Below are 57,671 nucleotides of genomic sequence, written 5' to 3'. Positions count from 1 at the left end.
TCGAACCACCCGTCGCTGAAAGTGGCCATCAAACTGGCGCAGGCCAACATCGAAGCCGGGGCCAATGTGATTTCGCTGGCCGTACCGCGCATTTTCAGCTTACCCGAAAATTCCCTGAAAGAGTACCTGTCTACGTTCCTGCAGGCCATTCCGGACACGCCGGTTTTGATTCAGGATTTTAACCCCGGCGGGGCATCGATCAGCGTCGGTTTTATCCAGAACCTGATGGAAGAAAATCCGAACTTCAAATACCTGAAGCTGGAAGAACCGCTGTGTGCGCCCAAATTTGAAAGCATCATCAGCGCCACGAACGACCAAATCGGGCTGTTTGAAGGCTGGGGCGGTTTGTACATGCTCGAACTGGTTCCGATCGGCATCCGGGGCGTCATGCCGGGACTGGCCGTTGCCGACATCCTCCAGAAAATCTTCGACCTGCGCTCGGCGGGTCAGACCACCAAAGCCTTTGAACTATTCGAAAAAGTGATGCCGCAGATCTTTTTCTCGCTGCAAAACATGGAGTTGTTCCATTATGCCGAAAAAGAACTGCTGATGGCGCGGGGCGTTTTGAGCAACAGCATCGCCCGAAAAGCGGCTTATATTCCCGATCCATCGTCGATCAATTATATTCGCGAGCTCAACGACCGGATTCTGACGCTGGTCAACGACGACGCGTATGCCATTCGTCCGGTTGCGAGCAGCATCTATTAACCCCTTAATCCAACATTCAGAATCACATGGGAGAATTTAGCGGGCAGGTTGCCATCATTACCGGAGCCGCTTCGGGAATCGGGCTGGCCATCGCCTACAAACTGCTGGCCGAAGGCGCATCGGTGGCGCTGTTCGATTTTAACGAACCAGGATTGCAACAGGAATTTGGCACCGTGGGCGAACGGGCTTTGCTGATCGGGCTGGATATCACGGACGAAAACCGGGTCGCCGAAGCCGTCACGCAGGTGAATCAGCGGTTTGGCCAGATCGATATCCTGATCAATTGCGTCGGCATCACCGGCATCACCAACCTGCGCAGCCACGAAGTGAGCAGCGAGAATCTGCACAAGGTGTTTGAGGTCAACTTCATGAGCTGTTTCTACACCTCGAAGGCGGTGGTTCCGCTGATGCTCGCCCGGCAGTATGGCCGGATTCTGCACATTGCCTCCATTGCGGGCAAAGAAGGCAACGCGGGCATGCTGGCGTATTCGGCTTCGAAAGCCGCCGTCATCGGCATGACCAAAGTGCAGGGCAAAGAATACGCCGAAACCGGCATTACGGTCAATGCGCTGGCTCCGGCGGTGATCCGGACGCCCCTGGTCGATGCTATGCCGGAGGTGCAGGTGCGCTACATGACCGACAAAATTCCGATGAAACGCTGCGGAACGCTCGACGAAGCGGCCAACCTGGCGACCTACATCGTATCGTCCAAAAACAGTTTTACCACCGGTTTCACCTTCGATCTGTCGGGCGGGCGGGCGACGTACTGAGGCCCCGGCTGCGTAATCCGGCTTGTTGATAAAATACGTTTCGATTATGAAAACCCAACCTATTCAGTTTATTAGCCCCATCGATGGCGATATGCTGCATGCACGCGACGGCGAATCGACCCCGGAAGGCGTCTTGATTGACGTGCGGGTAGCGGCCCCGTCGGCCCACCGGCTGACCATCAACGGCCAGGACGCTGTTGATGAGAACGGTATTTTTTCGGCGAAAATCAATCTGACGCAGGACAAAACTACGATTGCGGTTCACGATCAAACCAGCGGGGAAACCTCGGCCATTACGGTTTTCCGGCTTCCGCATTTTGCGGGAAAATACCGCCTGTCGATCGATGATAACATCTGGTTTCTGCGTGACATCGGCCAGCAACCGGCTGCGTATCCGTCGTTGTTCGATCATCCGTATCTGGGATTTCTGAAACACGTTCACGAGACGTACGGCACCAAAATTCACCTCAACCTTTTTTACCAGACCGACGGTTTTACGCTCTCCGAGTTTCCGGACCGCTACAAACCGGAGTGGCAGGCCAACGCCAATTGGTTGCGACTCAGTTTTCACGCCCGGAGTGAGTTTCCCGATAAGCCGTATGAAGCTGCTGGATATGAGCAGGTTAGTCGGGACTGTGCCGTGGTCGATGCGGAAATCCGCCGGTTTGCGGGTCAGGAAGTGATGGGACCGGTTACGACCATTCACTGGGGTGAAGCGACCGTTGAGGGGTCACGGGCTTTGCGCGATGCGGGCTACGCGGGGCAACTGGGCTACTTCAATGTCGATGACGACCTGCCCACCGCGTCGTATTACCTGACGGTGGAGCAACGGCGGCACCTGAAAAAGCGGTTTGTCTGGCACGATACGCAGGAAGGCATTTCGTTTGTCCGGGCCAGCATCGTCATTGATAAAAAAGAGTTGCCCGACATTGTTCCGTTTCTGGACGCGTATGCCGAAAGCCCGTCGGGCAAGCCGCCGTTTGTCGATTTGCTGGTTCATGAACAGTATTTCTATCCGTTCTACGAAGCCTACCAGCCGGATTACCGGAACCGGATTCTGACGGCGGTGAAGTGGGCCACCGACAACGGCTACACCCCGGCTTTTCTGGGCGACGCGCTTTTTACCCACTAAACTACCTGACTCGCAAATGAGTATGGAAAACAGTCGCAGAGACTTTTTGAAAACGGCGGGACTCGGTTTGCTGGCAACGTCCCCGCTTTCAGTCTACGCCAGCACGCCCGATGCGCTGGCTGGCATTCCCGAACAGGCGAACCGGAGGCCCCCGCAGTCGTTTAACATGAGCGGGTATGCCGCCCCCAAACTCGATGTCGTGCGCGTGGGCATTGTCGGTATCGGAAACCGGGGGATGGGGGCCGTCGAACGGCTGAACAAACTGGCGGGCGTCGACATAAAAGCGCTGTGCGACCTGCGCGCCGAACGGGTTAATCTGGCAAAAAAGGAAATTGAAGCGAACGGCCACCGCCCGGAGCTGTATTCCGGCCACCCGGATGCCTGGAAAAAACTCTGCGAGCGCACCGATCTGGATCTGGTTTACATCCTGACGCCCTGGGCTTTACACACGCCGATTGCGGTTTTTTCGATGACGCACGGCAAACACGTCTGCGTGGAAGTACCGGCGGCCAAAACCCTCGAAGAGTGCTGGCAGCTAGTCGAAACGTCGGAAAAGACCCGCAGGCATTGCATGATGGTTGAAAATTGCTGTTACGATTTTACCGAACTGCTGAACCTGAATCTGGCCCGGCAGGGGTTTTTCGGCGAAATTGTCCACTGCGAAGCCGCCTATATCCACAACCTGCAGGACCTGGTATTTTCGAAGGAACACTTTTACCAGATGTGGGAACTGAACGAAATGTCCCGCCGAACGGGTAATCTGTATCCCACACACGGTTTGGGGCCGGTTTGTCAGGTGCTGAACATCAACCGCGGGGATCAGATGGACTACCTGGTATCGATGTCGAGTAACGATTTTGTGCTGGGCAAGCTGGCGAAAGAACTGGCCGCAAAAGATGCGTTTTACAAACCGTACGTCGACCGACCGTTCAACGGGAATATGAATTCCAGTACGATCCGCACGAAAAAAGGCAAAACCATCCTGGTGCAGTTCGATGTGTCGTCGACCCGGCCCTATTCACGGATTCAGTTGATCAGCGGCACCAAAGCCGTGGCGCAGAAATACCCCGAACCGGCGCGCTACTCGACGGGTCACGAATGGATGACCGAAAAGGAGGTGAAGGCCCTCGAAGAAAAACACCTGCCGCCGATTGTGAAGAAAATGGGCGATATTGCCAAAAACGTCGGCGGGCACGGCGGAATGGATTTCCTGATGGACTGGCGCACGATCGACTGCCTGCGCAACGGTTTGCCGCTCGATCAGGACGTATACGATGCGGCTTTATGGAGTTCAATTGGTCCGCTGAGCGCCTGGTCGGTGGCGCACCGCTCCAATTCCATCGACGTTCCCGACTTCACGCGGGGTGCCTGGACCAAAAACCAACCCGTCGACATTTCAATGAGCCGGGGCGGCACAACGCAAGCTCGGGTGTAAGAAGGCCTTACCGGATTAAATAGTCAGAAACCAGTCCATCGGAACCTCGTGAAAGCCATCACAATCAGCCCCCAAATCATGACGGTTTCGGGTGGGAACCCACTTAAAACCGTGCGGCATAGGTCCCACAAAAGGAGTTCGTACCTCTGGATCGTAATTTTGCTGAGTAGTATCGCCCTGCCCGCCCGGTCTCAAACCTGGAAAGCCGGTGTGGCTACCGTGCGCATTACGCCCGGCGAGTCCCTGTGGCTGGCCGGATACGCTTCCCGCACCCACGCGTCTGACGGCAAGTTACACGATTTGTGGGCCAAGGCGCTGGCGCTGGAAGACGGAACCGGTCAAAAAGCCGTGCTGGTTACCTCCGATATTCTCGGTTTTCCCAAAGCGATGTCCGACCGGATTCGCAGCCGCCTGAACAGCCAGTTGGGGTTGTCAAAAGCCCAGATTATGCTGAACAGTTCGCACACCCACTCGGGTCCCGTGCTGGCGTATGCGCTTCAGGATATTTACCCGCTCGATGCCGGGGAGCAGGCTAAAATTGATCGGTACGCACGCTGGTTGGAAGACCAGATCGTTGCCCTGGTTGGGGCGGCTTTCCGGCAACGGGAACCCGTTACGCTGTCTGCCCAAAATGGCGTGACGCGCTTTCAGGTCAACCGGCGCAACAACCAGGAAGCTACGCTGCGGCAACAAACCGAATTGCGCGGCCCCAATGACTACGCCGTGCCGGTTATCAAAGTGGTTACGGCAACGGGCAAACTGAAAGCGATTGCGTTTGGCTATGCCTGTCATCCCACCGTACTGGACCTCTACCAATGGTCGGGCGACTACGCCGGTTTTGCCCAGCTGGAACTCGAAAAAGAGCATCCCGGCGTTACGGCCCTGTTTTTTCAGGGGGCCGCCGGCGATCAGAATCCGTTGCCCCGCCGGACCGTTTCCCTCGCCCGCCAGTACGGCCGCGAGCTGGCGGCCGCGGTCGACCGGGTGCTCGACGAACCCATGCGAACGTTGCCCGCACAACTCCGCACGGCCTATTCGGAGATAGACTTACCCCTTTCGGCTCCGCCCACCGAGGCCGAACTGACGAAAATTGAAAGCGAAAACGAGGGGTATCTCAAGCGTTGGGCCACCCGAATGCGGGCCGACCAGAAGCAGGGCAAGCCGTTTATGACCCACTATCCGTATCCAATGCAGGTTTGGCAACTCGGTAATCAGCCGATCTTCAGTTTCGGTGGCGAACTGGTTATTCAGTATGCCATCGACTGCAAAAAACGCTTCGGCCCCGACATTTTTGTGGTGGGCTACGCCAACGATGTAATGGGCTATATTCCTTCCGCCACCATTTTGCAGGAAGGCGGTTACGAAGGGGCTTCGTCGCAAATGGTGTATGGCCTGCCAAGCCGTTGGGCACCGTCGGTGCCCGGATTGATCGATCAGGAAATCAACCGTTTAGCCGAACAGGCCGGGGTTCCCAGGCAAAATTAAAAGACCACTAACCGTAATTTATCTTTGCTATGCTGTTGATTCACAGGCGGTTTTCTGCTATTGGTATCGTGCTGCTGACGGGTTTGGGCCTGTCTTGTTCGCACTACAAGGATTCGCTGACGCCCGAAGAAGCCCTTAAAAGTTTTACCCTGAGCGACGACCGGCTGAAAGTAAGCGTCTTTGCCGCCGAACCGCAGGTGCTGGACCCCGTCGACCTGGTTTTCGACGAAGACGGCCACGTTTTTGTGGTCGAAATGCCGGACTACCCCAGCCGGGTCGACTCTACCAAACCGAACGGCTCGATTCGAATGCTGACCGATACCGACGGCGATGGCCGTATGGATTCTTCGACCGTTTTTGCCGATCACCTGACCGAAGCCACCAGCGTTCTGCCCTGGCAGGGCGGTTTGCTGGTGGCGGCCGCGCCCACTATTCTGTTTCTGAAAGATACGACGGGCGACCACCGCGCCGATGTCAAAGAAGTGTTGTTTACGGGATTTTTTGCGGACAATTCGGAGGCTCAAATCACCAACCTGCGCTTTAGCGTCGACAACTGGATTTACGCATCCAATACCGGTCAGGCCGGTGAAATTCGGTTTACCCGCCAGCCGGATGCCCCGGCAGTTTCGGTAAAAGGGGGCGATTTCCGGTTTCGGCTGGATCGCGGGCAGTTTGAAATCGAATCGAGTTCGGGGCAATTCGGGCTGGCAATCGATGACTGGGGAAACCGGTTTTTCACCGAAAACAGCCTCCACATTCAGCAGGCACCGATTCCGGCGCGGTACCTGAAGCGGCACGCCTTTCTGCCCGCCGTGGAGCCAACGGTCAACATCTCCGATCATGACCCGATCATGTTTCAACAGACCCCCGCGCCGTATTGGCGCGAGGAACGCACGAAGCGCCGGAATCAGCAATTTCAGGAGTCCGGACTGGATCGCCACGAATATGCCGACGACCATTTTACGGGGGCCTCGGGCGGCACATTTTACGGCGGGGATGCGTTGCCCAAAGACTATTACGGGTCCGTTTTCACCGGCGATGTGGCGGGTAACCTGGTTCACCGCGATGTACTGACCACTTCGCCCGTCAGTGCCACGTTTGTCGCCAGTCGGGCCGCTTCTGAAAAAGAACACGAGTTTCTGGCGTCGTCGGACCCCTGGTTTCGTCCCGCCAATTTCACCGTTGGCCCCGATGGGTGGCTGTACCTGATCGATATGTACCGGCAGCACATCGAAACGCCGACCGCCATTCCGGAAGACCTCAAGGAGGAAATGGACTTTTTCAATGGCTCCAAACTGGGGCGGATTTACCGGATTGGGCCGAAAGAAACCGGCCATCGGGCTGTTCAGCCGCGGTTACGGAGCAAATCCAGCGCCGATTTACTACCGCTTCTGGCGCATCCCAATCAGTGGTGGCGGCTTCAGGCGCACCGGCTTTTACTCGAAAGAAAGGATAAATCGGTCGTTCCCGCCCTGCGGACGATGTTGGCGCAACATACCAGTCCACGCGCCCGCTTACACACCCTTTTTGTACTGGAAGGGCTTGACGTTCTGGATGTTGAGCTGGTAAAACAAGCCATGCAGGATTCGCAACCGGAGATTCGGGCCTATGGCGTCATGCTCGCCGAGCGGTTCCCGGTTTGCCTGCCCCAGATTATCGAAAAAGCAAACGATGCCTCGGTTCGGGTGGCTTTTCAATCCTGTTTGAGCCTGGGGCAATTTCCGGCCCGGCAGGCGGCACCGGCTTTGGCGGCTTTGGTGGAAAAACACGTTTCGGACCCCTGGTTTTGCACCGGAATTTTGAGTTCGGAAGCCGGGTCGTCGCTGGATTTGCTGACCCAGTTGCAAAAGGGCGATTTTTTTCAAAACGTCACGCCGGAAAAAAGCCGGTTTCTGGAGCAATTCGCCCACGTTGTTGGGGCCCGCAACCGCCCGGGCGAAGTGGCCCAGGTAATCCGGCTGCTCGAAAAATATCCCAACTGGCGGAGTCCGGCCCTGACCAGCGCCCTACAGGGACCAAAGCCATCATGACCACCCAAGATTATGCGTGACTCGTATTCAAGACGAAAATTTATTGAGCAGATTTTTGCCATCGGACCGGCCACTCTGGGGGCTGGCCTTTTAATCAGCAGTTGTCAATCCGAAACCTCATCGAAGCAGGAAGAGCCAAAATCAGGCACGGATCCGTGTAAAGATTTCTCCGGCGTCAGCGAAAATGATCTCAATACGCGGAAAAAGCTGGGCTACGTCGACAAATCGCCCCAACCGGAGTCGAAGTGTGGCAATTGCAACCTGTTTCTCCCGCCCAAAGTAGCCCGGGCCTGCGGGGGGTGTTTGCTGTTCAAGGGGCCGGTTTTGACCTCGGGATATTGCACCTACTGGGCTCCGATCAGTAAATAACCTGAGCCCTAAAGCCCCAATGCTTTTAAAAAACCGTCCCGGTAATTACTGCCGATCGGTATTTCGATTTTGCCGATACAGACCCGGTTGCCTTCGATGTGCGTTATCTTCGATTTGTTGATAATAAAGGAGCGATGGACCCGAAGAAAGAACGGTTTAGGGAGCAGTTCTTCAAAACCTGAAAATGTCATACCGGGAAGAATAGTGCTTTGGGAAGTAACAATTTTGGTATAATTACCATTGGCTTCGGCATATAGTAATTCGTTATAAAGAATTTTATAAATCTTGCCGTCGGTTTTTATAAAAATAGAATCATCTGGTTTTAAATCCGCACTTTCGCTGACTAAAACCGGTTTATTTTGTAACCGTTCCACGGCCTTATCGACGGCAAGAATGAAGCGTTCCAGTGAGAACGGTTTTACTAAATAATCAATGGCCGATAAATCGAAGGCATCCAGCGCGTATTCTTTGTAAGCGGTTGTGAAGATAACCTGTGGCTGGTTTTTGAGTGTTTTCAAAAATGATATGCCGTTTAAAACCGGCATATTGATGTCCAGGAAGAGAATATCGATGGCGTATTTTTGAAGTGCCGCCTTCGCTTCTAGGGCGTTTCCGCAGGAGGCTACTACGTTTAAATGCGGGAAATGACCACAATAGGTTTGGATAATTTCCCGGGCAATGGGTTCATCATCGACGATGAGACAATGGATTGGATTCATTTTGCTTTCAGCTGCAACAGTACTGTATAATAACCGTCTTCGTCCTGCACCGTTAACTCATACGCATTCGGATACAGAAGTTCAAGTCTTTTCTTCACGTTGGCCAGGCCCAAACCGCTACTTTTTTCAATAGCGGTATCCGTATGGGCCGGAGTTCCGTGCGAATTCTTTATAGAAAACAGAATCGAATTTCCCCAGGTTTTTAATTTGATATCAATCGAAATGGCAGGATCGATGGTGTTTTTGGAATGCTTGAACGCATTTTCGATGAAGACGATCAGCAGCATCGGGGCGATTTTGATGTCGCTATGGCTTAAATCTTCCAGTGCGGTGGTCAACGTCAGGCGGTCTCCAATCCGTATTTTCTCGAAATCAATGTAGTTATCAAGGTACGTCAACTCGTCTTTCAGGGGTACGAATAATTCTTTGGCGTCATAGACCGAATACCGCAATAAATCGGAAAGTTTTAACAGGAGAGTTGGTATTTTTTCATGCTGGGTAATCGAGATACCGTACATATTATTGAGCGTGTTAAACAGGAAATGCGGACTTAACTGCGACTGGAGCAAGTGTAGTTCGCTCTGGCTTTGTGCGGCCACCGACTTCGCTTCCTGCAACTGGTTTTTAACCGTCATTCGGCCTAGTTTAATCAACATCCCTATAGTGATGCTCAGAATAAATAAGGGTAAATAAAACAACAGTAAATTGAGAAAAGCCCGGTTCGGGCTAAGCGGAAAATCGGCGTGAAAGAAAATCCAGCAAAGGCATAAAATACTGAGGAATGATAAGCTAATAAAAAGGGTGGACGGTATTTTTTTTGATGTCCACATCATCGACAAATACCGGCCAGTATAGATGCCTCCTAAAAAGAAAATGGTTGCGGCTAAAGCCGCTTCTTCATCATCCCTTGTAACGACTGATTGCGTATATAAATTACTCGCCAGATAGATCGGAATGGCGGCAAGGATGACAAAAACAAGGTGTTTTTGAAGTTCCGTAAGTCCTGCAAAGTTCGTATTCTCTCCGTTTTTCATGCTGGATGCAAGCGCATAGGCTGGTTTGAATCCCAAAACTGCCTATTTCTCTTCACTTCACTAAACGTACCGGACGAATTCCCGAAAACCGCTGATGGAAACCCGGCAGGGGTGTACCAACTGCTTTGTCCACCCAAAATCGGGTTCTGTCATCCCTTTCGTTGGGTACGACCTGAATTCTTGTCAGAGAGTCTCACCCCCCCAATATTTGCTGCGATCCCATTGAAAAGGCGCTTACAACCCATAAACGTATGAAATCGATTTTTCCTCTTCTCCTGCTTCTCGTCATTACTTTTCCGTCGTCGGCCCAGGTCGTCAACCGGACCATCAGCGGAGTGGTTAAAGATAGTCAAAATGAACCCGTGCCCGGTGCGACCGTTCGTTTATTTCGGTCCATTGATTCGACCCAGGTGCTGGGGGAAATCACCAGTCAAAACGGCAAATTTGAATTGAATGGCCTGACAATCAACCCCTATTTTCTGCGCATTTCGAGCGTGGGTAGCAACGACTACCAAAGTGGCACCCTGACGATCGATGATCAACATTCCCGTATTGTGTTGCCGGTTATTATCCTCAGTCCCTCAAAAACAGTGCTTAAAGAGGTAGTTGTGGTAGCCAAACGACCCTTGATCGAGCAGGATATCGACAAAACCACCGTGAATGTGGACGCCATGATGAGTGCCGCCAGCAGCAATACGCTGGAAGTGCTGGAAAAAACACCCGGTGTTACGGTCGATCTGAACGGTGAAATTAGCCTCAACGGCAAAGCCGGGGTGCTGGTTTTGATCGATGGGCGGCCCACGTATATGTCCGGGCCGGATCTGGCATCGTACCTGAAATCGTTGCCCGGCGGTTCACTGGATAAACTGGAGCTGATGACCAATCCACCCGCCAAGTACGATGCGGCCGGAACTTCAGTAATTAATATTCGCCTGAAAAGAAACCGGGTGAAAGGCTTTACCGGGGATATTTCCGCGGGTTACAGTCTGGGCGCTGTGGGACGAACTAATGACGTTATCAACGCAAATTACACTACTAAAAAGCTAAACTTTTTTGGTAATCTGGGCTATAATCAGGATGCTACCTATTCGGATGATTCGTATAACCGGACCTTTTATGAAGAGAATGGACTCGTGAATTCTTCCGTCGCCTTGCAGAATCACTACAAGTATACGGTGCAGGGGGTCATGACCCGGTTGGGGATGGATTATGCAGTTTCGCCAAAGACAACATACGGTTTTACTATTAATTTTCAGAACCGGCCAAGACGGGATAGGCTGGCGTATATCAGTAAAAATTTTAACGCGGGTTCGGTGCTGGATTCAGTGGGTACTGGATCGACGGTTGGTGAGTATCGTTGGAAGAACATCGGCGGGAATTTTAACTATCAACACAAATTTAACACGGACGGAAGAGAGCTGGTCGCTGATTTAAATTACATCTCCTATCGATCCCACGGTAACCAGACGCTGCATAATTTTATGAATTTACCCGACGGAACGCTCACTACTCGGGACGATTTTTTGTATGATCTACCTTCTGATATTACGATTTACACGGCTAAAACGGATTATGTCCACCCGCTAAAAAAGAAGGCGATTCTGGAAGCCGGTTTTAAATCTAGTCTGGTAAATACCGATAATGATTCGCACTATTATTCGGTGCAGGGACCTGAGACCGTGCCGGATTATGGGAAGTCCAACCACTTTATCTACCGGGAGAACATCAATGCGGCTTATGTCAACAGCCGGAAAGAAGGGAAGCGATGGGCGGCACAACTCGGTTTTCGGCTGGAAAACACGATGACCAACGGCCATCAGCTGGGGAATGCGGAAGTGAAAGCAACCACGTTCACTAAAAACTATACGCGTTTATTTCCAACGGCTTTTTTGCGGTATAAAATAGACAGCAGTGGCCATAATTCGCTGACAATTAGCCTGGCCGAGCGGATAAATCGCCCTAACTACCAGCAATTAAACCCGTTTTTATTTTACCGGGATAATTACTCGTATACGACCGGAAATCCACTTCTCAGGCCACAGTACCATTTTCAGTATGAAGTGAAATACCAGCACAAAAACGATTTTGGTATGGCATTGCAGTACAACCGGTTTTCCGATGTGATTTTTCAAATGACGGAAGCGATCGATGCCATCTTTATTACCAGTCCTACGAATGTTGCCAAAGGACGTATTGTATCACTTGCTACCAATTTATCGTTGTCTCCCGCTAACTGGTGGCGGTTTACAACCAATGTAACCTTTGCGAATATGGCTCTCAGGGGGGTGGCGTATTCTGAAAAACTAACGCCAACTATCAACAATGCGCGGGTAACTATCCAGAATCAAATTACCTTTTCTAAAAGCTGGACTGGGGAGTTATCGGGGTATTATTCATCAAAAAATCTGGCCGGACAAACGATAACGAACTCGCTTTATCGCTTCAATGCCGCAGTACAAAAGAAAATTTTAAACAGCAAGGGAAGTGTTCGGTTCATGCTGGAAGATCTATTTCATTCCTGGAAACCAACCGACCGAACCGTTAGTCTGAAACAGGCCGCTGCGTTTCATACCAATCGATCCGATACGCGCCGGATTGGAATTGCATTCTCGTATCGGTTTGGGCAAGAAACGTTTGCCCGTAAACGCCGACACTCGGACAATGCCGCCGATTCGGAAAAGGGGCGGGTTGACTGAAGGAGTTGGTAAATCGCAGTTCAACACCGGCATAGTTTATGATAGGGCCTATTTCAAACCGGACATTTCTTCGGAGGACCCAAATCGACCACGATGACGTTTATGTACCTTGAGCAATCGCTGGATGTCTCAAAAGAACACGAATTGCTTTTCAAAAAGAAAGACTTCCCTTTTGGGGTGAAGCTCGAAATTCTCTACAACCACCGCTACCCGGATGATCCGCGAATTGGCAATACGAGCGGGGAGATTTACCATAATCTAACCCGGTTTCATTACCGGTATAATGCCGAAAAGGCATCGTTTAAGCCGGAAAGGGAGGTGTATTACCTCAAAGGGGCTGTCGGCTATTCGGTACTTGAACTAGCGGATTATGATCCCAAAAAGCACCGGAACGTTCTGAAAGGCATTTCGTCCTTTTCCGGATTTCACTCGGCCCTTCAATCCCGTTTCCACGGCGCGGGCTGCACGGTGAATAATGGATATATGGCGTCAATTGTCATTAAAAGGGCCGAAAAGCGGGAAGACCTGTTCTGGCACGAAATCCGATAACGGGAAGGGGCGAGGGTTGATCCTGTCAGTAAACCAGCGGTTTTGCCGAAAATCATTGATTTCCGGCAAAACCGCTGCCAGAGAAAAAACCGGTCCGGAACCTACTTATGAAGGTCTTCCCGTTGTTCCTTGATGCGTTCGTCGGTCAGGTATTCGTCATACGTCATCAGCTTGTCGAGGTGCGCTTTGGGCGCAATTTCGATGACGCGGTTGGCGATGGTTTCGCCGAACTGGTGGTCATGGGATGTGAACAATACCGGGCCTTTGAAATCGATCAAGCCGTTGTTGAGCGCCGTGATGGATTCGAGGTCGAGGTGGTTGGTGGGTTCGTCGAGCAGGAGCAGGTTGGCGCCCGAAAGCATCACTTTGGACAGCATACAGCGCACTTTTTCGCCCCCGGACAAAACCGTCGATTTTTTCAGTGATTCTTCGCCCGAAAACAACATGCGTCCCAGAAAACCGCGGATGAAGCTCTCGTCTTTTTCGGCGGAAAACTGCCGCAGCCAGTCCACCAGATTGAGGTCATTCTGAAAATATTTGTCGCGGCCCGTATCATTCGGAAAGTACGACGGCGTGATGGTGACACCCCATTTGAACTCCCCCGAATCGGCTTTGCGTTCGCCCGCCAGGATATCGAACAAGGCCGTTACGGCCAGACCGTCTTCACTGAACAGGAAAATCTTGTCGCCTTTGCGCATCGAAAACGACAGGTTGGTGAACAGCCGCGTGCCGTCTTCACTGGTATACGTCAGGTTTTCGACGTTCAGAATCTGGTCGCCGGGTTCGCGCTCCGGTTTGAAATTGATGTAGGGGTATTTTCGCGACGAGGGCGCAATGTCATCGAGCGTCAGTTTTTCCAGCAACTTGGCGCGGCTGGTGGCCTGCTTCGACTTGGACGCGTTGGCCGAAAACCGGCGGATAAATTCCTCCAGTTCCTTGCGTTTGTCTTCCGTCCGCTTGTTCTGATCCTGCCGTTGTTTCAGCGCCAGTTGGCTCGATTCGTACCAGAACGAATAGTTGCCGGTGAAAAGCCGGACTTTGGCAAAATCGATGTCGACGATCTGGGTACAAACCTGATCGAGAAAGTGGCGGTCGTGGGAAACCACAATGACGGTATTCTTGAAATTGGCCAGGTAATTTTCCAGCCAGATGCTCGATTCAATGTCGAGGTTGTTGGTCGGTTCATCCAGCAGCAGAATATCCGGATTGCCAAAAAGGGCTTGTGCCAGCAGCACCCGCACTTTTTCCGAACCGTTCAGATCGGCCATCTGGCTGTAGTGGAGGTCTTCCTTGATGCCCAAACCGCTCAACAGGGAGGCTGCGTCCGACTCGGCATCCCAGCCGTTCATCTCCGCAAATTCACCTTCCAGGTTGGCCGCCCGCTCGCCGTCGGCATCGGTAAAGTCCGTTTTGGCATACAGCGCGTCCTTTTCCTGCATGATGTCGTACAGGCGCTTGTTGCCCATGATGACGGTCTGCAAAACCGGAAACTCGTCATAAGCGAACTGATTCTGGTTCAGCACCGAAAGCCGTTCGCCCGGGGTAATGACGACCGAACCCGTTTGCGGTTCGATATCACCCGATAATATTTTTAAAAACGTTGATTTACCGGCTCCGTTGGCTCCAATGACGCCGTAGCAGTTGCCCGCCGTAAACTTTATATTGACGTCGTCGAACAAAACCCGCTTGCCGTAGCGGAGTGAGACGTTCTGTACTGAAATCATTCGATTGCTTTCTTATTGAAATGAAGGGGCAAAGGTACGGAAATTTGCCTTTTTTCGCCATTTTAAAAACAAAGGAATCTCGAATTGCAGCAAAAACCCTGACAGCGGCCAGCGACCCTGTCAGCGGTTTTTGCTTTTCATAACGAAAGGGTGTGGGTAGATAACTTATTTCTGTCGGCGGTTTAATTCCGTTCCACCTTGCTGCCACCCGTAGCATTCTGATTGACGTTGGCCGGATTGCCCTTGTACCGGATTTTGCTCGCGCCACTAGCCTCAGCCGTCAATGATTTGTTAACCGTGATTTCCGCGTGACTGGCGCCCGATGCCTTTACGTTCACTTCGTTGGCTGCGTAGTCAAAAGCCTCAACGTGCGAACCGCCGGATGCGTCGATACGGAGGTGGTCGATGAAGCCGTTTATGGAATCATCATCGTTTGCAGTGGCCTTTGATTCAGTGAGTTGCAGTTTCGAGCCGCCGGATACAACGGCGTTCGTGCGGGTTGCGATCACCTCCCAGGTTCCGTGCGAACCGCCGGAAAGTTCGATATCCAGATCCGGCAAACTGCTGAAACCGTGCACGTTGGCGTGTACGCCACCCGAGAAGCTGGCCCCTCGCAGGGTTGGCATCGTAATGGTAAAAGCGGTGGAATACTTCCGGTTTTTGTTCGTGCGGTAATCGGCTAAAAGGGTACCGTTGCGCACCACCAGATTCAGATCATCCAGGTTGCGCTGGTCGCCTTTGGCCATGATTTTAAAACCCGGCCCGGCTTCAACGGTGACTTCAAAACCGCTGCCCATTTCCAGCCGGTCGAAACCGGTTATCAAAAAAGCTTTCTCTCCTTCCTGTAACGGCCCGACATCTTCGCGGTTACAACTGGATAAAAAAGGGAATAAGGCCGTTAAGAGGCCTAATAAAATCACAAATCGTTTCATCGGTAGTTGTTGTTTATTTCGCTCCAAAATTGGCGGAAACCGGGTGGTTGTTCAACAATCAGTGGGATCAATAGGGAATTTTGCGGTCTGAATCGTTGTATAGCGGTTCTTAAAACAATTTCCGTTAAGTTGGGCTTGAATAGGAACGCTGATTGAACGGATCAAAACGGATTACTTGATCTGCGTGAATCCGTCCAATCCGTTCAATCAGCGTTCCCATCCAAATTGTCCTGAACCCCATTGCTTATGGTACATCGTTCCTTTTTATCTTTTTTCGTTCTCGTCTTCCATTTCGCGGCTTCCGCCCAATCGCCCTACAAACCGTGGATGATCGGCGAGTTCGTCAAGCAGAATGCCGCCAACCCGGTTTTGGATGCCCGAAAAACGACGACGTTTGCCTGTCCGATTCGGGGCGAAGTCGTTCGATGGGAAGAAAAAGACGTTTTTAATCCGGCGGTGGTGGTTCGGAAAGGCAAAGTTCACCTGATATACCGGGCTGAAGATACCGTGGGCAAACACGCCGGAACGTCGCGGCTGGGGCTGGCGGTGAGCGCCGACGGCATTCATTTCAAACGACGGCCTAAACCGGTTTTCTATCCCGATAACGACGCCATGAAGGTGTACGAGTGGGAGGGTGGCTGCGAAGACCCGCGGATTGTCGAAAGTCCGGCCCGCGTGTATATTATGACGTACACAGCTTACGACGGCGACAAGGCCCGGCTTTGTGTGGCAACCTCCAAAAACCTCGTTACCTGGAAGAAGCAGGGGCTGGCTTTTGACGATTTGAAATACCGCAACGAATGGTCGAAATCCGGTTCAATTGTATGCAAACGCATTGGCAGCCGGCTGGTGGCGCAGCAGATCGATGGAAAATACTGGATGTATTGGGGTGATCAGCCGCAGTTGTATTGCGCTTCGTCGCCCGACCTGATCCACTGGACGCCCGTTGAAACCACCAACGGAAAGCTCTTTGCGGTGGCCGAGCGCCGGAAAGACAAGCACGATTACCGCCTGCTGGAACCCGGCCCACCGGCACTGTTGACGGCCAACGGGATTGTGTTGCTGTATAACGGGATGAACCACGGCAAGGAGGGCGACCGGGATTTGCCCGACGGCACCTATGCTGCGGGGCAGTTGCTGTTCGATGCCAGCGAACCCACCAAACTGATCGACCGTTCGGAGACGTATTTCATGAAACCGGATCAACCTTATGAGATCGTCGGCCAGGTCAACAACGTCTGTTTTATCGAAGGGCTGGTTCCATTCAAAGGGACCTGGTTTTTGTATTACGGTACCGCCGATTCTAAAATTGCCGTAGCGACGGCTCCGGTCGATTAGCCTGACCACCGGAAGGTAGTTGGGTGTGGGTCAATAGCTAGCGGTTTCTGGTTTGGAAAAGGCCTTTTGTTAAGGCGTTGGCAGCCTGCCCGGTTGGGGTTTTAAGAGCCCGGCTACGATACCTGGTCGGCCAAACCCCGATCGGCCTAGCCCCAGAGGGGCTCCCTGTTAATAGCCCGGCAGCCAAACCCGGCCGGTCAAACTCCGGAGGGGTGTCCTGTTAATAGCCCGGCTGCGACATCCGGCTGGCCAAACCCCGGAGGGGTGTCCTGTTAATAGCCCGGCTGCGACATCCGGCCGCCAAACCCCGGAGGGGTTTCCTGTTAATAGCCCGGCTGCGATACACGGCCAGCCAGACCCCGGAGGGGTTCCCTGTTAATAGCCCGAAAGTTAGCTAACGTGTTGAAGCCCCGGAGGGGCGTCCTAATTCCTAAATCATCCATCAGAACGCCCCTCCGGGGCTGGGCTGGCCGGGTATGGCCGCCAGGCTATTAACAGGGAACCCCTCCGGGGTCTGGCTGGCCGTGTATCGCAGCCGGGCTATTAACAGAGAACCCCTCCGGGGTTTGGCGGTCGGGTGTCGTAGCCAAGCTATTAACAGAGAACCCCTCCGGGGTTTGACCAACCGGATGTCGCTGCCAGGCTATTAACAGGGATCCTTCCTCCGGGGTTTGACCGGTCGGGTTTGGCTGCCAGGCTATTAACAGAGAACCTCTCCGGGGTTTGGCCAAACGGCTTTCCTGATTTACTGCAACACAAACAGAACGAACCCGTTGGCTGGCAAGGCAACCGTAAGAACGCCCTGGGAAGCCTGGCAAATCGCTCCGCCGTTGCCTACATTGGCCCCGCCATAGAGTTCGGAGTCGCTGTTGAAAATCTCTTTCCAGCCCCCATCCGGCAGGCGGTAGGCATCACTGTAAAGGGTGTATCGATCAAAGGGCGTATTGTTCAGGCTGGCCACCACCAGCACCTGTTCGTTGCCGAGCCAGCGTTTGAAGGCAATTACCCGGCTGTTGTCGTGCGTGTGCAAAATGTCGATGTTCCGGCTGCGAATCGAATGGAGCCGCTTGCTGACGGCAATCAGATCCTGATAAAACCGGAACAGCCTGGCACCCGCCCCGATTCGTTCGCCCAGCAGATCCTCCCGCAAATCGATGAAGGTATCATACTTGTACCGATGACGCGCCCCGATTTCTTCCCCCATAAAAAACATCGGTGTTCCGGCCGACAGGATCGATAAGCCGACTATGGTTCGGGAACGTCTTTCGGCCCAGAACCGGGTGTCGGGCGTCATTGCGGCATCATTCACGGCCACCACCATCGTCCGCGCCGTGTTCTCGGAAAGCGGGTCGTTGTGATTTCCGGCTTCGTCGTGCGATTCATGAAAAACCACTTTGTTGTACTGACTCTGGTGAAGTGACGTCGCAAATTGACTCATGGCCAGCGGGTCGTTATACCCAAAACCGGCTTTTTTCAACAAGCGGGCTTTTGAATCCTGCCCTTTGGCATCGCCGATCAGGTGGTGGTAGAATTCCGCAAACCAGGTGGCATCGAAGCCCAGTCCTCCACCGGCGGCCGGTTTGGTCACCGCATCCCAACCGGTATGGTCTTCGGCAATCAGCATGACGTTGGGCCGGATCATTTTCAGCGTTCGGCTCCATTCGCGCAGCAACTTCTGGCCAAACTGGTTGGCGTGCCCAACCGACTGCCCGTTGGCGTGCAGGACATTATCCCGGTGAATGGCCTGCGTCAGATCGACCCGTAAGCCGTCGATGTGCATCTCGTCGATCAGAAAAGCCGCACTGCTGATGAACTGCTGCCGAACGACTTCCTCCGAAAACCGGGGTGTCCAGCCGCTGGAGCCGTTGTCCAGATAACCACCGTCGGGGTGCGCGTAATCGGTGGAATGACCTTCGTACCAGTAATAGATATTGTCTTCGGGAAGGGTCGAATCGTACTGCCACTGCGCCCGGTCGGCCGCATAATTATAATGATTGTAGACCACATCCTGAAGAACGGCGATGCCCCGCCGATGGCATTCCCGCACAAAATGCCGGTATTGATCGCGACCTCCGGCGCTGGATTCGATTACAAAATGGTGCGTTCCGCCGTACCCCCAGGCGATGCTGCCGGTAAATTCGGCCATCGGCAGCAGCTCGATGGCATTGATTCCCAGCGCCGTCAGATAGTCCAGCAGGGCCAGGGCATCCGTCAGATCGCCAGGGCGGTTTTGCCCAAATCCCAGGGCACCAATGTGTAACTCATAGATAACCAGGTCATCCACGTGCGTGGGCAGGGGCAGATTGGGCGTAAATTCGTTCGACCAGAATTCGTCGGCCGGAATCAGAACGGGAAACTGGTCAGCGGGTGGCTCAAAATCGCGGCTGATGGTGTCCGGGTCGATGATCAGGCTGCAACTGATGGCACCATCCAGCGTCTCGATGGTGCCGGGCCAGGTCGGGTCTTTTTCCGGATTGATGGCCCCGCAACCAATCTGGCTGCGGGAGAAAATATCGGTCCGGTAGACCGTTTCGCCCTGCGCATTCACCAGTTGATACAGATAGGGCAACCGTTCGTACGACTTAAAATCCGCCAGAATTTCACTTTGCCAAATCCCGTCACCGGCTGATTGGGCCAAAAGAATCGGCGGGCGGGTTGGATCGATCCCGACGCCCGCATTGGTAATATACCCGTTGTCGGGTAATCCGAAAACCACCTGAACCGCCTGGGCATTCGGTGCCCAAACGGAAAACTGGAGACCCGGATCGGCGTCGGGTTCTGAATACACTTTGTTGGCACCCAACCGGCGACTGAAGGTGAGATAATACCGCTCGGTCTGGTTGGGCGAGTCGGCTTCGATCTGAAAAGAGCGAAACCGTTCCACCGAAAGTGCATTCGGTACTTCGGTGGGAATCCCCCACAGGTTTGGCCCATTGGGTCCATCGAGCAATACGCCCCAGTGAAACTTGACATCGGGCGCGGGCGTCTGGAACGGGATCGAAAGTTGAAACGCCGGACAACCGTCGTCGGCCGTAATGGCCTGCATGGGCGTTTCGGTCCATTGTTCCGAAAAATGCCCCGTCTCATCCCAGCTTCCGCGCAGCCGGGCGTTCGAAAATAACGGACTTTTAATACCGGTCAGGTAGAGGAAGGTAACGGTTTGGGTGGCCATACGAGTCAGGGTGTATCCTGAAAGGAAGATACATACCGTCGACTGGGAATGACAGATTTATTGAGTATTCGGCGGATAGCCCAACGAGCCACCGCGTCCTTCAGGGTAACGGTGCCGGTGCGTCCGCAAAATGCTTGTATTTCCCCAGAAGCCGCCCGATCAGATAGGTGATCGGAATGATCACTTTTTTGACAAACGTCGGAATGTCGGCCATGTCGTATTCACTGGCATAGCGGGTCATCAGGTAGGCTGCATCGAAGGCTTCGGGCTTCTCCGAACCCGATTTGTTCTGGGCGGCATAGATGGCCGACAGAAAATAGACAATCGTATTGGCGGGCTGGACCCACCCCCGGCAGATCAGGGGAGTCTGTCCGGCATTCCAGAATTTGTGCGGAATTCCGCGGTTAAACCGGACGCTTTCACCCGCCTGGGCGTAGTGCGCTTCCTGTCCCAATACCTGATACCCCATTTTGCCGGACACCACCGTCAGTTCTTCGTCTTGCCGGAAATGGGTGTGCATGGGTGGTCCTGAGTTTGGACTTACCTGGTTCTCTACCAGTACTTTATCGCCCTCGGGGCTGGTTTCAACGGAGAGAAAAGTGAGCGTTTCGCCCAGGCAGTTCTGAATCGTGTGAGGATAAACAATCGTCATTTTTTTGTAAGTTTTTTCCAAACTTAGTATGTTTAGGACATTGTCCAAATTTCAAAATGACCAAAGAGGAAAAAATCGTCGGTAAAGCGTTAGAAATGTTCAATGAACGGGGAATTGAGTACGTTGGCCTGCGGGAACTGGCGGCTACGCTGGGCATCCGGGTTGGCAACATCACCTATTATTTTCCGACCAAAGACGACCTGGTAAACCGGCTGGCCCAGGACCTTTCGGCCTTGAACGAACGAACCATGGGAGAGGAAAACCGCAGCCTGTTTTCGTTTCTGAACCAGTATCGCCATGTCTTTGAGAATCACGTTCAATACCGGTGTCTGTTGCTGAGTTTTGTGCACCTGATGGAGCAGAACAAGGTGATTTCGGCGCGGTACAAAGAGACGGAAAAAAAGCGGTATTCGACCATCGTGGCCAATCTGTCGTCGCTGCAAGCCTTTGGGTATCTGGTTCCGGAAGCCGATACGGATTTTCTGGTATCGGTTGTCACGCTGGCGGCCCGGTTCTGGATTTCCGAAGCCGCCCTGTCGTTTCGTCACCTGAGTCCGCCGGAACAGATCACGCAATACATCACGTTGCTGGCTAAATTATTTATACCGTATGCGACGGAGAAAGGGAAGGACGATATTCAGCGGTTTCTGGCGAGTTTATAAGGAATCGTTTACTCAATTGTCCCCCAACCGTCGTCGGCCGTAAAGGCGCACCTTACCTTTTTCGTCTCGCGTCTATCAAATTCAAGATTAAAATCTCCTCTTTTCACGTAATTCGCCCGTACTGATTCCCGGCTGCTTGTTGGCATTTTCTAATGAATTTTCCAGTTGAGCTACAAAATCAGGATGGTTACTATCAAAATGAATTTCCCGGCTGTTGAAGAAAAAATCAATGGTAGCCGACAAGTCTTCTATGTCGTTTTCGTCATTCAACAAATCGATCTGACGATGCATTTGTTCTTTTAATTCAGTTACAGACATATCGCTTTCATTTTTCTTCTCCGAAAATAAGCAAAATTATGGAATAGGCATTGACCGTAGTTGAATTAAAACCGCTCAATCGTCCCTCTTCCCGCATCCAGCCGCAACACCTTGGTGACACATGTTGGAATCTCCTCGGCGTAGTGCGAAACATACAGCAACGTTCGTTCGTCCGACTGACACAGCTCATCCACCAGATCCCGAAAACGGGCGATGTGGGCCGGATCGAGGTTTTGACAGGGTTCGTCGAGCACGAGCAGGGGCGGATTTTTGGCCAGAGCCCGGGCCAGCAGCACCCAGCGTTGTTCGCCCGTCGAGAGTTGGGAAAGCCGCTTGTCGCGGAGGTACTGAATGCGCAGTAAATCCAGCATGAACTCAATTTGTTCGGTTTGTTCGGGCGTCATTTTTCGAAACAAACCCGCCGTGTCGAACAAGCCCGAAGCCACCACTTTCCAGACGGGTTGCTCGCGGGGAAAGTAAAGATGGAGTTCCGGCGACACGAAACCGATGTTGCGTTTGATGTCCCAAATGCTCTCGCCGGTGCCCCGTTTTCGATCAAAGAGCTCATAATCATTGCGGTAACTTTGCGGATTGTCCGCCGTGATCAAACTCAGCAGCGTGGATTTTCCCGAACCGTTGGGGCCCAGAACGGCCCATTTCTCGCCCCGGCGCACCGCCCAGTTGATCGATTCCAGCACCACTTTCTCACCGTAACTCACCGAAACATCGCGCATTCGGACGGCGAACGTGAACGGCAGGGCGGAGGTGTTCAGCCAGCGGGGCAGCAGAACCGGGTCGGTCAGGGTTTCGGGGGCGGATTCGGGCACGGACGGCATTTCGGCTTTCAGTCCCTGCCAGCTGATTTGCCCCGCATTCAATTCAACCACGTGCGTGATGCAATCCGGAATTTCACGGGGCGTCGTCACCAGCACCAGCGTCGTTCCTTCGGCCGCAATGCGGTTCAGAATACCGTGCAGCCGCTCCCGGCTGCGAACGTCCAGACCGCCGAACGGATTGTCGAGCAGCAGGATTTTGGGTCGGCGCAAAAGCGAGCGCGCCAGCAGCGTCCGGCGGGTTTCGCCGTTGGAAAGGGAAGTGAGGTGGCGATCCAGCAGGTGGGTAATGTGCACCCAGTCAGCTACTTCGGCAAGCCAGTGTTCCGGGAAAGCCGGGGGCGGCAACGAAACCGACTGCTCGTTGACGGTTCCCGTGGGCTTGATGCGGTGTTGCAAAACCTCCCAGACCGTCGGCGATTCTTCGGCCGAATCGGCGTTGAACCGTTGCTGGTAATACCGGGCCGACGAAGCTACCTGCCGGTCGAACTGGTAATCATTGGCGACCTCCTCGACCACCTCCCGCAAGACGCCAGCCGGGTGCGAATAGGTTCCGGTTGCGACCGGCAGACGACCCGCCAGCGCATCCAGAAATGAGCTTTTGCCCGAACTCGTTGGCCCCAGAATCGCCCAGTGTTCTCCGGCGTTTAACGTCCAGTCGAGGGTTTGTAAAACCGGGCCCGCGGGCCGGCGAACGGTGACATTATGCAAAGAAAGCAGGGGAATTGCAGCCATTTCCGGTCAGGTTTCAAACCTCAAACTTAACAAGACCGGCCCAATAAGTGGCTTTACACGTTAAAATTTATGGTTTACGATACCCGGTTTTGGCGTCAGCACCTTCACCGGATACCGTACACCGAAACCCCCGGTTAGCCTTCTACTTTTCGGGGCGAACGGAGTTGTTTTACGTTGGTGGTTGCCGAATTTTTCCGGCGGGGCGCTCTTTTCGCGGGTGCCCTGAGTTGGGCACCCCGGGTCAGTGAAACCGCAGCTGGCAGGGCCGACAGCAAAACCTCATCGAACCGACGCGCCATATCGGCGATGGTCTGGGCCTTGTCTGAACCGTTGATGATGGCGCGGGCTTTTTCGTATTCGGGTGCCACGTTGTCCTTGATAAACTGGTCGAGCCGTTTGCCGGTAAACCAGCCTTCTTTCATGCCCTGAACGGCAATTCGATACGCCAGCTCCGGGTTTTTCGCCAGCGGGGGATCGGAAATCAGGTCGACGTTGAGGAAACTTCCGGCGCGTTTGTAATTATTCCGACCCGTTAACTGCACATAGCCGCGACCCTTGAAACGCGCGCCGTCGCCGGGCTGCGTGTTGCCCAGCACCTTTCCAACCGCCGTGCCCGGGCCATACAACCGGTTGAAACGCTCCTCGGTGCCAAATTCGTCGATCGGTGCCATCGTGTGGGCGGTTTCCCATTTGAAGGTTGCCAGACAATAAGCCAGTTGCCGGCGGTCTTTTTCGGAGTCGCCAAAGCGGTCATCCTGCTCGATCTGGTCAATCAGAAAATCCAGCGCATCGACCAGCGGCTGGGTCAGTTTTCCGAAACGGTTGCGGTACGTCTCGAAGAATTTCTTTCGGTTGAAGGATTGCATGGTTCGGGAGAATTTGGGAAGAAAGGTCCGTTTTAAACCATACTAAATTGCTGTATTTTAGGCAGAGAACAGCCTAGTTTTTATTTAACGGCAACGGGGTAAAAGCTAATCCCTAATCCCGCAACAAGTTCAACAAATCATTCCGGTTCAGCGATTTCAAAATGGATGTATCGGTTTTGACCAGGTGATCGGCCCGTTCTTTTTTGGCTTCCTGAAGCTCCAGAATCTTTTCCTCGATCGTATCGGGACAGATCAGCCGAACAGCGACTACGTTTTTTTTCTGCCCAATGCGGTAACTCCGGTCGATGGCCTGGTTTTCGACCGCCGGATTCCACCACGGATCGACCAGATAGACGTAGTCGGCCTGGGTTAAATTCAGGCCCGTTCCGCCCGCTTTCAGGCTGATTAAAAAGACCCGAACGGTTTCGTCGGTTTGAAACCGGTTGACGCGGTCGGCCCGGTTGGTGGTTTGGCCGGTCAGGTATTCGAACCCGATTTGTCTGATTTCCAGCTGTTTCCTGATTAGATCGAGCATGGAAACGAATTGTGAAAAAACCAGGATCTTGTGCTGCGGAGATTTGGTGTCAATCTGCTCCATCAGTACGTCGATCTTGGCCGACGCGTCGCCGTAATCTTCCTCATCGTTGAGCAGGACGGCGGAGTTGCAAATCTGCCGCAGTTTGGTGAGGCCCTGCAACACGTGCAGGCGTTCCCGCGGAATGTCGCCTTCCTTCGTCGTCAGCAGAAAATGGCGGAATTCCCGTTCGTAGGCGTCGTATACCTTCCGCTGCTGCGGCCCCATTTCACAATGGAGAATCATCTCGGTTTTGTCCGGTAACTCCTTGGCTACCTGCGCTTTGGTCCGGCGCAGAATAAATGGATTGATTTTCTGCTGGAGTTCGCGGGCCCGTTTCCGGTCATCGAATTTGTCGATGGGTGTCGAATAATGCGCTTTGAAATAATGAAAATTGCCCAACAAACCCGGACAGGCAAACGAAAGCTGGCCAAACAGATCGAACGTGTGGTTTTCGATGGGCGTGCCGGTCAGCACCAGTTTATTGCGCGATTGCAACAACCGCACGGCCTGATACCGGAGTGATTCCGGATTTTTGATGGCCTGCGATTCATCCAGAATGATGTAATTAAACGAATGGTCTTTTAGCGATCGGATGTCGGAGACGAGCGTGCCGTAGGACGTCAGAATCAGATCGTACTGGTCGAAATCCTGCTTTTTGAGCGTGCGGTTCGTGCCGTAAAAGGTGTAGATCCGGAGCGTTGGGGCAAATTTTTCCACTTCGGCCTGCCAGTTGAACAAAAGGGAAGTCGGCACAACGACCAGGTTGGCAAGCCGGCGGTTTTTGGCCTTTTGAACCAGCAGAAAGGCAATAATCTGGAGCGTCTTTCCGAGCCCCATGTCGTCGGCCAGGCAGCCGCCAAAGCCCATTTCGTCCAGAAAATTCAACCAGTTCAGCCCTTCTTTCTGGTAATCCCGCAGCGACGCCTGTAGCTCACCGGGGACGGGGACGGGTTGAATGGATTGAAAATCAGCAAACTGGGTGGCAAGCGAAGTTAGCTGGTTCAAAACCCCGCTGCTGAGCTGGCCATCGTCGTACACCTGCCGCAAATCCGAAAAGCTGATCCGGGGTGTTCGAATCCGTTCATCCACCACTTCACCCGCCTGAAAATAGGCCGAAAACCGCTCGAGCCATTCGCTGGGCAACACGCCCTGCGTCCCGTCGTCGAGTTGCACAAACCGACTCTTGTTTTTTACGGCTTTGTGGAGGTTTTTCAGGGAGGCTTTTTGCTTGCCGTAGGAAACGCCCAGTTCGGTTTCGAACCAGTTCAAACCGCTGTTGACCACCACCGAAACCTTGGCTTTGTTCGGATTGAGCCGGTTATTTTTCAGGGTATTAAAACCCAGAATCCGGATGTTCTGGCTGTTCCAGGCGTCGAAAGTGTCCAAAAACCAGCTTTCATCCAGGAAGTGTTTTTTGTGCAGGTAAAAATAGCTTTGTTCCAATTGCTCCTGAAAATGAGCGTGTTGATTGGCAACGGCCATCGTAAACTGAATCTCCGCCGTTTCGTCGCGCTCCACCGTGAACGGTTTGCCCTTGCTGTCAACCGAATAAATCTGTTTTTTAGATAAAACGGGAACCTCAACGGTTCCATACTTCATCACCGGCGTCAGAATGACATACTCTTCGGAATCGGCCAGGTAAATGATCCGTTCGCGCTCCTGATCGAACCCGTTCTCGGCGAGCTGAGCGGACGTTGCGGGTTGTAAATACGAATAGGTGATCCGAATCTGGCTTTCGAGTCTGGACAAAACCGCTTCCCGAAACTCGGTGTACTTCGACTGGTGAATGTTAATTCTGCTGCCTTTCTTGCCAAAAAACTCGATAACCCGCAGATAATCAGGATTATCGATTAAATACAAGGTGTCGTTGAGCAGAATGAAATAGTCGTATTTGAGAACGAGGGTATGCAACTCCTGCGTGGCGCCATCGACCGTCAGCGTTCCCCGGATTTCATAAAACGGATCGATTTGACGAACGGCTAAACGGAGGTCGGCCCGCAACGTTTGCACCTTCACCGGAATGAGCGAGTGGGAGGAAATGTTTTCCGAAACCCGGCTATCGTGGTAATAAAACGACAGCTTCGTGGGATTGCCGGCCACCAGCCGCAAGCCTTCCAGATCCGTCCCCGTTTTTTTGGTGCGGTGCTGGTTCTGAAATTTGGCCAGAGCCGAATAGAATTTCAGTTCATTCAGTTGCTCGATCCGGCTGATCAATTCAAGCGGCTGAACCGATGTCAGCGGATTCTTTACTTTCCCTTCCCGGGTGGTCGAAGCCTCAAAAAGCTCCAGACAGAACTGATCGGAATAGCGGGGTTTCGTAAAAACGATAATTCGTTTCACATTCGGGGTCTGCTCGTCCGAAACCGGTTCGTGACGGGCTGATCCGGGCAATAAATTCGCGATCAGTGATTCTTTGTCTGCTGCCGAAAACCGCAGGAGTTCCGGGCTTTTGGGCGTGATGGTGAAGGATTTGCTCTGATACTCAACCTGAAAAAAAGAATCCAGCTGCCGCTCATTTTCTAAGCCATACGCTTTGGCTACCGTTTTGATGGCTTCATAACGCAGCCCCTGGTCAAAAAAGATCCGGAATTCTTTTCGTCTGATAATGCTCGATAAAACCTGAACCTGATGCTCGCATAACCGGTCTTTGGGGGCCTGGCACGCGCAGGAAATACGGAGGGATTCGTCCGATTGGTGGACGGTGACCAGTGGAAAATGAATCTCCCGGGACGTGTTGGAAAAGGTGCCTTGGTCGACGGTGAGGTCGATGGCCTGAATGTCGGTATAACTGCCCGTTGAAAAGGCGGATGCTGAGCTGTGTTTCAACAAGATTCCATCAGTCAGGGTCGAAATGGTAACCATTTCCAGACAATAGGCTTGGTCAGCAGAACGGTTCAGCATGAACTACGGGTGGAGGTTGGTTTGAGTAATCCCCTGCAAGTTACGCCATAACCCGCGCTTGCCACAAAATAATGCAAAACCCGTCGGGTTGTCTTGGAGCGTTGCAAAACTTTGATCAATTCCTTCTATTTTTGAATTCTGCTTTGCCTCGATCCTAAACCTGTATGACGCCAATGACCACCCGATTTCGAGTTTTTGCAACGGTTTTATCTGCCACGGTGAGTTTGGCCGTCGATGCGCAAATACCGGTGAAGCGGTTTGAACCCGTTCGCTTTTCGCAGGTTGATATTACCGATCGTTTCTGGCGTCCGAAGCTCGATAAAGTCGCTACGGCCACCTTGCAGGCCTGTATTTTTCAGACGGAAGAAAAGACGGGCCGCATCCGGAATTTTGAGAAAGTGAAACGCGGCCAGCACGAGAAACACGAAGGAATTTATTACGACGACAGCGATGTATACAAAGCCCTGGAAGCCATTGCCTATTCGTTGAAAAACCGCCCCGACGCCGAACTTGAAAAGAAAGCCGACGAGTGGATCGATAAGATTGCCGCGGCCCAACAGCCTGACGGTTACCTGAATACGTATTATACGCTGGTTGGCCTGGACCAGCGCTGGACCGACATGGAGAAGCACGAAGACTACTGCGCCGGTCACCTCATCGAAGCCGCCGTGGCGTATTACAATACCACCGGAAAACGGAAATTGCTGGACGTCGCCATCCGGTTTGCCGACCACATCGACGCAACATTCCGGCAACCCAATCGCCACTGGGTCAGCGGCCACCAGGAAATTGAACTGGCGCTGATGAAGCTGTATCACCAGACTAAAAACGACCGGTATTTGAAGCTGGCCGACTGGTTTCTCGATCAGCGCGGGCGGGGCTTCGGAGTTGGCAAGATCTGGGATCAGTGGAAAACACCGGCCTATTGTCAGGATGACCTGCCGGTGAAAGCCCAGAAGGAAATTACCGGACACGCAGTGCGGGCCATGTACCTGTATACCGGGGCGGCAGATGTGGCGGCAACGACCAACGACGCGGGCTATATGAATGCCATGAAAACCGTTTGGGAAGACGTCGTCTACCGGAATATGTACATCACGGGCGGCATCGGTTCGTCGGGCAAGAACGAAGGGTTTTCGCTGGATTACGATCTGCCCAACGAAACCGCCTATTGCGAAACCTGCGCGTCGGTCGGGATGGTTTTCTGGAATCAGCGGATGAACCTGCTGACGGGCGAAGCCAAATACATCGACGTGCTGGAACGAAGTCTCTACAACGGCGCACTGGATGGGCTGAGCCTGTCCGGCGACCGGTTTTTTTACGGCAACCCATTGGCTTCCACCGGAAATACCGCCCGCAGCGAGTGGTTCGGAACGGCCTGCTGTCCGTCGAACATTGCCCGGCTGGTGGCGTCGCTGGGCGATTACATTTATGGCAAAAATGATTCGGGTCTTTGGGTCAATCTCTACATTGGCAGCAATACGACGCTGAAAATCGGTAAAAGCGACGTTCCGGTTCAGTTGGAAACGAATTATCCCTGGGAAGGGAATGTGAAATTGATGCTGAATCCGGCAAAAAAAACGCCATTTGCCGTGAATCTGCGGATACCGGGTTGGGTGAGTAACGTGCCGGTGCCGGGCGATTTGTACCGGTTTTCGGACGACAGCAAGGGCCAGATTTCGGTTCAATTGAACGGGAAGCCCGTCGAATACCGCGAGCAAAACGGCTATGTGGTCGTCAATCGCACCTGGAAGAAAGGCGACATACTTGAACTGAATCTGCCGATGGACGTGAAGCGGGTGGTGGCTAAAAATGAACTGGTGGCGGCCAACGACCGCGTGGCCATCCAACGCGGCCCGTTGGTGTATTGCGTGGAGGGTGCCGACAACAATGGGCAGGCCTGGAACCTGCTGGTGCCTGCTCAAACGACGTTTACCACCAAGCCCTATCAGGTTAGTACCGAGCCGGTTGTGGCCATCCAGGCCAATGTTCCGGTGGTTGGCCCTTCGGCGGATGGATCGAGTGTGGTGACGGAAATGAAGAACATCACGGCTATTCCGTATTACGTCTGGGCCAATCGGGGCAAAAGTCCGATGCAGGTCTGGTTGCCAACCAAAGCAAAACAAGTGAAATTAACGGACTAACCGGTTTCGGGTCAAAATCCCATAACGTTTGCCAAAGTTGTTGTTGTAACGAAATGCCCCTGGCAGGGGCATTTCATAGAACCGGGTTGCCCTCCATAGCGTGTAGTGCGGTGTAGCTCCGGAGGAGCGTCCTGTTCATAGAAATTCCATCGCCCAAAATTGCAGCTAGCTCCGGAGGAGCGCTCTGTTCATAGAAAATCGGCCGTTCACCATTAATTATAGCTCTGTGTCGCTCCGGAGGAGCGTCCTGTTAATAGAAAATGGGCCGTCCAGCATTGATTATAGCTCCGGAGGAGCGTCCTTAATGCGTTTTAAACCACTCCTCCGGAGCTAGCTGTAATTTTGGACTGCTGGGGTGCTATTAACAGACCGCTCCTCCGGAGCTACAACAGGAATTTCCAGACGCCGATTTACTAGTAACAGGACGCTCCTCCAGAGCTAGCTACCATTTTGGGCGATGGAATTTCTATGAACAGGACGCTCCTCCGGAGCGACACAGCGCTATAATCAATATTAGCGACCAGGTTGCTATGAACAGGACGCTCCTCCGGAGCTGACCGCTTTTCTGTTCTACTCATTTAAAATTCTTCCTCGATCACTTCTTTACTGATCGCCACGGCGGCTTTAAGGCCATTCGTGGCGGCTACCGAAACCTGGCGCATCATCGTATGGGTATCACCGGCTGCAAAAACACCTTTTACGCTGGTTCGGCCAAATCCATCAACGGTTACAAATCCCATTTCATCCAACTGACAGCCTACTTGTTCGGCCAGATCCGACGCCTGACGCAGGGGTTGGCGGGCATACATCGCCTGGAGTGGAACAACCGAATGATCGGCAAACTGTACGGAAATTAACTGCCCGTTCTGGTGTTGCAAGGCGGTTAAGGGCGTTTCAACGATCGGGATGGCGTGCTTTTGCAGCGTAGCGGTTTGTTCAGGAGTCAGAGTGGACGGGCCATTGGTGAACAACGTCATGCCGGGATTCCAGTGGTGAATCATTCGGGTCAATTCAAAACCCGCATCACCATTCGCCAGAACGCCAACCGTCTGATCTTTCACTTCGTAACCGTGGCAGAAAGGGCAGTGCAGAACGGAGATTCCCCAGCATTCGGCAAAACCGGGCAGGTCGGGCATGACATCGGTTAAGCCGGTAGCGAGCAAAAGCCGCCGGGCTGTAAATTCTTCGTCGGCATCGGTTTTGATCAGAAAGGACGACCCCGATTGCCGGGCCGTCGTGGCCGTTGCTTCCCGGATCGTAACCGTAGGATAGGCAAGGGCTTGCTGTCTGGCAATTCGCGTCAGTTCGGCGGGTGTTTCACCGTCACGGGTCAGAAAACTGTGGGAGTGGGGCGTCTGGCGATTGGCGGGTTGGCCGTTGTCCAAGACCAGAACCGTGCAGAGTGCCCGGCCCAAAACCAGGGCCGCACTCAGACCGGCATAACTGCCACCGATGATAATGACGTCGTATTCATTCGTTTCTACTTCCATTTTCCAGGCTTGTTTACCAGCGTATCGTTCGTGCAAAAGTACAGGTTATTTTTTAAATGCAACAACGTTGCAAAAATAAATCTGATTTGATCTTTTGATGAGGTATTTCGAACCCGAAACTTGAATGGCAAACCGCAAAGCGTATTTAAAATCGGTATTTTTTTAAGTTATTGGGGCCAAATTTGAAGTTCAAAAACTATTATACGGAGTCAGTACCATGATTACTACCATTATTTTTGATTTGGGAGCGGTTTTGATCGATTGGAACCCGCATTATCTCTATGAGAGAATTTTTGAGCGGGAGGAAGAAAGGCACCATTTTCTCGAAACCATTTGCACCCCCGCCTGGAATGAAGAGCAGGATGGGGGACGCACCCTGCAGGATGCTACGCAGGTCTTAATTGCTCAATTTCCGGAACACGAAGAAAACATCCGGGTCTATTATGACCGCTGGCCGGAAATGCTTCGGGGCGAAATACCGGGTACGGTGGCGTTGCTGAAGACGATGAAAGAAAGCGGAAACTATAAAATTTATGCCCTGACCAACTGGTCGTCCGAAACATTTCCGATTGCCCTGGAGCGTTTCGAATTTCTTTCCTGGTTTGACGGAATCGTGGTTTCCGGGGCTGAAAAAGACCGAAAACCGTTTGCGTCCTTTTACCAGACACTGTTGAACCGGTATGCTGTTAATCCGGAGGAAGCTTTGTTTATCGACGACAATTTGCGTAACGTAAAAGCCGCCGAAGAACTGGGCATTCATGCTATTCATTTTATTAATTCTGAACAATTAAAACAGCAGTTGATCGAATACGGAATTGCCGTTTAAGACGCTTAGGCAACGGTTGCCTACCTACCAGTCGGCTGGAAGAATAAGGTACCCTTCCTACAAACATTCGATGCCGTGAGGCATCTTGACAATGCTCATGGATACCATAATTCATGGTAGTATTAGGTGTAGGCCAGCGGCCTTTCCTGTTACTAGCCACGAACGAGTTTCTTTCCCGTAGCTCCTCCGGAGGAGCTACGGGAAGTTGGGTATGACCAATACTAGTACCATACCGCCCTTCCAGGGCTTTCTGAACGGGCAATCGCAAGACTTTATCTAGGGTTCCAGGGTTCGCCGGTAGTGTTCCGTTACTAAAAGTTAGCGGAGTGCGGCTTTTCAATTTTCCTAAACACCCCTTTATTCATGAAAAAATACATCGTTGGTTTCCTGGTGCTGTCCGGATGGATAGCCCGGGCGCAAATGAGGGTTGATCAGACCGGTTTTCAGCCACAAAACGGGGCCACCATCAGCAGGCGGGGAACTGATCTGGTGGTGAACTGGCCGGCGAGCGCCAACGAAAAAGGGAAGCTGGTGCTCAATCTGGAAAATGGAAAACCGCTTTTTAACAGCATCCAGTTGTCGAAGCGGGGGGCGTTTAAAGAAATTGCCAAAGCCCTCGACCCGGCTTTCGTGCTGACGGTGGGCAAACGGGATCTGATCTCCCAAAACGGCTGGAATATCTTCTTCGATAAAACCAACAAACTGCCCCACAAGGCTTATGCCGTTGCGCTGAACAAACGGAGCGCGAGCGTCACGACCGTTGGAAGTCGAACCGTGGTTCGGATTTCCGATGTTCAGGCGGCAACCTTTAAAGGGGCCATCGAAATAACGGTGTACAATGGCAGCCCGTTGTTCAATGTCGCTGCGGTTATGGCCACCGAAGTAGACTCGACGGCGATTCTCTACGATGCCGGTTTGGTAACCACACAGCCGGTTTGGAAAAGTATTGCCTGGTCGGATACGGAAAATAAAATGCAGCGCATTCCGGCGCGTCTGAACCAGGAAAACAAAGCGCAAGCCGTCAAATACCGCACCATCATTGGCGTTGGCGACCAGGGCAGTCTGGCGGTTTTTCCGGCTCCTCACCAGTATTTTTATCCGCTCGACGAAGCGTTCAATCTGGATTTTACCTGGTATGGTTCCGGTTACCGGCGTCTGGTTCCGGCGTTTGGCATCGGCATCCGGCAGGACCTCATGGGCGACCGACGCTGGGTGCCGTGGGTCAATGCGCCCCCCAAAACTCAACAGCGGCTTAACTTTTTTTGCCTGCTGAGTACGGAAGCACCCGATCAGGCGCTCGATGAGGTCAAGCGGTTTACCCACAACGACAGGTATCCGGTGGTGGCGGGTTACAAAACCATGTCGAGCCACTTTCACAATGAGTTTACGATGAACGTGGTGCTGGCCAACAAGCCCATTCCCGAAAAACCGGCCTTTGTCGATGTCTTCAAAAACGCGGGCGTCAACATCGTGCATCTCGCCGAATTCCACGGCCCCGGCCATCCGAAAGGCCCCGATTCGTTGCGGCTTCGGGAATTAAAAGCCTTGTTTGAGCAATGCAAGCGGCTGTCTACCAACGATTTCCTGTTATTGCCCGGCGAAGAACCGAACAATTTTTTCGGCGGCCACTGGCTGGAGTTTTTTCCCAAACCGGTTTACTGGATTATGGCCCGAAAACCGGAAATGCCGTTCGTAACGGAAGATCCGGCGTATGGGAAAGTGTACCGGATTGCCGATAAAAACGACATGCTGAAGCTACTGCAACTGGAAAATGGGCTGGCCTGGACGGCCCACGCCCGCACCAAAGGCTCGACGGGATTTCCGGATGCGTATAAAGAAGAAGAGTTTTTCAAATCCGATCATTTCTTCGGAGCCGCCTGGAAAAACATTCCCGCCGATTTGTCGGAACCGCGCCTGAGCCGCCGGGTGCTGGATTTGATGGACGACATGGCCAACTGGGGTCACAAAAAACACGTTATCGCCGAGTCCGATATTTTTACGATGGAGCCGGAAAATGAAACCTACGCCCACCTCAATGTCAACTACCTGCAACTGGACAAACTCCCGGACTACAGCCAGGGCTGGCAACCGGTGCTGGATATTATGAAGCAGGGAAAATTCTTCGTAACCACCGGCGAGGTGCTGTTTCCGGCGTTTTCGGTCCATGGAAAAGGCGCGGGCGAAACCGTTCGTTTACCCGATGATGGAAAAACCACGATCGCGCTGGAGGTGGACTGGACGTTTCCGCTGACGTTTGCCGAAATCGTGTCCGGCGATGGCAAAACCGTGTTTCGCGAGCGGATCGACCTGACAAAAACGCTACCGTTCGGGAAACAGAAATTCACTTTCAACACCAATCTCAAAGGCAAAAAATGGGTGCGGGTAGAGGTTTGGGATGCCGCCGTCAACGGGGCGTTTACGCAGCAGGTTTGGCTGGAGTAGAATTTTCGGTATTCGGTGCCAGACGTACCCACGGACCGTCGTTTTCTGTTTTAATGACCTTATCAAGGGAAGCCATATGCCGGGTAAATTGAGCGAAACTTCTACTTTTGATCCAGAATCCCGAAAACGCCAGCTACCCTTATCTTCTCATGAAAAAACCGTACGTTCTGACTTTGCTTTTTTGCCTCGCTTTAACTGGTTTTTCCCAGGCCCAACTCCCGCCAATTTTTGAACGCTCCCGGGCGCAGGAAGCCCAGAAAGAAGCCACCGTCCGGCGGTTTCTGTCGCCCGTCAAAATTCTGTGGCAAACGGGCAAGATTCAGAATGCGGAACGGCTGCTGAAAGTCGGAAACGGGCAGGCGGATTTGTCGGGGAAGGATATGTGTTCGCTGAAAAGTGACGCCAACGGCAAACCGGGTTTGCTGCTGGATTTTGGACGAGAGATGCACGGCGGTTTGCAGATTGTGACGGGGCAGTGGAAGGAAAGTAAGCCCATTACCGTCCGGATCCGGTTCGGGGAATCGGCCAGCGAAGCGATGGCGGATATCGAGCCCAAACAGAATGCCACCAACGACCACGCCATCCGCGACCTGACCGTTCAGGTGCCGTGGCTGGGCAAACTGGAGATCGGCAATACCGGTTTTCGTTTCGTCAGGATCGATCTCGTCGATGGCAATACCGAGCTGCTATTGAAGGAGTTGCGGGCTATTTTTGTGTTTCGTGACATTCCGTATCTCGGCTCGTTCCGGAGCAGCGACGAACTACTGAATAAAATCTGGGCGACCGGCGCGTATACCGTTCACCTCAACATGCAGGATTACCTCTGGGACGGCATCAAGCGCGACCGGCTGGTGTGGGTGGGGGATATGCACCCGGAAGTGGCCACCATCAATGCCGTCTTTGGCTACAACGAAGTGGTGCCGAAAAGCCTGGATCTGGCGCGGGACATTACACCCCTGCCCGGCTGGATGAACGGCATCAGTACCTATTCGATGTGGTGGATTCTGATTCAGAAAGACTGGTATCAGCAAAACGGCAACCTCGATTATCTGAAGCAGCAGAAAGACTATCTGGTGAAACTGGTCGATTTGCTGACGCAGAAAATTGACGAAAAGAACCGCGAAAAACTGGACGGGACCCGGTTTCTGGACTGGCCTTCCAGCGAAAACCCGAAAGGGATTCACGCCGGATTGCAGTCGATGCTGGTGCTGTCGCTGAATGCCGCCGGTGAGTTGAGCCGCATTCTGAACGATCCGGCGACGGCCAAAAAATGCGCCGATGCGGTGGCCCGACTCAGGCAATACGTTCCGGACCCGAACGGCTCGAAGCAGGGGGCGGCTTTGCTCGCACTCGCTGGTTTGGTGCCCGCCGAAAAAGCCAATAAAGACGTGCTGGCGGTGAACGGTGCGCACAATTTTTCGACATTCTATGGCTATTACATGCTGCAGGCGCAGGCCAAAGCGGGTGATTACCAAGGGGCGCTGGCGAACATCCGCACATTCTGGGGCGGTATGCTCGATCTGGGTGCAACCACTTTCTGGGAGGATTTCAACCTCGATTGGGTAAAGAATGCCGGGCGGATCGATGAACTGGTGGCCGAGGGCAAAAAAGACATCCACGGCGATTGCGGAGCGTATTGTTACGTTGGTTTTCGGCACAGTTTGGCCCACGGCTGGGCATCCGGCCCGACGCCCTGGCTGACCGAGCATGTTTTGGGCATCAAAGTGGTCGAACCGGGTTGCAAGGCCATCAAAATCGAGCCCCATCTCGAAGATTTGACCTTTGCGGAAGGGACCTTTCCCACGCCGTATGGTAGTGTGAACGTGAAACACACCAAACTGGCGAATGGCAAAATTCAGACGGAGGTGAGCGGGCCGAAGGAGGTGCGGATTATTCGGTGAGGAATTGGATAGGAACACGGATTAAACAGATTTTACGGATCAAAACGGATTTTAACCGGCGTGGATCTGTTCAATCTGTGTTCCTGGCAAAAAGGCTTTCGGCCTTATTTCAGCCATTTCAATCACAATCTGCCAGCGTAAACGTGTTCAGCCGTTTTGTGCCGCCTTCCTCGATGGTCTGGGAAACCGCCAGGTTCCGGCTGTTTTTGACTACGTTCGTGATCTGGAAGGATTTTGGGGAAACGGCTTTGCCCGATTCGTCAAATTCATTGGTTTTGAATGCTTTCAGAACGTGGCTTTTCCACGGATACAAATTAAAAATGTCAAAAGGCAACCCTCGGCTGGCCAGGAGAGATTCGGCGCTTTTGGTGGCAGGATCGTAGGTGTGTTCTTCAAAATACAGCTTCTCTCCGTCTTCGGTGTACAAATAGGTATCATTTCCGTTGGCATCATACGTGAATGACTTTTCAAATGGAGGCTCATTTTTGTTGGCAGGAATGCAGTAAAAACGCGTGATGCGGTCCTGAGCATCGTAGCTGATGGTGGTGGTCAGGATGGTTTGTGTGCCCAGCAGGTCTTTAATTTCGGTGAGTTTGCCATTGGTCCAGCGGCATTGGATACCGCTGCCGACTCCCCAGTCGGTCAGCTGGTCGGGGACTTTTCCGTCGACGGTAATCGTTGCCCCGGTGATCTGGTTGCTGCCGTTGTAGTCAAAAGTGTAGACGTATACCTGCTCGGGTTCGGTTGCGGTCGAGCCTTTGAAACGAATGGTCCATTGGCTGACCAAACCAGCCGCGTTGTAGGTGTACTGGTGCTGATTGCCGTTGCCCCGGTCGATGGCGGTCAATTTACAAGTCGCTTCATTTGGGTCGGGCGGATCGACTTCTGATTTTTTGCAGTGGGTGAAACTCAGCGTCAGGAAGCTGAAAAGCAGAACCGTCAGTGCTTTTTGCATAACTAAACAGGTTGGTGTGAATCGTACTTATCGCTGCAAACCTAAGCGGCAGCACCACGGCACACCAGGGCTGATTATATGAAAAGACCGAACCGTTATCTGAAATGGCCGTTTTACGGTAAGAATGGATGAACGGTGAATCGAACCCCGCCTGATCCACCCGGTTCTAAATCGCTTTCCGGCGTTTCTCCGTATGTATGTTGCTGATCACCCGAATTGGTAAACCTTTTGATGAAAAGTTGGCTGATTCGGGACTTCGCTTTCAACCCGCAACTCAATCTTCCGTATGAAACGATCCTTTTCTCTGTTTTTCCTGCTTTTTTATGTAATTCAGTCCGGGTTCGCCCAGAAAGCAACCGGCACCGTCGAGGCTATTCGGTACATTAAACTTTCCAGCACGCTTCGGGCCCTCAACAAACCGCAGGATGCGATCAGCCTGCTGGAAAGGGCTTTGCCGGCGGTTCGGGGAAAAAATCCGTATTGGGAAGCCGTAGCCTGCGAGTTTCTGGGGTTGGCGTATTACGAAAATGACAACAGCGAGAATGCCGATTACTACCTGAAAATTGCCCGCAGCCGCTACGAAAAACTGCGGTATGTTGCCAGTGCCTGGGGCGTCAATGAATTGATTCGGGATATTTCCGGCAAAAATCTGTATGCCGGAATTCAGTTTGGAGCCTCGGAAGTGAAACTGGCCATTTTCAAAACCAAGTACGAAAGTGATTTCTACGAGAAAGACATCCGAACAAAATTCGAGGTGCCCAACGTCAGTTTTTCGGCCAACACGTCCGCGTCGCTGGAAGCCGGGCAGAGCGCACTTAAAGTGTGTCTGGACACCATCAGCCGCTATAACATTCCGACCGAGCGGATTTTTATCGTCTTCAGCAACGAAATGAAGGAAGGTCTGGCCAAAACCCCGGCGACGAAAAAGATGCTCTACGATCAGTTGTCGCGGGCATTACCGAATGGCAATCTGCGCATCGACACCACGCTTTCCATCGACCGCGAAGCCGAACTTTTTACCGTGGGGTCCATTCCCCGCAAAGTCTGGCCCACCACCTCATCGCTCAACATCGGAAGTGACGTCACGGTAGGCGGTTATTTCGATGCCGACAAAACCTTTCACCCGATTGAAATGCCGGTGGGCATCAACACGCTGGTCAGCCAGATTGAAAGCAAGCGTTCGCTGAACACCGACGCCTTTAAAAAAGAAGCCCAGCGGGTGATCAAAACCGTGGCCGACACGGCCCTGGCTCCGCGCTTCAAAACCAGCGGTGCGGGACTGCAACAGCGCCGGACGGTGGGCCTGGGGGGCGATGTGGCCTGGGCGCTGGTGACGTACCTGCACCCCGAAAAATCCGGCACGACGGCGGTCGCCATCTCGCTGGACGATGTGGAACGGTTTAAAAAACTGGTGTTGGATGAGTATCAGTCGCTAACGCACCCCAGCGTAAAAGACATCGCCGACGCCGGTATCCGCGCCAAAGCCGAACGGGAAATCAGTACGGTTCGCGATCAGGTCAGCGAAAAGCAGCTCGTTGCCGGTGCCTTATGGCTCGAATCCATCATGAAAACCTATTCGACGCCCTCGGCCCCCAAACGGTTTGTGTTCATCCGCAATTCCGATATTGGCTGGGTAACCGGCAAGTTTTTAGAGACCATCAGTGGCGAATACGAATCGACCATTGCCAAGGGCGCTCTGTATACCAGATAAGAAGTGTTTGAGGGTATTTGTGGTGTTTTAGTAGGTCTGTTTCGGCACATTTGCGTATATTCATACGCAAATGTGCTTTTTTACGAACAGCAAAACCCAATAAAACCAATGAATTCGAATCGACGCGACTTTATCAAAGGGCTAACCGCAGCTTCGGCGCTGGTGGCTACCCAGAGTGTCGCCAAACCGTTTAACATCATCCGGGATCTGAAAAAGATCAGTCCCAACGACAAAATACGGATTGCCACCATCGGCATGGGTATCCAGGGAAACTACGATACTCAGGCGGCTTTGCGAAACCCCGATGTTGAACTGGTGGCCGTGGCCGATCTCTACAGCGGCCGGCTCGAACACGCCAGAACGGCTTTCGGACAGCAACTGTTTACAACCCGCGATTACCGCGAGATTCTGGCGCGCCCGGATGTCGATGCCGTGCTCGTCGTCACGCCCGACCACTGGCACGACCACATTACGATTGCCGCCCTGAAAGCCGGGAAGCACGTTTATTGCGAAAAACCGATGGTGCAGCACCTGAACGAAGGCAAAGCCGTGATCGACGCCTGGAAGAAGTCGGGGAAAACCATGCAGGTGGGCAGTCAGCGCATCAGCAGTGCGTCGTTTAAGGAAGCCAAGCGAATGATTGAAGCCGGCGATATTGGTCAGATCAACTACATCGAATCCAACAACGACCGTTTCAACGCCATCGGCGCCTGGAATTATTCCGTGCCGCCCGATGCGTCCCCCCAAACCGTTGATTGGGACCGGTTTCTGGGTGATGCGCCGAAACATCCGTTCGATCCGATCCGGTTTTTCCGCTGGCGGAACTTCAAAGATTACGGCACGGGTGTGGCCGGCGACTTGTTCATTCACCTGATTACGGGGGTCCATTACGTTACGAATACGCTGGGGCCGACGCGGGTGTATTCCTCCGGCAATCTGGCCTACTGGAAAGAACACCGGGACGTTCCCGACGTGATGACGAGCATCATGGATTATCCGAAAACCGATCAGCACGAAGCTTTTCAGATGGTGTTGCGCGTGAATTTTGCCAATGCCGGCAAGATCAGCAACGTAACCCGCATCATCGGCAACGAAGGCACGGTTGAGTTCTCGGAAAACAACCTGATTCTGACCAAGAAAAAACTGCCGATTGCGCCCGGCTACGGCAATTACGATAGCTTTTTTACCTTTACGGAAGACGTGCAGAAGAAATTCGTGGAGCAGTACGACGCCAAATATCCCCCCGAAACCCGCACCGCCGAACCGGTAAAGGAGATCAAGTTCGAAGCGCCGAAAGACGACGACGCCCACGCCAAACACTTCGCCGATTTCTTTACCAATGTTCGGGCAGGCAGCCAGGGAACCGTTGAAGATCCCGTTTTTGGCTTCCGGGCGGCCGCGCCGGTTTTGGCCTGCAACGAAAGTTACTTCGAAAACAAAGTCGTACACTGGGATCCGGTTACGATGACGCAGAAAAACCCGGAAGGCGCCAAAAGCAAGAAACCCGCGGCCGGAAAGAAAAAACCGGATGCAATTAAAAAAGCCGTTGCGGTGGCAAAAAAACCGTAAATAAACACGCTGTTTTGGTGAGATAAGGATGGCCCGTATGCAAATGCGGGCCATCCTTATAAAAGAATATACCATTTTTTATAACGGCTGGATTGCTCATTAAATCTGCAAAACACACGGGTGGAAAACTACAGTATTGTATTGTTTATTATGGCGATTATGGTTGCTTTATCGGCGGTCGCCAGCCGGATTAAACTTCCTTATCCCATTTTATTGGTCATGGCGGGCATCGGTATCGGATTTATTCCGGGCATACCGTCGATTGCGCTGAGTCCCGACGTGGTGTTTCTGCTGTTTCTACCGCCCCTGTTATACGATGCCGCCTTTAACATTTCGGTTCCTCAATTCAAAAGCAACCTGGCCACCATCGGAACCCTGGCGATCTCGCTGGTTTTTCTGACCACGACCGCCATCGCGGTTACCACCTATTACCTGATTCCCGGCATGACCTGGCCACTGGCTTTTGTGCTGGGTGCCATCCTGTCTCCGCCCGACGCCGTTGCCGCCACCAGCGTAACCAAAGGCCTGGGCCTGTCGCACCGCACACTGACGATTCTGGAAGGCGAGAGTCTGGTCAATGATGCCTCGGGGCTGATTGCCTACCGGTTTGCCGTGGCCGCCATCGCCGGGGCCGGTTTTACGCTCTGGAATGCCTATTTGCAATTTCTGGTAGTCGTTATCGGCGGGTGCCTGGTGGGCATAGTGTTCGGGAGGGTGCTGGCTTATTTCCTGAAACGGGTGCACGGCAACAGCCTGATTGCGATCAGTGCCATGGCGCTGGCCCCTTTTATTGCCTATGTTTTAGCCGAAGAGTTTCATGTGTCGGGCGTTTTGGCGGTGGTCGTTCTAGGTATATTATTATCGGTTTATACCAATCGGTTATTTTCGTCGACGACCAAAATTCAAAACAAATCCTTTTGGGATATTTTGATTTTTCTGCTCAATGGACTGGTTTTTATTTTAATCGGATTGCAGTTTCCGCAAGTTGTTAAAAGCATCGACCGCACGTTTATTGGCCCCCTGATAGGCTTCGGATTTCTGCTGAGTTTTATTATGCTGGTGATTCGGATTCTGTGGGTTTTTGGTCATAATAATAATTTAAAAAAAGCCATCAACCGGCGCAACCTAAACCCGGAACGCTATAAATTCAAAATTTATTCAGCCGAAAAAATCAACTGGAAAGACGCCCTGATTATTGGCTGGTCGGGTATGCGTGGCATCGTTTCACTGGCTTCGGCGCTGGCTTTACCAATCACCCTGGCCGACGGTACGGTGTTTCCGCAACGGAATATCCTGATTTTTATGTCCGTCGTCGTGGTGCTGATCACGTTGGTGGTGCAAGGATTGAGCCTGCCGTTGCTGGTGCGGTTCCTGAAGATGGAAGAAGAGTAGTTTCTTTGTACTTTTTTGGTATATTTGGCTGATAGTCATGTCTTTGAGTGAAACAAATTCGGGGAGATTCCCGGATTGGAGGCAAGCGAACGTTTACCCTGGAATTTTTACCTTCAAATCTCTATAACCACGATGAAACAACTCAACTGCCGCGACGCAGGATTCGACTGCGATGCTCAAATCAAGGGAAACACGGATGAGGAAATTCTGGCCCAGGCTGCCGACCATGCCACCAACGTACACGGCGTAACGGTGACCCCGGAACTGGCCGAAGGCCTTAAATCGCTGATTCACGACGAGTAGATGTGATCCCGTCGGGAAGGCCACTTCCGGATTTTCCCGACGGGATCTAACCCGTTGGCCGCCCAGGAGTCTGAAAGCACGCTTCGATTCCTGCGCGACCATAAGCATTCCCTGGAAAGACGCCGTTTAAGCAGGGAAGCCATCGGCAGGGATTCGCTGCGCAATGGCGATGCCGCTAGGTCATCAGGTGGCGAATCTGAATCTGTAAGTATTCTTCGGCCAGCAAAGCCCATTCCATCCATTTCTGGGAGTCGGCAGTAACTTTTTCGGCAACTTTCCCGGCTGGAAGCGACTGATTGTATTTCGCCAGCGTTTCGGCCTGATCCCGTGATCGGCGGGCGATGATGTCAACTTCCGCGATTGAAAGCGTTCTTAATTTTTCGAATTTATCCGGTTGGTCCATACGGCTCTATTTTTTGCAAAGGGGTAGTTTGCCGATTCATACGCCAGTAGGAAATTTAGTTGACCGGCAGATTAATTCCTAACCAGTAGCGGCTGATCAGGGACATCATTTCTTTGAGCTGATCAAACTCCGTCGGCTTGGATAAAAAAGAATTTACGCCAGCCTCATAACAGCGATTTACCTCATCGGCCGAAGCGTCCGAACTCAGCATCACGACTGGAATGGTTTTGTAGACAGGGTCTTGTTTCAAGAGAAGAAGGAGTTGGTGGCCGTCTAAATCGGGCATGTGCCGGTCCAGAAGAATTAAACCGGGTCTTTCCGTCATCTTCGGCAATTCCTGAACAAACTCCTTGCCACCCGAAAAGAAGCGGACCTGATTTTCCGGAAAAAACCGTCGAAATATGGTTTGCACTAAAAAACGGTAATCGGCGGCATCATCAATGATGCAGATTAATGGAGTAGCTCCCATACGTTTCCGGATAGATCTCCATTTAAAGAAGGATTCAGCAGGTATTGTTTCTCCTTTTTGCTGAAAATACTAGTAAATGGAACAGATCGGCCCTCCGGAACCATTGCCTCATTGGGTCTGGCGGCTTTCGGGATCGGATTAAAGGTCTGAAAAATCCAGTCGGCGCACGCAACCAGACCAACGCCACCGATGGAAATGTATCGAAAGAGTTGGTTCCTGTCGAATCGCGTTTCCGTACGCTAATTTTCTACGGGAACGGCATTGTTTTTGCCCATTTATGGAAAATATAACCTTTTTTCATCAATGGAATATTGCATTGTCTATTTAAGTTCTTCCAAAGAATTGCTCTCCGACGAACAGTTAAATACCATTCTTCATAAAAGCAGAAGTAACAATGCGGCCCTGGGCATTACCGGTATTCTATTATACGCCGATGGCAGTATTATTCAAGCTCTGGAAGGGCCGGAAGAAAAAGTCAAGGCGCTTTACCAGACTATAAGTCGCGATCAAAGGCATTTGAATGTAACAAAGCTGTATGGCAACCGCATCGACCATCGGTCGTTTGGCGACTGGTCGATGGGCTACAAAGTCTTGTCCGCAAAAGAATTGGAAGCCATAAAAAACCTCAACAATGGACCATCCGAGCCGTCCAGGAGGGCCACAAAGACGAATAAAATTGTCCTGGGATTGATTCAGCTTTTCTACCAGACGAACTTTCGAATCTAACGTTTCTCAACAACCCTTTCGGGTGTTGGAAAAACGCGGGATTGTGAGGTGCTAATGGTGCAGAATCGGCTCATTATCAGCCTTTTAATCCCAGCGTATTGTCCTTTTCTAGCTCTTGTTTCTAAGCAATTTCACCACTCATGGCCGGGTCGGTAAAGCCGGCTTTACCGGTTTCAACCCGGCCCGCATACCGCTTCTCAAAAACCGCATTGCCCGCCACTTTAACGCTGAAATCGTACCAGCTAAAGCTGCGGCTCAGGTCCAGAATCAGGCTCATCTGACTGCCTTTCGTACCCGCCACCGCCAGCGATTTGGTCTTCGTACCGGTTTTGTAGGCATTGTCTTTTACCTCGATCGTCAAGGCCCGGGATTTGTCCAGATTGCTGATTTTCAGTTCAATTGCACCCGTTAATGTTTTGCCTTGCGGAGCCGTGCGCTGGTATTCGACCTGAACATCGAGGAGCGGGTCGTTGGCATCACCGATGAATTCGCGGAAGAAACCGTTGGGGCCGTTCACCCGAAACTGATACGTCTCCTTTTCGAATTCGCTGATGTTCCAGCGATCGCTCAGGCTATCGCCGGCGGCTACGGCGTAATCGCGGACTTTAAGCTCCCGCTCCGGTTTTTCGTTCTCGGAAACGTAGTTGTTCAGGGCGTAAACCGTAAAGGGCGAACCCGCCGATTTGGCACCGAAGATTTCTTTTTTAGCCTGAAACGTCAGGTCAAACGTCTTTTTATCCGCGCTCAAGTTGCCATCGGCATACAACTGATACGGCAGCGCACAGGCCGCCCGGACGCCTTTTTCCTGGCGGGGCAGGAGCGGAGACGCGTAGGATGAACGCCTGATCTGTTCGATTTCTTCTTTTGTAAGCCGCTTAAAATCAGACGGTAATTCCTTGAATTGTGCTTTGTGAATGCTCTCGACAAATTCGTTTTTGGCCACAAACGCCGGGAGCGGTATTTTCTCGCCTTTGTAGGGCCGGAAAACCGACGTTAGGTTTCCGCAGACGGTTCGTCGCCAGGTGCTGATGTTCGATTCTTCAATTTTTTTGCCGGTTTTCTTGCTCAGAAAAACTTCCAGAAACTGTAGGATGGACGTGTGGTCGAAGACTTCCGACGCTACCATGCCGCCCCGGCTCCAGGGCGATGCAATCACGAGCGGCACCCGGTAGCCGAGCCCGATGGAGCTGGCCCGCGCATCCCGTTTGGCACTTAGTCCCTTGCGCTTCAATTCCTGTTCCATAAACACATGCTCCACACCGGTGTCGATGCCTTTGGAGGTCGTTCCGGTTTCGGGCTGGTCGGGGTGGGGCGCAACGAACGGGGGAACGTGGTCGAAATAGCCGTCGTTTTCGTCGTAGGCCAGAATAAAAACCGTCTTTTTCCAGACATCCGGATTCTGAGTCAGGATGTCCAGCATTTCCGAAATGTACCACGCGCCATACCAGGCCGCGCCCGGGTGATCGGAGAAGTTTTCGGGCGCCACCACCCACGAAACCGTCGGCAGGGTGCGGTTTTTAACGTCGGTCCGGAACTGGTGCAGCACATCGCCTTTCGGAATTTCCACTTCCCGCTCGGTGCTGCCGTCGTGGTATTTCAGCTTCGTCAGTTCGTGGTAATGCGGGTCATTTTTATTGGTCGTAAACGCTTTTTCGTGCAGGTTTTTCTCCCGCTGCGACAACTTTTCGAACTTCTCCCGGCTCCATTTTTCCTGGTGTTCCCGTCCGGTTTTTAATTCGAGTTCTTTTCGGGTCAGTTCTTTCTTTAGTTTGTCGGTTTCGCTGTCGGCTTCGGGCAGGGACTTGATTTTTGTTGTAAGCGCCTGAATTTCAGCGGGCAGTTCGGTCACTCGCTTTTTTAAATACCGCTGGTACGCTTCCGAAAAACCAACGTTATACTGCTCGAACCACTCGATGGGATTGTCCGTAAAATTGGCCAGCCAGCCTTCCTGTTCGCCCTCAAAGCCGACGGGTAAACTCAGTTCGTTCTGGTAAATTTTCCACGAAATACCGTGGTCTTCCAGCCGTTCGGGAAACGTCGTCCATTTGGCCGGATCGCCGTAATCGACGTCTTCATTGCGGACATTGGCTTTCGCGGCCCGGTTTTGCTCCGCCCGCACGGTGCCGGTCCAGAGAAAAAGCCGGTTGGGCGTGGTGCCGGTCAGTGATGAACAGAAATTCTGGTCACACACCGTGAACGCATCGGCCAGGGCGTAATAAAACGGAATATCTTTCCGGTTATAATAGCCCATCGTCAGCGGCATTTTAGCGTATTCTTTATGGCCGGACCGTTTGGAATCCAGCCACTTATCGTATTTTCCGTTGTTGCGGGCATCCACCTGATTCGTCCACGAATGCGGCAGCGAACTCATCCAGGTAGCTTTGGTATCTTTCAGATTCAGCCGGAACGGGGCGTAGGTTTCCCCGGCGGCATTGGTCTGGAGCCAGACCGGATTTTTGTTGGGCAGCGTAATCGCCCGCGGATCGTTAAACCCCCGAACGCCCTGCAACGAACCGTAGCAGTGGTCGAAGGAGCGGTTTTCCTGCATCAGAATGACGACATGTTCGGCATCCAGGAAGGTACTTCCCGGTTGGGGATCGATGGCCAGGGCTTTGCGAATCGACTCGGGTAAAACCTCAAAAAGGCTGGTGCCACCGGCGAGCAAGGCGGCTTTTTTCAGGAATTCTCTTCGGCTGTCCGTCATTTCGGGTTGGAGGTTGTGGTCAGTAAAGATACTTTTTTTTCGTTCCCGATTGACAAAAAACCGCTCTATTTAACAGTATGATAACTTTTCAATACTTAACGATACAAATTTCGAAGGTCTTTTTCGAAGACCGTATAAGGGTCGTGGTAGAACCGCAGAAAGTCGGGTACGCTCGCCTGACCGGGAAACGGCGCGTAGAAATGCGTCGGTGAGCGGGTGTCATTTCGCCAGACCAGCACGTAACACAACCTCATTTTTTCGGCTTTCATTGCCCGCAGGAGCGTGGCGGTCCACCACGTAGAATCGGGAAGGGATTCGAGACCGGTTTCGGTAAAAGCCGCCAGTTTTCCGGCTTTCCGGGCGTAATCCGAAACAATTTTCAACTTCTGAATACCGGCAGCCACGTTGTAACGCCCGTTGCGCCCGAAATCCGCGTAATCATCCATGCCCACCAGATCGACCCACGCATCGCCCGGATACCGTTCCAGGTACTCGGCTTCGGTTTTGAAAAGGCAGTCGGGCGAGAAGGCATACAGGAAATTATGCACGCCCAGGGTGTCGCGGAGGTACGAAACGGTAAACTGCCAAAGCGCAATAAAATCGTCGCGTTTGCAATGCGGTTTTCCCACCAGAACCAGCCGCCGTCGAATTCGTGGAAAGGCCGGAAAATCATGGGGGCCAGCGTGCCGTCTTTTCCTTTCACGGATTTGGCAAAATCACCGATCGTGCGCAGAATCTCCTTGTACTGTTCGTGGTGTGAGCCGCCCGGAATCAGGAGCGCAACCGCCGGAGCCGACACCGAATCGACCCAGTAAAAACCCCCTTGGGAAGCCGGGTTGGAAAAATGCCAGGCCACCGTCGTTAGCCCACCCCGGTCGTAGGTGTCGGCGACCTGTTGCCGTAACGCTGCTTTTGTTCGTTCGATGGCTTCCGGTGGGCGCCCCGACAAACCGCTGAAGTCGACGCCGATCACGGCGGGATGCGAACCCGTCACCGATTTAACATCCGAACGATCGGCGTCGCCCGACCAGCCGTGGCCGTATTCCGTCGCGTGCTGATGCCCGAAGAGGGTGTGCTTTTTGGCTATTTTATGCAGATTATGGTACAGAGCCACGGTTTCTTTGGTGGCGTTTGGATCCGTTGGTTTTTGGTCGGGTTTCACCCGGTTTGTCCATCCGGTCAGGGGTATGAGGGCGAATGGTAAAAGGCAAAAAAGAAATTGGGCAAGACGGCGCATCGGTACGTAGGGCTAAGAATTTACGGCCAAGATAGCCGATTTCAACGGTCATCAAACCGGCTTGTTTCGCTAAAGCAGTGCCGGTTGAACAGTATAAATTAAAGAATGTTGATTTTAGGATTGTGGCACCATCGCTTTGGTTTGATTTTAAGTAATTTGCGCGAAATTTATTCCTAAATGCGTTTCCTTTACCTTTTCTTCTTTTTTCCAATTACCCTCCTTGCCCAGCCCAAAGGGTGGCAGGAGATTACGATTTCCGATGGCCTGTCGCAGGGCATGATCTACAATCTCAGACAGGATCAAAAAGGATTTATCTGGATTGGAACCAAGGATGGCCTCAATCGCTACGACGGTCATAATTTTAAAGTCTTTACCCACGATCCCTACAATCCCTACAGCATTTCGGAGGATTACTGCAATACGTTGCTGATCGACCGGCATCAGCGGCTTTGGGTCGGCACGCTCAACCAGGGTTTGAATCTGTTCGACAACCGCACCCAGCGGTTCTACCGGATCAGCATCGGCGACCAGGCTACTTTGAATGCGGGCAATTATGAAATTCTGGCGCTGGCCGAAGATCCCGCAGGCAACATCTGGGTGGGAACCAACCAGAACCTGATCTTCAAAATCAGTCTGCCGGCTTCGCTCCGAACCGGTTTTCCGGACCGGCCCGATTTTACGGCCCTCGTTCACCTCGAACGCATCCCCATAAACCAGAAAAAAAGTACGAGTCCGACCTGTTATTTTAATTTTCGACCGGATGGCCGGGCCTTTCTGGGGACTGGCAGTGGCCTTTTTTCGTTCAACTGGCAGCGACCCGCCAACGCCACCCGACTGGCCTTGTTTTCAGATGGGCCCCTGGATTTTCACACCTGGTATGCCGCCCCCCGTCAGGATTTCTGGTTTGTGGCCACCGGCGATTATATCCTGGGTTCGCACCAGGGAGTTACCAAAGTCATTCCGCTGCCCCATAAAAATTATTTTGGGGTACGATTGTCCGGTATTGATACCCAAACAGTTGCCATCGCAACTCCCGACCATTTGTGGCTCATGTCGCCCGGTGAGCTTTTCCGGCAGGACAGCCTGAGGATTCCGGATGCGTATGTAGCGCTGCCGCCCAATCTGTCCACGATCACGAGTTTGCTGAAAGACAAAACGGGTTCGATCTGGGCGGGAACCAGCGGGTATGGGCTGCGAAAATTCAATCCCCGCATCAAGCAATTTCAGGCCTATGTGCCCAACACCTCACTAACGAACCTGTATGTTGACCGCCAGGGCCGAACGTACGTGCGCTACCAGTACGCGTATGGGCAGCTCGACCGGAAGCACAACCGCCTGACTGATTTTCTGGACCCCAATCTGCCCGAAGCCGACCGGCGGCAGCGGAATCTGTTTCAGGACCGGAAGGGTTTTTTCTGGGTTTCCAATACCCATTTTCAAAACCACCAGCATACCCTTTTTAAGTTTTCGCCCGACTGGGGATTGATCAAAAAATACCCGCTTCCGCCGAATACCGGTTTCGGATTCGTTGGTAATCAGACGGTTGAAACCCCGGATGGTACCCTTTTGATTGGCGTTAACACCGGCAAACTCCTCCGGTTTAATCCCGTAACCGAAACCTTTGACGTACTTAGCTACCAGCATCTGCTGCCCAAAACCGGTGCTGAAACCGAGACGTTCGTGCTGCATCAGGATCGGTCGGGAACGGTGTGGATTGGAACCCAGAAAGGGCTCGTTAAAGCAAAAAGCCCGCTGTCAAACCCCGTTTTTACGCTTTATAAAAATAACCTGAACGACCGTCGGAGTCTGAGCAATGATTTTGTATCCAGTCTGGTCGACGATCCCGATCAACCCGACCGATACCTCTGGGTGGGTACCAAGGGCGGAGGGTTGAATCGGATGGACAAGCAAACCGGTCAGTTCGAGAACCTGGGCGAAGCGCAGGGATTGCCCAACAAAGTCGTGTACGGGATTCTGGTCGACGGGTTTAAAAACTTCTGGCTGAGCACCAACCGGGGCCTGGCTCAGTTTAATCCGAAAACGCGGCAGTTTCGCAACTACACCAAAGCCGATGGCTTGCAGGACGACGAATTCAATACCGGCTCATTTTTTAAAGCCCCGTCGGGTGAATTGCTGTTTGGGGGTATCAATGGCCTGACGGCATTCCGGGCGGAGGACGTGGCCGGAAAAACGAATCAAAAACCGCTGGTCAACATTATCGGACTAAAAATCAACAATGAAACCGTCGACGTGGGCGGGGCAGACCACCTCCTGTCCGAGGGAATCGAATACACCCGGCGGCTCGATTTAGCGCACAATCAGAATCTGGTGACCCTCGAATTTGGCGTGATGGATTACACCAATTCGGCCAAAAACCGCTACCGCTACCGGCTGGCGGGCATCGACCGCGACTGGGTGGAAGCCGGTACCAACCGGTTTGCCAATTATGCCCAGCTGCCCGATGGTGACTACCGGTTTGCCATGATGGGCTCGGCCGATGGCCAGGTCTGGAGTGATCCCGTCGAATTGCAGATTCGCCTTCATCCGCCATTTTACCGCACCTGGTGGGCCTATCTGCTTTACGCAATGCTGCTGGCCGTGGTTGGCTGGCAACTTTACCGGTTTCAGACCCAGCGGTGGCTGCTGCAGCAACAGGTGATTTTTGAACAGAATGAGGCCAGCCGCCTGGCCGAACTGGACGCGTTGAAAACGCAGTTTTTTACCAATATTTCCCACGAATTCCGAACGCCACTGACTCTGATTCTGGGACCCATCGAACAACTGACGCAGGAATATGCCCAGGATGCCCGTTTTCCGCTGCTGCAGCGAAATGCCAACCGGCTGCTCAACCTGATCAATCAACTCCTCGATTTGAGTAAACTGGAAGCGGGTCAAATGAAAAGCGAGACGGTGGAAGGCGACATCACCGCGTTTTTCAGAACCCTGGCCAGTTCGTTTAGTTCGCTGGCCGAAAACCGCTTCATTCAATTCAGTTTTGGTCAGAACGCGACCGAACTTTGGGCGGATTTTGATCGGGACAAGATTGAAAAAATTGTCAGCAACCTGCTCGCCAACGCCTTTAAATTTACCCCGGCGGGGAAAGCGGTACGCATGGAAATCGACTATTCGGCCCAATCATTAGAAAACACATTGATTCTGACTATTCAGGACACCGGGATTGGGATGAATTCGGCGCACCTGGAACACATCTTCGAGCGGTTTTACCAGATCGACCAGAACATCGGTCGAACCGTCTATGAAGGCACCGGTATTGGGCTGGCGCTGGTCAACGAACTGGTCAAAGTACTGAAGGGTACGATCCGGGTAACCAGCACCGAAGGCATCGGTACGGCCTTTACGGTAACGCTGCCCCTGCGGATCATGACCCGGCCCGAACCCGTGTTGACGCCCGCCGGCGCGTCGGCGGTAGTTGATCCCGGGTGGTTTGAAACCCCGGCCCGGGTGGATGACCACCCCCGGAATGAGGTTACGGAAAACTGTCTGCTTATTATCGATGATAATGCCGATATCCGGGCTTACGTACGCAGTATTTTTGAAACGGATTACGCGATTATCGAAGCGGTCGATGGGCAGGAAGGGCTGGAAAAAGCCACCGCTATGCTGCCCGATCTGGTCATCTGTGATTTGATGATGCCCCGGCTCGACGGCTACGGATTTTGCCGGACGCTGAAAACCCAGGCGGCAACGAGCCATATTCCGGTGGTGATGCTGACGGCCAAAGCCGCCGTCGAAAACCGCATCGAAGGGTTTGAACTAGGTGCCGATGACTACCTGACCAAGCCTTTCAACCGCGATGAAATTCGGGCTCGGGTGTGGAATCTGTTGCAAAAGCAGGCGCGTCTGCGGCACTTTTTCGGGGGGCCGCCTAACGGACCCGTACCGGTTTCTGACCCGGGTCAATTGAAAGAACAGGCCTTTCTGCTGAAAGCCATCGCGGTGATTGAACAACACCTGGCGGAAAGCACCTTCAGCGTTGAACAATTGAGTGAAGCGCTGAACCTGAGCCAGCGACAGCTGGTTCGGAAGTTGAAAGCCCTGACCGACCAGACCGGGGTGGAGTTTATCCGGAACCGGCGACTGGAGCGGGCGGCTGTGGTGCTCCGGCAAGGCAACCATACCGTATCGGAAGTTGCGTATCAGGTGGGCTTCGAAAGTCTGTCGTATTTTACCCGGGTATTTCAGGACAAATACGGTGTATTGCCTTCAGCTTTTACTCAAACCTGAGCGATGTCCGACGGCCTGTAATTAACTTGATTTAGCTCCTTCGGGGGCTTTTTTTGTGGCTAAAAGAGCGACTTGGCTAAAACGAGCAAACGATTGTCCGAAATGAGTTAATAGACAGAATCGGGAATGAACCTCCTTTGCAGGGCGTAAAAACCAATTGCGTACCTGCGTATGATACAACCCGTCTACCTAAACCATCCAACCTGCTTTGCACCCGATTTGGCCCTAAACCATTCGGAAGAAGCGATCAAAATGCACCTGCCAAAACGCGGGAAGATCGTTCTGCCCGTGATGGATCTGATGTTTCTACAGGCTACCGGTAATTACAGCTGGCTGCACTGGAAAGATGGACAGCGAATGCTGCTTCCCCGCACTTTAAAATACTACGAGCCCCAGCTACCCCACGCACTCTTTGTGCGCCCGCACCACAGTTGCATCGTCAACGTCCGGTATATCGAGCGCATGGAACGGCTCTACCCCGACAAAGGGGGACTCATCCATCTGCGTTCGGGTGTGTCGCTGCCCGTATCACGCCGACGCTGGTTGTCGATGATACCGCTCTACAAGCATCTGCAGGCGGGTTCGGTTTAGGCCCGATCGGATGCTCAATAACTGTTGATTTGGGGTTAACCGGAATCGGCAGCAGAGTTCGGAGGGGTGCCGATTCCAGGTGTTCGGTTTTAAATCATTTTTTTGATCGGTCACTCCGGATGCGTCCAAGTCCGCTTTCAGGAAGTGAATCGCTTGATCTCTTTTTACACTACTATGCTAATCAAACAGTTACGTTTCCTGAACCTGCTTCTTGGAACAATCGCCCTGCTTGGTCAAACGTGGGTCGAGGCCCGAAACCTGACCGTATCCACTGCGAGCGGCACGTTAACCACAACCGTAGTTCCTCCGAACATTACCACCCAGCCGGTATCGCAGACGGTTTGCAGCACCAGTCCGGCGAGCTTCTCGGTAGCGGCCACCAATGCCACGAGTTACCAGTGGCAGCGCTCCGTCGACAATACCTTCAGTTTTCCTTCCAATCTGAGTAATACCGGTGTTTACAGCGGGGCCGACACCCCGGTGTTGACCATTTCGTCGGTTACGAATTTGAATGGGGCCTACTTCCGCTGTGTGGTAACCAACGGCGGAGAATCCACCAACTCCGACGGGGTGTTGCTGGCGGTAACGACGCTGCCCACGGCGACGATATTTTATACCAATCCGCTCTTTTGCAGCCTCGATGGTAATCAGACGGGGATAAACCGCTCGGGCCTTGGCGGCAACGGCGGAACCTACAGCAGCAGCCCCGCGAGTTTGTCGCTCACCAGCGGTTTTGGCCAGGTAACCCCCGCGAGCAGTACGCCGGGCAGTTACACGGTCACCTACACCATACCGGCGCGCGGAGGCTGTCCGGTGGTGACGGCCACAACCACGCTGACCATTACGGCCGCGCCGACCATTACGGGCAACGCCCTCACCCAGCCCACCTGTGCCAACCCGACAGGAACCATCAGCGTGACGGCAACCGGCAGCGGTACCATCGAGTATTCGCGGAATGGCACCGATTGGCAATCCAGCGGAACCTTTGGTGGGTTGGCTCCGGGCAGTTACACGATTCGGGCTCGCTCGTCGGACAACCTTACCTGTAGCCGGACCATAACCTTCATGGTGAACGCGGCCTCGGTACCAACGGTGAGCAATCCGGCGGTAACCACCGCGACAACGGGGTCGGCTTTCAGCCGGAACTTCACGGCTGCGAGCGGCACCGGGCCCTACAGTTATTCGCTGGCGAGTGGTACCCTGCCCACGGGTTTGACGCTGGCAACGACGGGTGTTTTGTCGGGAACGCCAACGCAGGGAGGCAGCTTCACCATTACTGTTCAGGCAACGGGCAGCAACGGGTGTTCGGGCGTCGGGCCACCGTATGTGCTGGATGTAACCGCTATTCCGGCTGTCGTGATCAATACCGGGCCGGTTTCGCAGTCGGTTTGCAGCACCAGCCCGGCTAGTTTCTCGGTAGACGCCACCAACGCCACCAGCTATCAGTGGCAGCGTTCTGTCGACAATACCTTCAATTTCCCCAGCACCCTGACGAATTCCGGCGTCTACAGTGGTGTTGACACGCCGGTGCTCACCATCTCGTCGGTTTCGGGACTGAATGGCTACTACTTCCGCTGCGTGGTCAGCAACAGTGGAGGTTCTGTAAACACAACTGGGGCCCTACTAACGATGACGACGCTCCCAACGGCCACCATATTTTATTCCAGTCCGCTCCTGTGTACCACGGGGGGATCAGTGGGATCCGTGTCACGTTCGGGGAACAACAGCAACGGAGGAGTCTACACCAGCAGTCCCTCAAGTTTGTCGATTGCCAGCAATACCGGAACCGTAACGCCCGGCAGCAGTACACCGGGAAGTTATACGGTAACCTATACCGTAGCGGCCAGCGGGGGCTGTCCGGTGGTGACGGCCACCACCACCTTGACGGTGACAGCCCCGCCGACGTCGGCGGGCAGTTCGATTACCCAGCCCACCTGTGCCAACCCAACGGGAACCATCAGTGTGACGGCAACGGGCAGCGGTACCATCGAGTATTCGCGGAACGGTACCGACTGGCAGACGAGTGGCTTTTTCAGCGGGTTAGATCCGGGTTCATACGTTATTCGGATTCGCTCGTCGGACAACCTTACCTGCACCCGGAACCTGGGCTTTATGATCAATGCGGTTCCCTCGGGGCCAACGGTGAGCAATCCCGCCGTGACGACGGCAACCGTGGGTACGGGCTTCAGCCGAAACTTCACCGCGGCAAGCGGCACGGCTCCCTACAGTTATTCGCTGGCGAGCGGTTCACTGCCCACTGGCGTAACGCTGGCTACGACGGGTGTTTTGTCGGGAACGGCCACGGAAAGCGGCAGTTTTACAATCACGGTTCGGGCGACGGGCACGAATGGGTGTTCGGGCGTTGGGTCGGCGTATATTCTCACCGTTGGTGATGCCCCCTCCGCCGATTTGTCCATCACCAAAACCGATGGTGTTTCGAGCCTGGTTCCCGGCGTTCCGACTACTTACACGATCACCGTTAGCAACGCCGGGCCGATGGCGGTCACCGGAGCCACGGTGACCGATGTTTTTCCCGCATCCATCACCTCGGTAGCCTGGACCGCAACGTTCAGTGGCGGGGCTTCGGGTACGGCTTCGGGAACCGGCAACATCAGCCAGTCCGTCAATATGCCCGTGGGGAGTACGGTGATCTATCAGGCGGTTTGTGCCACGAACCCGGCTTCCACGGGAACTTTGACCAACACCGCAACGGTCGCTTCGCCCGGCGGTATTACGGACCCCAATCCAAATAACAACAGTGGAACGGATGCCAATGCACTGGCTCCTGAGGCCGATCTGGCGGTCACGCTATCCGGTAGCGCCGATCCGGTTGCTTCGGGCAACCGCCTTACGTTTACGGGTCAGGCTACCAATGCCGGGCCTAGCACGGCTGGCTCCGTACAGATGTCGATTCCGCTTTCGGTCAGCACCACCTTCTTTTCGCTGAGTGCACCGGGGGGCTGGAGTTGTACCACGCCGTCGGTAGGAACCACCGGTACGGTTTCCTGTAGTCAGGCCAGTTTTCCAACCGGTGGTACCGCCAGTTTTACGCTGGTTGTGACAACCGCACCGGGTTCGGAGGGCAGTACCCTCATCACATCGGCAACGATTTCGTCGGGTACGACGGACGGTAATCCGAACAACAATGGGGCTTCGGTCAGTACCCCTATTGTGTCGGGCAATGCCAACCTGTCGAACCTGACCTTGACTCCGGGGAGCCTATCTACCGCTTTTTTTGCGAGCGTCGTCAGTTATTCGGCCACGGTGGGTAATGGCACCAGCAATCTGACCGTGACACCCACGGCGGCAAACAGCAATGCAACGATTCAGGTGCGGGTCAATGGCGGAAATTATAGTTCCGTAACCAGCGGCACCGCGTCTGATCCGCTGGCGCTTAGCGTGGGCGAAAATTCCATCGATGTGCGGGTGACAGCGGAGGATGGTGTGACGACGAAAACCTACCGTGTAACGGTTACCCGGGGAGCAGAAGCACCCCTGATCAGTACTCAGCCAATTTCGCAGACCGTGTGCAGCAGCAGTCCGGTGAGCTTCTCGGTAGGAGCGGGCAATGCCACCCGCTACCAGTGGCAAATCGCCTTTGATAATACGTTCAACTTCCCCAGCAACCTCGGCAATTCGGGCGTTTACAGCGGTGTTGACACGCCGGTGCTGACGATCTCGTCGGCTTCGGGGCTGGACGGGCGGTATTACCGCTGCGTGGTGAGCAACGAAGGGGGGCCTACCAACTCGGATGCAATATTGCTGACGGTGACGACCTTACCTACAGCGGCTATTAGCTATAACAGTACGGTATTTTGCAACAACACCAATGCCGTGGGGCTGGTCACCCGCTCGGGAATGGGCAGCAACGGAGGAACCTACAGCAGCATTCCATCCAGTCTTTCAATTAACCCCGGCTCCGGGACCGTAATTCCTGCGTACAGTCCGGCGGGAAGTTATACGATTACTTATACCGTACCGGACAGTGGTGGCTGTCCGGTCGTCACCGCCACCACTGCGCTAACGGTGGTGGCCCCGCCAACCTTGACCGGGAGCACAGTTACGCATCCGACCTGTGCGTTACCAACGGGGACCATCAGTGTGAGTGCGACCGGCAGCGGCACCATCGACTATTCACAAAATGGGACGGACTGGCAATCCAGTGGGGTCTTCAGCAGTCTGGATCCGGGTTCGTACGTGATCCAGGTGCGGTCTTCGGTCAACCCCACCTGTACGCTAAACCTGAGCTTTTCAGTCCATGAAATTCCATCACCACCCACGGCGGTGATCACTCCTTCGAGTGCAACATTGACCTGCGCCAGTCCGGCGGTAAGCCTAACGGCCAGTGGGGGCAGTACCTACCGCTGGGAAGACCAGTCGACCAATGCGGTTCGTTCCATCACCAGTGCGGGCACGTACTCGGTGACGGTGACCGCGGGCAACGGGTGTACGGCCTGGGCCAGTGTGGTCATCGGCGGTGACAGTCAAGCCCCCACGGCGGTGATCACTCCCTCAAGTGCAACACTGACCTGCGCCAGTCCGGCGGTAAGCCTAACGGCCAGCGGGGGCAGTACCTACCGTTGGGAAGACCAGTCGACCAATGCGGTTCGTTCCATCACCAGTGCGGGCACGTACTCGGTGACGGTGACTGCGGGCAACGGGTGCACGGCCTGGACCAGCGTGGTCATCGGCGGTGACAGTCAAGCCCCCACGGCGGTGATCACTCCCTCAAGTGCAACACTGACCTGCGCCAGTCCGGCCGTGAGTTTGACGGCCAGCGGGGGCAGTACCTACCGCTGGGAAGACCAGTCGACCAATGCGGTTCGTTCCATCACCAGTGCGGGCACGTACTCGGTGACGGTGACCGCGGGCAACGGGTGTACGGCCTGGGCCAGTGTGGTCATTGGGGGTGACAGCCAAGCCCCC

Annotated in this window: 39 protein-coding genes and 1 pseudogene (2 of these 40 only partly in view); 23 read left to right on the top strand and 17 right to left on the bottom strand. The window is 53.3% G+C overall.

The window, feature by feature from the left end; all coding sequences use genetic code 11:
* The 7 genes in view from EHT87_RS07170 to EHT87_RS07140 are tightly spaced (at most 48 nt apart) and all read left to right on the top strand, a layout consistent with a single transcriptional unit that may run on beyond the window.
* On the top strand, positions 1-708 hold the 3' portion of the coding sequence (locus EHT87_RS07170) for a dihydrodipicolinate synthase family protein (protein ID WP_124905247.1). 246 nt of this gene lie to the left of the window's left edge; the window shows 708 of its 954 coding nt (coding positions 247-954); its start codon lies off the left edge, out of view; it ends in the stop codon at positions 706-708.
* A gap of 26 nt (positions 709-734) precedes the next feature.
* Entirely contained in the window at positions 735-1,478 is a 744-nt protein-coding gene (locus EHT87_RS07165; protein WP_124905245.1) for an SDR family NAD(P)-dependent oxidoreductase, read from the top strand.
* Positions 1,479-1,524: 46 nt separating this feature from the next.
* A complete protein-coding gene (locus tag EHT87_RS07160; RefSeq protein WP_124905243.1) occupies positions 1,525-2,610 on the top strand; it encodes a hypothetical protein in 1,086 nt (361 codons plus the stop codon).
* 22 nt (positions 2,611-2,632) lie between these two features.
* The gene (locus EHT87_RS07155; protein ID WP_124905241.1) at positions 2,633-4,045 is read left to right on the top strand and encodes a Gfo/Idh/MocA family protein; all 1,413 of its coding nucleotides are present in this window, start codon (positions 2,633-2,635) and stop codon (positions 4,043-4,045) included.
* A gap of 48 nt (positions 4,046-4,093) precedes the next feature.
* Entirely contained in the window at positions 4,094-5,530 is a 1,437-nt protein-coding gene (locus tag EHT87_RS07150) for a neutral/alkaline non-lysosomal ceramidase N-terminal domain-containing protein (RefSeq protein WP_229320880.1), read from the top strand.
* A gap of 29 nt (positions 5,531-5,559) precedes the next feature.
* Complete coding sequence (locus tag EHT87_RS07145) at positions 5,560-7,560, top strand: PVC-type heme-binding CxxCH protein (RefSeq protein ID WP_124905239.1); 2,001 nt, start codon at positions 5,560-5,562, stop codon at positions 7,558-7,560.
* A 12-nt stretch (positions 7,561-7,572) separates the two neighbouring features.
* Entirely contained in the window at positions 7,573-7,929 is a 357-nt protein-coding gene (locus EHT87_RS07140) for a high-potential iron-sulfur protein (RefSeq protein ID WP_124905237.1), read from the top strand.
* An 8-nt stretch (positions 7,930-7,937) separates the two neighbouring features.
* On the opposite strand, the gene EHT87_RS07135 is transcribed toward EHT87_RS07140, so the two are convergent.
* Together EHT87_RS07135 and EHT87_RS07130 are read right to left on the bottom strand one after the other, a co-directional pair.
* Positions 7,938-8,648 (bottom strand): LytR/AlgR family response regulator transcription factor, encoded by a 711-nt coding sequence (locus EHT87_RS07135; protein ID WP_124905235.1) that lies wholly within the window; start codon positions 8,646-8,648, stop codon positions 7,938-7,940.
* Positions 8,645-9,682, bottom strand: a complete 1,038-nt coding sequence (locus EHT87_RS07130; RefSeq protein WP_124905233.1) for a sensor histidine kinase — start codon at positions 9,680-9,682, stop codon at positions 8,645-8,647. The genes EHT87_RS07135 and EHT87_RS07130 overlap by 4 nt, the downstream gene beginning before the upstream one ends.
* 251 nt (positions 9,683-9,933) lie before the next feature.
* Between EHT87_RS07130 and EHT87_RS07125 the strand changes: the two genes are divergently transcribed.
* Both EHT87_RS07125 and EHT87_RS07120 read left to right on the top strand, forming a co-directional pair.
* Positions 9,934-12,378 carry a TonB-dependent receptor gene (locus tag EHT87_RS07125; protein ID WP_124905231.1) on the top strand — a complete coding sequence of 815 codons (2,445 nt, stop codon included), beginning with the start codon at positions 9,934-9,936 and terminating at the stop codon, positions 12,376-12,378.
* A gap of 102 nt (positions 12,379-12,480) precedes the next feature.
* The gene (locus EHT87_RS07120) at positions 12,481-12,927 is read left to right on the top strand and encodes a hypothetical protein (RefSeq protein ID WP_148096026.1); all 447 of its coding nucleotides are present in this window, start codon (positions 12,481-12,483) and stop codon (positions 12,925-12,927) included.
* Between the two features lie 101 nt (positions 12,928-13,028).
* On the opposite strand, the gene EHT87_RS07115 is transcribed toward EHT87_RS07120, so the two are convergent.
* Together EHT87_RS07115 and EHT87_RS07110 are read right to left on the bottom strand one after the other, a co-directional pair.
* Positions 13,029-14,651 carry an ABC-F family ATP-binding cassette domain-containing protein gene (locus tag EHT87_RS07115; RefSeq protein WP_124905227.1) on the bottom strand — a complete coding sequence of 541 codons (1,623 nt, stop codon included), beginning with the start codon at positions 14,649-14,651 and terminating at the stop codon, positions 13,029-13,031.
* Positions 14,652-14,833: 182 nt separating this feature from the next.
* Positions 14,834-15,583, bottom strand: a complete 750-nt coding sequence (locus EHT87_RS07110; protein WP_124905225.1) for a head GIN domain-containing protein — start codon at positions 15,581-15,583, stop codon at positions 14,834-14,836.
* Between the two features lie 246 nt (positions 15,584-15,829).
* On the opposite strand from EHT87_RS07110, the gene EHT87_RS07105 reads away from it, so the two are divergent.
* On the top strand, positions 15,830-16,921 hold the full coding sequence (locus tag EHT87_RS07105) for a glycoside hydrolase family 130 protein (RefSeq protein ID WP_124905223.1): 1,092 nt from the start codon (positions 15,830-15,832) through the stop codon (positions 16,919-16,921).
* Between the two features lie 745 nt (positions 16,922-17,666).
* Here the strand turns inward: EHT87_RS07105 and EHT87_RS07100 are convergent.
* Together EHT87_RS07100 and EHT87_RS07095 are read right to left on the bottom strand one after the other, a co-directional pair.
* The gene (locus EHT87_RS07100) at positions 17,667-20,093 is read right to left on the bottom strand and encodes an alpha-amylase family glycosyl hydrolase (RefSeq protein WP_124905222.1); all 2,427 of its coding nucleotides are present in this window, start codon (positions 20,091-20,093) and stop codon (positions 17,667-17,669) included.
* 100 nt (positions 20,094-20,193) lie between these two features.
* A complete protein-coding gene (locus tag EHT87_RS07095; protein ID WP_124905220.1) occupies positions 20,194-20,745 on the bottom strand; it encodes a cupin domain-containing protein in 552 nt (183 codons plus the stop codon).
* A gap of 56 nt (positions 20,746-20,801) precedes the next feature.
* Between EHT87_RS07095 and EHT87_RS07090 the strand changes: the two genes are divergently transcribed.
* Positions 20,802-21,407 (top strand): TetR/AcrR family transcriptional regulator, encoded by a 606-nt coding sequence (locus tag EHT87_RS07090; protein ID WP_124905218.1) that lies wholly within the window; start codon positions 20,802-20,804, stop codon positions 21,405-21,407.
* An 87-nt stretch (positions 21,408-21,494) separates the two neighbouring features.
* Here EHT87_RS07090 and EHT87_RS07085 read toward each other — a convergent pair whose 3' ends face one another.
* The 4 genes from EHT87_RS07085 to EHT87_RS07070 all read right to left on the bottom strand — a co-directional run bounded on the left by EHT87_RS07085 (position 21,495) and on the right by EHT87_RS07070 (position 27,637).
* On the bottom strand, positions 21,495-21,725 hold the full coding sequence (locus EHT87_RS07085; RefSeq protein ID WP_124905216.1) for a hypothetical protein: 231 nt from the start codon (positions 21,723-21,725) through the stop codon (positions 21,495-21,497).
* Between the two features lie 65 nt (positions 21,726-21,790).
* The gene (locus EHT87_RS07080) at positions 21,791-23,293 is read right to left on the bottom strand and encodes an ATP-binding cassette domain-containing protein (protein ID WP_124905214.1); all 1,503 of its coding nucleotides are present in this window, start codon (positions 23,291-23,293) and stop codon (positions 21,791-21,793) included.
* Between the two features lie 134 nt (positions 23,294-23,427).
* Entirely contained in the window at positions 23,428-24,159 is a 732-nt protein-coding gene (locus EHT87_RS07075; protein WP_124905212.1) for a glycoside hydrolase family 19 protein, read from the bottom strand.
* Between the two features lie 112 nt (positions 24,160-24,271).
* Positions 24,272-27,637 carry a DEAD/DEAH box helicase gene (locus EHT87_RS07070; RefSeq protein WP_124905210.1) on the bottom strand — a complete coding sequence of 1,122 codons (3,366 nt, stop codon included), beginning with the start codon at positions 27,635-27,637 and terminating at the stop codon, positions 24,272-24,274.
* 173 nt (positions 27,638-27,810) lie between these two features.
* On the opposite strand from EHT87_RS07070, the gene EHT87_RS07065 reads away from it, so the two are divergent.
* Positions 27,811-29,781 (top strand): glycoside hydrolase family 127 protein, encoded by a 1,971-nt coding sequence (locus EHT87_RS07065; protein WP_124905208.1) that lies wholly within the window; start codon positions 27,811-27,813, stop codon positions 29,779-29,781.
* 578 nt (positions 29,782-30,359) lie between these two features.
* On the opposite strand, the gene EHT87_RS07060 is transcribed toward EHT87_RS07065, so the two are convergent.
* On the bottom strand, positions 30,360-31,271 hold the full coding sequence (locus EHT87_RS07060) for an NAD(P)/FAD-dependent oxidoreductase (protein ID WP_124905206.1): 912 nt from the start codon (positions 31,269-31,271) through the stop codon (positions 30,360-30,362).
* A 217-nt stretch (positions 31,272-31,488) separates the two neighbouring features.
* Here EHT87_RS07060 and EHT87_RS07055 point away from each other — a divergent pair, with 217 nt between their 5' ends.
* From EHT87_RS07055 to EHT87_RS07045, 3 genes are all read left to right on the top strand, one after another.
* A complete protein-coding gene (locus EHT87_RS07055) occupies positions 31,489-32,097 on the top strand; it encodes an HAD family hydrolase (protein WP_124905204.1) in 609 nt (202 codons plus the stop codon).
* A 363-nt stretch (positions 32,098-32,460) separates the two neighbouring features.
* Complete coding sequence (locus tag EHT87_RS07050) at positions 32,461-34,539, top strand: CehA/McbA family metallohydrolase domain-containing protein (RefSeq protein ID WP_124905202.1); 2,079 nt, start codon at positions 32,461-32,463, stop codon at positions 34,537-34,539.
* 149 nt (positions 34,540-34,688) lie between these two features.
* Entirely contained in the window at positions 34,689-36,440 is a 1,752-nt protein-coding gene (locus EHT87_RS07045; RefSeq protein WP_124905200.1) for an alpha-L-rhamnosidase-related protein, read from the top strand.
* 118 nt (positions 36,441-36,558) lie between these two features.
* Here EHT87_RS07045 and EHT87_RS07040 read toward each other — a convergent pair whose 3' ends face one another.
* Positions 36,559-37,395 (bottom strand): hypothetical protein, encoded by an 837-nt coding sequence (locus EHT87_RS07040; RefSeq protein ID WP_124905198.1) that lies wholly within the window; start codon positions 37,393-37,395, stop codon positions 36,559-36,561.
* 286 nt (positions 37,396-37,681) lie between these two features.
* Here EHT87_RS07040 and EHT87_RS07035 point away from each other — a divergent pair, with 286 nt between their 5' ends.
* From EHT87_RS07035 to EHT87_RS07020, 4 genes are all read left to right on the top strand, one after another.
* Complete coding sequence (locus EHT87_RS07035; RefSeq protein ID WP_124905196.1) at positions 37,682-39,106, top strand: tetratricopeptide repeat protein; 1,425 nt, start codon at positions 37,682-37,684, stop codon at positions 39,104-39,106.
* A 108-nt stretch (positions 39,107-39,214) separates the two neighbouring features.
* Positions 39,215-40,675: a Gfo/Idh/MocA family protein gene (locus EHT87_RS07030; RefSeq protein WP_124905194.1), complete on the top strand. Its 1,461-nt coding sequence runs from the start codon at positions 39,215-39,217 to the stop codon at positions 40,673-40,675.
* A 120-nt stretch (positions 40,676-40,795) separates the two neighbouring features.
* Entirely contained in the window at positions 40,796-42,067 is a 1,272-nt protein-coding gene (locus EHT87_RS07025) for a Na+/H+ antiporter (protein ID WP_124905192.1), read from the top strand.
* Between the two features lie 132 nt (positions 42,068-42,199).
* Positions 42,200-42,370 (top strand): DUF1059 domain-containing protein, encoded by a 171-nt coding sequence (locus EHT87_RS07020; protein WP_124905190.1) that lies wholly within the window; start codon positions 42,200-42,202, stop codon positions 42,368-42,370.
* A 175-nt stretch (positions 42,371-42,545) separates the two neighbouring features.
* On the opposite strand, the gene EHT87_RS07015 is transcribed toward EHT87_RS07020, so the two are convergent.
* Together EHT87_RS07015 and EHT87_RS07010 are read right to left on the bottom strand one after the other, a co-directional pair.
* Positions 42,546-42,773 carry a hypothetical protein gene (locus tag EHT87_RS07015; RefSeq protein WP_124905188.1) on the bottom strand — a complete coding sequence of 76 codons (228 nt, stop codon included), beginning with the start codon at positions 42,771-42,773 and terminating at the stop codon, positions 42,546-42,548.
* Between the two features lie 55 nt (positions 42,774-42,828).
* A complete protein-coding gene (locus EHT87_RS07010; RefSeq protein ID WP_124905186.1) occupies positions 42,829-43,242 on the bottom strand; it encodes a response regulator in 414 nt (137 codons plus the stop codon).
* A 303-nt stretch (positions 43,243-43,545) separates the two neighbouring features.
* On the opposite strand from EHT87_RS07010, the gene EHT87_RS07005 reads away from it, so the two are divergent.
* Positions 43,546-43,968 carry a BLUF domain-containing protein gene (locus EHT87_RS07005; protein WP_124905184.1) on the top strand — a complete coding sequence of 141 codons (423 nt, stop codon included), beginning with the start codon at positions 43,546-43,548 and terminating at the stop codon, positions 43,966-43,968.
* A 121-nt stretch (positions 43,969-44,089) separates the two neighbouring features.
* Here the strand turns inward: EHT87_RS07005 and EHT87_RS07000 are convergent, their stop codons facing one another.
* The 3 genes and pseudogenes from EHT87_RS07000 to EHT87_RS31805 form a co-directional block, all read right to left on the bottom strand.
* Positions 44,090-46,672 carry a phosphocholine-specific phospholipase C gene (locus tag EHT87_RS07000; protein ID WP_124905182.1) on the bottom strand — a complete coding sequence of 861 codons (2,583 nt, stop codon included), beginning with the start codon at positions 46,670-46,672 and terminating at the stop codon, positions 44,090-44,092.
* A gap of 95 nt (positions 46,673-46,767) precedes the next feature.
* Positions 46,768-47,220, bottom strand: a complete 453-nt coding sequence (locus EHT87_RS31810) for a glycosyl hydrolase (RefSeq protein ID WP_310587517.1) — start codon at positions 47,218-47,220, stop codon at positions 46,768-46,770.
* A gap of 128 nt (positions 47,221-47,348) precedes the next feature.
* Positions 47,349-47,909: pseudogene (locus tag EHT87_RS31805) on the bottom strand (glycosyl hydrolase); the annotation flags it as partial.
* A gap of 177 nt (positions 47,910-48,086) precedes the next feature.
* Here EHT87_RS31805 and EHT87_RS06990 point away from each other — a divergent pair.
* From EHT87_RS06990 to EHT87_RS06980, 3 genes are all read left to right on the top strand, one after another.
* On the top strand, positions 48,087-52,154 hold the full coding sequence (locus EHT87_RS06990) for a hybrid sensor histidine kinase/response regulator transcription factor (RefSeq protein ID WP_124905180.1): 4,068 nt from the start codon (positions 48,087-48,089) through the stop codon (positions 52,152-52,154).
* Between the two features lie 171 nt (positions 52,155-52,325).
* Positions 52,326-52,745: a LytR/AlgR family response regulator transcription factor gene (locus EHT87_RS06985; RefSeq protein WP_124905178.1), complete on the top strand. Its 420-nt coding sequence runs from the start codon at positions 52,326-52,328 to the stop codon at positions 52,743-52,745.
* A 174-nt stretch (positions 52,746-52,919) separates the two neighbouring features.
* Positions 52,920-57,671, top strand: partial view of a beta strand repeat-containing protein gene (locus EHT87_RS06980; protein WP_124905176.1) — the 5' portion only. Its footprint extends 69 nt past the window's final position; only the first 4,752 of its 4,821 coding nucleotides appear in the window; the start codon lies at positions 52,920-52,922; its stop codon lies off the right edge, out of view.

It is taken from the genome of Larkinella knui (assembly GCF_003858645.1).
GTDB classification, from domain to species: domain Bacteria; phylum Bacteroidota; class Bacteroidia; order Cytophagales; family Spirosomataceae; genus Larkinella; species Larkinella knui.
The sequence above is the reverse complement of the archived record's forward strand: the minus strand, read 5'-3'. Positions and strand labels throughout refer to the sequence as shown.

Coding starts and splice junctions, on each gene's coding strand:
- EHT87_RS07030 (WP_124905194.1), top strand. CDS start 39,215: ATGAATTCGAATCGACGCGACTTTATCAAAGGGCTAACCGCAGCTTCG.
- EHT87_RS07015 (WP_124905188.1), bottom strand. CDS start 42,773: ATGGACCAACCGGATAAATTCGAAAAATTAAGAACGCTTTCAATCGCG.
- EHT87_RS07120 (WP_148096026.1), top strand. CDS start 12,481: ATGTACCTTGAGCAATCGCTGGATGTCTCAAAAGAACACGAATTGCTT.
- EHT87_RS07005 (WP_124905184.1), top strand. CDS start 43,546: ATGGAATATTGCATTGTCTATTTAAGTTCTTCCAAAGAATTGCTCTCC.
- EHT87_RS07000 (WP_124905182.1), bottom strand. CDS start 46,672: ATGACGGACAGCCGAAGAGAATTCCTGAAAAAAGCCGCCTTGCTCGCC.
- EHT87_RS07080 (WP_124905214.1), bottom strand. CDS start 23,293: ATGGCTGCAATTCCCCTGCTTTCTTTGCATAATGTCACCGTTCGCCGG.
- EHT87_RS07050 (WP_124905202.1), top strand. CDS start 32,461: ATGAAAAAATACATCGTTGGTTTCCTGGTGCTGTCCGGATGGATAGCC.
- EHT87_RS07095 (WP_124905220.1), bottom strand. CDS start 20,745: ATGACGATTGTTTATCCTCACACGATTCAGAACTGCCTGGGCGAAACG.
- EHT87_RS07020 (WP_124905190.1), top strand. CDS start 42,200: ATGAAACAACTCAACTGCCGCGACGCAGGATTCGACTGCGATGCTCAA.
- EHT87_RS07100 (WP_124905222.1), bottom strand. CDS start 20,093: ATGGCCACCCAAACCGTTACCTTCCTCTACCTGACCGGTATTAAAAGT.
- EHT87_RS07065 (WP_124905208.1), top strand. CDS start 27,811: ATGACCACCCGATTTCGAGTTTTTGCAACGGTTTTATCTGCCACGGTG.
- EHT87_RS07130 (WP_124905233.1), bottom strand. CDS start 9,682: ATGAAAAACGGAGAGAATACGAACTTTGCAGGACTTACGGAACTTCAA.
- EHT87_RS07090 (WP_124905218.1), top strand. CDS start 20,802: ATGACCAAAGAGGAAAAAATCGTCGGTAAAGCGTTAGAAATGTTCAAT.
- EHT87_RS07040 (WP_124905198.1), bottom strand. CDS start 37,395: ATGCAAAAAGCACTGACGGTTCTGCTTTTCAGCTTCCTGACGCTGAGT.
- EHT87_RS07140 (WP_124905237.1), top strand. CDS start 7,573: ATGCGTGACTCGTATTCAAGACGAAAATTTATTGAGCAGATTTTTGCC.
- EHT87_RS07160 (WP_124905243.1), top strand. CDS start 1,525: ATGAAAACCCAACCTATTCAGTTTATTAGCCCCATCGATGGCGATATG.
- EHT87_RS07010 (WP_124905186.1), bottom strand. CDS start 43,242: ATGGGAGCTACTCCATTAATCTGCATCATTGATGATGCCGCCGATTAC.
- EHT87_RS07135 (WP_124905235.1), bottom strand. CDS start 8,648: ATGAATCCAATCCATTGTCTCATCGTCGATGATGAACCCATTGCCCGG.
- EHT87_RS07075 (WP_124905212.1), bottom strand. CDS start 24,159: ATGCAATCCTTCAACCGAAAGAAATTCTTCGAGACGTACCGCAACCGT.
- EHT87_RS07055 (WP_124905204.1), top strand. CDS start 31,489: ATGATTACTACCATTATTTTTGATTTGGGAGCGGTTTTGATCGATTGG.
- EHT87_RS07045 (WP_124905200.1), top strand. CDS start 34,689: ATGAAAAAACCGTACGTTCTGACTTTGCTTTTTTGCCTCGCTTTAACT.
- EHT87_RS06990 (WP_124905180.1), top strand. CDS start 48,087: ATGCGTTTCCTTTACCTTTTCTTCTTTTTTCCAATTACCCTCCTTGCC.
- EHT87_RS07105 (WP_124905223.1), top strand. CDS start 15,830: ATGGTACATCGTTCCTTTTTATCTTTTTTCGTTCTCGTCTTCCATTTC.
- EHT87_RS06985 (WP_124905178.1), top strand. CDS start 52,326: ATGATACAACCCGTCTACCTAAACCATCCAACCTGCTTTGCACCCGAT.
- EHT87_RS07110 (WP_124905225.1), bottom strand. CDS start 15,583: ATGAAACGATTTGTGATTTTATTAGGCCTCTTAACGGCCTTATTCCCT.
- EHT87_RS07145 (WP_124905239.1), top strand. CDS start 5,560: ATGCTGTTGATTCACAGGCGGTTTTCTGCTATTGGTATCGTGCTGCTG.
- EHT87_RS07115 (WP_124905227.1), bottom strand. CDS start 14,651: ATGATTTCAGTACAGAACGTCTCACTCCGCTACGGCAAGCGGGTTTTG.
- EHT87_RS07070 (WP_124905210.1), bottom strand. CDS start 27,637: ATGCTGAACCGTTCTGCTGACCAAGCCTATTGTCTGGAAATGGTTACC.
- EHT87_RS07125 (WP_124905231.1), top strand. CDS start 9,934: ATGAAATCGATTTTTCCTCTTCTCCTGCTTCTCGTCATTACTTTTCCG.
- EHT87_RS07060 (WP_124905206.1), bottom strand. CDS start 31,271: ATGGAAGTAGAAACGAATGAATACGACGTCATTATCATCGGTGGCAGT.
- EHT87_RS07085 (WP_124905216.1), bottom strand. CDS start 21,725: ATGTCTGTAACTGAATTAAAAGAACAAATGCATCGTCAGATCGATTTG.
- EHT87_RS07035 (WP_124905196.1), top strand. CDS start 37,682: ATGAAACGATCCTTTTCTCTGTTTTTCCTGCTTTTTTATGTAATTCAG.
- EHT87_RS07165 (WP_124905245.1), top strand. CDS start 735: ATGGGAGAATTTAGCGGGCAGGTTGCCATCATTACCGGAGCCGCTTCG.
- EHT87_RS07155 (WP_124905241.1), top strand. CDS start 2,633: ATGGAAAACAGTCGCAGAGACTTTTTGAAAACGGCGGGACTCGGTTTG.